The 57,446-nt window shown below is 61.4% G+C and carries 49 protein-coding genes (2 of these 49 cut by a window edge); 24 read left to right on the top strand and 25 right to left on the bottom strand.

What is annotated here, in order from left to right; translation table 11 throughout:
- The 4 genes from M5B42_RS32135 to M5B42_RS21495 form a co-directional block, all read right to left on the bottom strand.
- On the bottom strand, positions 1 to 1,187 hold the 5' portion of the coding sequence (locus tag M5B42_RS32135; RefSeq protein ID WP_283099815.1) for an autotransporter domain-containing protein. The gene continues 1,123 nt to the left of window position 1, outside the view; 1,187 of the gene's 2,310 nt are visible here — the first part of the coding sequence; its start codon is at positions 1,185 to 1,187; the stop codon falls past the left edge of the window.
- A 208-nt stretch (positions 1,188 to 1,395) separates the two neighbouring features.
- Positions 1,396 to 2,067, bottom strand: coding sequence for a GNAT family protein (locus M5B42_RS21505; protein WP_103499202.1), 672 nt, complete (start codon positions 2,065 to 2,067; stop codon positions 1,396 to 1,398).
- 17 nt (positions 2,068 to 2,084) lie between these two features.
- A complete protein-coding gene (locus M5B42_RS21500) occupies positions 2,085 to 2,531 on the bottom strand; it encodes a GNAT family N-acetyltransferase (RefSeq protein ID WP_152736617.1) in 447 nt (148 codons plus the stop codon).
- 9 nt (positions 2,532 to 2,540) lie between these two features.
- Positions 2,541 to 3,164 carry an FMN-binding negative transcriptional regulator gene (locus M5B42_RS21495; RefSeq protein ID WP_248746932.1) on the bottom strand — a complete coding sequence of 208 codons (624 nt, stop codon included), beginning with the start codon at positions 3,162 to 3,164 and terminating at the stop codon, positions 2,541 to 2,543.
- A 90-nt stretch (positions 3,165 to 3,254) separates the two neighbouring features.
- On the opposite strand from M5B42_RS21495, the gene M5B42_RS21490 reads away from it, so the two are divergent.
- Positions 3,255 to 4,805, top strand: a complete 1,551-nt coding sequence (locus tag M5B42_RS21490; protein ID WP_248746931.1) for a PLP-dependent aminotransferase family protein — start codon at positions 3,255 to 3,257, stop codon at positions 4,803 to 4,805.
- Between the two features lie 86 nt (positions 4,806 to 4,891).
- Entirely contained in the window at positions 4,892 to 8,242 is a 3,351-nt protein-coding gene (locus tag M5B42_RS21485) for a DUF6543 domain-containing protein (RefSeq protein WP_248746930.1), read from the top strand.
- Positions 8,243 to 8,280: 38 nt separating this feature from the next.
- Here the strand turns inward: M5B42_RS21485 and M5B42_RS21480 are convergent, their stop codons facing one another.
- Positions 8,281 to 9,381, bottom strand: a complete 1,101-nt coding sequence (locus tag M5B42_RS21480; protein WP_152736621.1) for a polyamine ABC transporter substrate-binding protein — start codon at positions 9,379 to 9,381, stop codon at positions 8,281 to 8,283.
- 12 nt (positions 9,382 to 9,393) lie between these two features.
- Positions 9,394 to 10,425, bottom strand: a complete 1,032-nt coding sequence (locus M5B42_RS21475) for a histone deacetylase family protein (RefSeq protein WP_248746929.1) — start codon at positions 10,423 to 10,425, stop codon at positions 9,394 to 9,396.
- 300 nt (positions 10,426 to 10,725) lie between these two features.
- On the opposite strand from M5B42_RS21475, the gene M5B42_RS21470 reads away from it, so the two are divergent.
- Positions 10,726 to 13,260, top strand: coding sequence for an autotransporter outer membrane beta-barrel domain-containing protein (locus M5B42_RS21470; protein WP_248746928.1), 2,535 nt, complete (start codon positions 10,726 to 10,728; stop codon positions 13,258 to 13,260).
- Positions 13,261 to 13,275: 15 nt separating this feature from the next.
- On the opposite strand, the gene M5B42_RS21465 is transcribed toward M5B42_RS21470, so the two are convergent.
- The 6 genes from M5B42_RS21465 to aspA form a co-directional block, all read right to left on the bottom strand.
- On the bottom strand, positions 13,276 to 14,268 hold the full coding sequence (locus tag M5B42_RS21465) for an AraC family transcriptional regulator (protein ID WP_218224670.1): 993 nt from the start codon (positions 14,266 to 14,268) through the stop codon (positions 13,276 to 13,278).
- 126 nt (positions 14,269 to 14,394) lie between these two features.
- Positions 14,395 to 15,222, bottom strand: a complete 828-nt coding sequence (locus M5B42_RS21460) for a hypothetical protein (protein ID WP_248746927.1) — start codon at positions 15,220 to 15,222, stop codon at positions 14,395 to 14,397.
- A 195-nt stretch (positions 15,223 to 15,417) separates the two neighbouring features.
- Positions 15,418 to 15,822 carry a DUF3077 domain-containing protein gene (locus tag M5B42_RS21455; RefSeq protein ID WP_248746926.1) on the bottom strand — a complete coding sequence of 135 codons (405 nt, stop codon included), beginning with the start codon at positions 15,820 to 15,822 and terminating at the stop codon, positions 15,418 to 15,420.
- A gap of 531 nt (positions 15,823 to 16,353) precedes the next feature.
- The gene (locus M5B42_RS21450; protein ID WP_248746925.1) at positions 16,354 to 17,358 is read right to left on the bottom strand and encodes an asparaginase; all 1,005 of its coding nucleotides are present in this window, start codon (positions 17,356 to 17,358) and stop codon (positions 16,354 to 16,356) included.
- Positions 17,359 to 17,491: 133 nt separating this feature from the next.
- Entirely contained in the window at positions 17,492 to 18,937 is a 1,446-nt protein-coding gene (locus M5B42_RS21445; RefSeq protein ID WP_103499213.1) for an alanine/glycine:cation symporter family protein, read from the bottom strand.
- A 395-nt stretch (positions 18,938 to 19,332) separates the two neighbouring features.
- Complete coding sequence (gene aspA, locus M5B42_RS21440) at positions 19,333 to 20,757, bottom strand: aspartate ammonia-lyase (RefSeq protein ID WP_248746924.1); 1,425 nt, start codon at positions 20,755 to 20,757, stop codon at positions 19,333 to 19,335.
- A 181-nt stretch (positions 20,758 to 20,938) separates the two neighbouring features.
- On the opposite strand from aspA, the gene M5B42_RS21435 reads away from it, so the two are divergent.
- The 5 genes from M5B42_RS21435 (at position 20,939) to M5B42_RS21415 (ending at position 24,844) form a co-directional block, all read left to right on the top strand.
- On the top strand, positions 20,939 to 21,856 hold the full coding sequence (locus tag M5B42_RS21435) for a LysR substrate-binding domain-containing protein (protein ID WP_248746923.1): 918 nt from the start codon (positions 20,939 to 20,941) through the stop codon (positions 21,854 to 21,856).
- A gap of 433 nt (positions 21,857 to 22,289) precedes the next feature.
- Positions 22,290 to 22,781, top strand: coding sequence for a 5-(carboxyamino)imidazole ribonucleotide mutase (gene purE / locus M5B42_RS21430; RefSeq protein ID WP_040071792.1), 492 nt, complete (start codon positions 22,290 to 22,292; stop codon positions 22,779 to 22,781).
- An 11-nt stretch (positions 22,782 to 22,792) separates the two neighbouring features.
- Positions 22,793 to 23,875, top strand: coding sequence for a 5-(carboxyamino)imidazole ribonucleotide synthase (locus M5B42_RS21425; RefSeq protein ID WP_103499414.1), 1,083 nt, complete (start codon positions 22,793 to 22,795; stop codon positions 23,873 to 23,875).
- A gap of 106 nt (positions 23,876 to 23,981) precedes the next feature.
- A complete protein-coding gene (locus tag M5B42_RS21420) occupies positions 23,982 to 24,227 on the top strand; it encodes a GlsB/YeaQ/YmgE family stress response membrane protein (RefSeq protein ID WP_103499413.1) in 246 nt (81 codons plus the stop codon).
- Positions 24,228 to 24,307: 80 nt separating this feature from the next.
- A complete protein-coding gene (locus tag M5B42_RS21415; protein ID WP_248746922.1) occupies positions 24,308 to 24,844 on the top strand; it encodes a DUF3299 domain-containing protein in 537 nt (178 codons plus the stop codon).
- A 141-nt stretch (positions 24,845 to 24,985) separates the two neighbouring features.
- Here the strand turns inward: M5B42_RS21415 and M5B42_RS21410 are convergent, their stop codons facing one another.
- Positions 24,986 to 25,888 carry a D-hexose-6-phosphate mutarotase gene (locus tag M5B42_RS21410; RefSeq protein WP_152736629.1) on the bottom strand — a complete coding sequence of 301 codons (903 nt, stop codon included), beginning with the start codon at positions 25,886 to 25,888 and terminating at the stop codon, positions 24,986 to 24,988.
- Positions 25,889 to 25,939: 51 nt separating this feature from the next.
- A complete protein-coding gene (locus tag M5B42_RS21405; protein ID WP_040071787.1) occupies positions 25,940 to 26,338 on the bottom strand; it encodes an acyl-CoA thioesterase in 399 nt (132 codons plus the stop codon).
- A gap of 372 nt (positions 26,339 to 26,710) precedes the next feature.
- On the opposite strand from M5B42_RS21405, the gene M5B42_RS21400 reads away from it, so the two are divergent.
- From M5B42_RS21400 to M5B42_RS21355, 10 genes are all read left to right on the top strand, one after another.
- Positions 26,711 to 28,000 (top strand): MFS transporter, encoded by a 1,290-nt coding sequence (locus tag M5B42_RS21400; protein WP_103499410.1) that lies wholly within the window; start codon positions 26,711 to 26,713, stop codon positions 27,998 to 28,000.
- A gap of 258 nt (positions 28,001 to 28,258) precedes the next feature.
- Positions 28,259 to 29,248, top strand: a complete 990-nt coding sequence (locus M5B42_RS21395) for a phosphate ABC transporter substrate-binding protein PstS (protein ID WP_248746921.1) — start codon at positions 28,259 to 28,261, stop codon at positions 29,246 to 29,248.
- Positions 29,249 to 29,664: 416 nt separating this feature from the next.
- Positions 29,665 to 31,698 carry an ABC transporter permease subunit gene (locus M5B42_RS21390; protein WP_248746971.1) on the top strand — a complete coding sequence of 678 codons (2,034 nt, stop codon included), beginning with the start codon at positions 29,665 to 29,667 and terminating at the stop codon, positions 31,696 to 31,698.
- 15 nt (positions 31,699 to 31,713) lie between these two features.
- Positions 31,714 to 33,384, top strand: a complete 1,671-nt coding sequence (gene pstA, locus M5B42_RS21385; protein ID WP_103499407.1) for a phosphate ABC transporter permease PstA — start codon at positions 31,714 to 31,716, stop codon at positions 33,382 to 33,384.
- Positions 33,385 to 33,544: 160 nt separating this feature from the next.
- The gene (pstB, locus tag M5B42_RS21380; protein WP_103499406.1) at positions 33,545 to 34,378 is read left to right on the top strand and encodes a phosphate ABC transporter ATP-binding protein PstB; all 834 of its coding nucleotides are present in this window, start codon (positions 33,545 to 33,547) and stop codon (positions 34,376 to 34,378) included.
- Between the two features lie 114 nt (positions 34,379 to 34,492).
- Positions 34,493 to 35,254: a phosphate signaling complex protein PhoU gene (phoU, locus tag M5B42_RS21375; RefSeq protein WP_100939820.1), complete on the top strand. Its 762-nt coding sequence runs from the start codon at positions 34,493 to 34,495 to the stop codon at positions 35,252 to 35,254.
- Positions 35,255 to 35,414: 160 nt separating this feature from the next.
- Complete coding sequence (locus M5B42_RS21370) at positions 35,415 to 36,344, top strand: response regulator (protein WP_248746920.1); 930 nt, start codon at positions 35,415 to 35,417, stop codon at positions 36,342 to 36,344.
- Positions 36,345 to 36,596: 252 nt separating this feature from the next.
- Entirely contained in the window at positions 36,597 to 37,664 is a 1,068-nt protein-coding gene (locus M5B42_RS21365) for a hypothetical protein (RefSeq protein ID WP_248746919.1), read from the top strand.
- 297 nt (positions 37,665 to 37,961) lie between these two features.
- Positions 37,962 to 38,267, top strand: a complete 306-nt coding sequence (locus M5B42_RS21360; protein ID WP_152736635.1) for an XRE family transcriptional regulator — start codon at positions 37,962 to 37,964, stop codon at positions 38,265 to 38,267.
- 64 nt (positions 38,268 to 38,331) lie between these two features.
- A complete protein-coding gene (locus tag M5B42_RS21355; protein WP_248746918.1) occupies positions 38,332 to 39,225 on the top strand; it encodes a M23 family metallopeptidase in 894 nt (297 codons plus the stop codon).
- 6 nt (positions 39,226 to 39,231) lie between these two features.
- On the opposite strand, the gene M5B42_RS21350 is transcribed toward M5B42_RS21355, so the two are convergent.
- From M5B42_RS21350 to phoB, 3 genes are all read right to left on the bottom strand, one after another.
- Positions 39,232 to 40,575 (bottom strand): hemolysin family protein, encoded by a 1,344-nt coding sequence (locus M5B42_RS21350; protein ID WP_248746917.1) that lies wholly within the window; start codon positions 40,573 to 40,575, stop codon positions 39,232 to 39,234.
- Positions 40,576 to 40,712: 137 nt separating this feature from the next.
- The gene (gene phoR, locus M5B42_RS21345; RefSeq protein ID WP_103499400.1) at positions 40,713 to 42,035 is read right to left on the bottom strand and encodes a phosphate regulon sensor histidine kinase PhoR; all 1,323 of its coding nucleotides are present in this window, start codon (positions 42,033 to 42,035) and stop codon (positions 40,713 to 40,715) included.
- Positions 42,036 to 42,141: 106 nt separating this feature from the next.
- Positions 42,142 to 42,831, bottom strand: a complete 690-nt coding sequence (phoB, locus tag M5B42_RS21340; protein WP_003176964.1) for a phosphate regulon transcriptional regulator PhoB — start codon at positions 42,829 to 42,831, stop codon at positions 42,142 to 42,144.
- A 154-nt stretch (positions 42,832 to 42,985) separates the two neighbouring features.
- Between phoB and M5B42_RS21335 the strand changes: the two genes are divergently transcribed.
- Positions 42,986 to 43,363: a hypothetical protein gene (locus M5B42_RS21335; RefSeq protein WP_103499399.1), complete on the top strand. Its 378-nt coding sequence runs from the start codon at positions 42,986 to 42,988 to the stop codon at positions 43,361 to 43,363.
- A 139-nt stretch (positions 43,364 to 43,502) separates the two neighbouring features.
- On the opposite strand, the gene ubiA is transcribed toward M5B42_RS21335, so the two are convergent.
- Together ubiA and M5B42_RS21325 are read right to left on the bottom strand one after the other, a co-directional pair.
- A complete protein-coding gene (gene ubiA, locus M5B42_RS21330; RefSeq protein ID WP_152736639.1) occupies positions 43,503 to 44,393 on the bottom strand; it encodes a 4-hydroxybenzoate octaprenyltransferase in 891 nt (296 codons plus the stop codon).
- Complete coding sequence (locus tag M5B42_RS21325) at positions 44,393 to 44,956, bottom strand: chorismate lyase (protein WP_248746916.1); 564 nt, start codon at positions 44,954 to 44,956, stop codon at positions 44,393 to 44,395. The genes ubiA and M5B42_RS21325 overlap by 1 nt, the downstream gene beginning before the upstream one ends.
- A gap of 203 nt (positions 44,957 to 45,159) precedes the next feature.
- Here M5B42_RS21325 and M5B42_RS21320 point away from each other — a divergent pair, with 203 nt between their 5' ends.
- From M5B42_RS21320 to M5B42_RS21310, 3 genes are all read left to right on the top strand, one after another.
- Positions 45,160 to 45,327 carry a rubredoxin gene (locus M5B42_RS21320; protein ID WP_103499396.1) on the top strand — a complete coding sequence of 56 codons (168 nt, stop codon included), beginning with the start codon at positions 45,160 to 45,162 and terminating at the stop codon, positions 45,325 to 45,327.
- Positions 45,328 to 45,370: 43 nt separating this feature from the next.
- A complete protein-coding gene (locus tag M5B42_RS21315; protein ID WP_248746915.1) occupies positions 45,371 to 46,519 on the top strand; it encodes an FAD-dependent oxidoreductase in 1,149 nt (382 codons plus the stop codon).
- A 188-nt stretch (positions 46,520 to 46,707) separates the two neighbouring features.
- Entirely contained in the window at positions 46,708 to 46,983 is a 276-nt protein-coding gene (locus tag M5B42_RS21310; RefSeq protein WP_003213368.1) for an HU family DNA-binding protein, read from the top strand.
- 468 nt (positions 46,984 to 47,451) lie between these two features.
- Here the strand turns inward: M5B42_RS21310 and M5B42_RS21305 are convergent, their stop codons facing one another.
- The 3 genes from M5B42_RS21305 to M5B42_RS21295 all read right to left on the bottom strand — a co-directional run bounded on the left by M5B42_RS21305 (position 47,452) and on the right by M5B42_RS21295 (position 52,777).
- A complete protein-coding gene (locus M5B42_RS21305; RefSeq protein ID WP_177104153.1) occupies positions 47,452 to 47,733 on the bottom strand; it encodes a hypothetical protein in 282 nt (93 codons plus the stop codon).
- A 2-nt stretch (positions 47,734 to 47,735) separates the two neighbouring features.
- Positions 47,736 to 52,181, bottom strand: a complete 4,446-nt coding sequence (locus M5B42_RS21300; protein ID WP_248746914.1) for an RHS repeat-associated core domain-containing protein — start codon at positions 52,179 to 52,181, stop codon at positions 47,736 to 47,738.
- Positions 52,182 to 52,438: 257 nt separating this feature from the next.
- On the bottom strand, positions 52,439 to 52,777 hold the full coding sequence (locus M5B42_RS21295) for a hypothetical protein (protein WP_247263079.1): 339 nt from the start codon (positions 52,775 to 52,777) through the stop codon (positions 52,439 to 52,441).
- A gap of 240 nt (positions 52,778 to 53,017) precedes the next feature.
- On the opposite strand from M5B42_RS21295, the gene M5B42_RS21290 reads away from it, so the two are divergent.
- A complete protein-coding gene (locus tag M5B42_RS21290) occupies positions 53,018 to 53,371 on the top strand; it encodes a type II toxin-antitoxin system HigB family toxin (protein WP_100939806.1) in 354 nt (117 codons plus the stop codon).
- Between the two features lie 55 nt (positions 53,372 to 53,426).
- On the top strand, positions 53,427 to 53,900 hold the full coding sequence (locus M5B42_RS21285; protein WP_248746913.1) for a helix-turn-helix domain-containing protein: 474 nt from the start codon (positions 53,427 to 53,429) through the stop codon (positions 53,898 to 53,900).
- Positions 53,901 to 54,094: 194 nt separating this feature from the next.
- On the opposite strand, the gene M5B42_RS21280 is transcribed toward M5B42_RS21285, so the two are convergent.
- The 3 genes from M5B42_RS21280 to M5B42_RS21270 form a co-directional block, all read right to left on the bottom strand.
- Entirely contained in the window at positions 54,095 to 54,427 is a 333-nt protein-coding gene (locus tag M5B42_RS21280; protein ID WP_348648023.1) for a hypothetical protein, read from the bottom strand.
- A 337-nt stretch (positions 54,428 to 54,764) separates the two neighbouring features.
- Positions 54,765 to 55,913 (bottom strand): ankyrin repeat domain-containing protein, encoded by a 1,149-nt coding sequence (locus M5B42_RS21275; RefSeq protein WP_248746912.1) that lies wholly within the window; start codon positions 55,911 to 55,913, stop codon positions 54,765 to 54,767.
- Positions 55,914 to 57,446 carry the 3' end of an RHS repeat-associated core domain-containing protein gene (locus M5B42_RS21270; protein ID WP_248746911.1) on the bottom strand. The gene runs 2,862 nt beyond the window's last position, so 1,533 of the gene's 4,395 nt are visible here — the last part of the coding sequence; its start codon lies beyond the right edge, outside the window; its stop codon occupies positions 55,914 to 55,916.

The following is a 57,446-nucleotide window of genomic DNA, read 5'->3' as shown; positions in this document are numbered from 1 at the left end:
TCATCTGCCTGAGTCTGTCTTGGGTCTTTATCTTGAAGGGCTGCGATCTTGTCGTCGTGTTCCTTGTCCCGTTGCTCAAGTTTGGTGATTCTATTCAGCGTCTCGGGGTCGATGGTGCCAGTAGCACCGGTAGCCCCCGTGGCGCCGGTGTCTCCCTTATCTCCCTTATCTCCCTTGTCTCCCTTGTCGCCTTTCAGACCCGGAGCGCCAGTGGCACCCGTTTCACCGGTATCGCCTTTGTCACCCTTTTGGCCGCTGGCACCGGTAGCCCCCGTGGCGCCGGTTTCACCCTTATCGCCCTGGTCACCTTTTTGGCCGGTGTTGCCGGTCGCGCCGGTTGCACCGGTGTCTCCTTTATCACCCTTGTCGCCTTTTGGACCCGTGGCGCCAGTGGCACCCGTTTCACCGGTGTCGCCTTTGTCGCCTTTTTGGCCGGTGTTGCCGGTCGCGCCGGTTGCTCCAGTGTCTCCCTTGTCGCCCTTATCCCCCTTTTGACCAGTGCTGCCGGTGGCGCCGGTCGCACCCGTTGCGCCGGTGTCGCCCTTATCGCCTTTGTCACCTTTTTGACCTGTCGCGCCGGTTGCCCCGGTGTTGCCGGTTTCGCCTTTGTCGCCTTTTTGGCCAGTGGCACCGACAGCGCCCGTCGCTCCGGTTTCACCCTTATCGCCCTTGTCTCCTTTTTGGCCGGTGTTGCCGGTCGCACCCGTTGCACCGGTGTCGCCCTTATCGCCTTTGTCACCTTTTTGGCCTGTTGCGCCGGTCGCTCCGGTTTGGCCGGTGTCTCCTCTGTCGCCTTTTTGGCCGGTGGCACCCGTTGCGCCTGTTGCGCCGGTGTCGCCCTTGTCACCTTTTTCACCACGCCCAGGTCGTGGGTTCTGAGTGACAGGGAGAGGATTCGGGTTCGGAGGGAGCAGGGGCGGCGTAGTGTTTGAACGATGGGCTTCTTTTTCTATCAGCGCAGAACCGTCGGGCTGGAGGGTGGCCAGATAGACACCGATTGGATCATTATTAAGATTGATCCAGGTCGCACCCTCGTAGGAGGGCCAGGTGTTGTTTACCGTATATGAACCTGGCTCTAGCCTCACCATCTCTGGACGCTGTGGACCCTGAGCCAACACTTGTTGAGCTAGCAGACTGTTCATTGCCAATGTCAGTGCGACAGCAAGGCGGGTCTTCTTGGGGGACATTCCATTTCATCCTCAGAATAAATCGAGGGCGAAATGTATCTATCCATGTAATCGATAAATGTCGGGATTTTTACCCGTCTTTTGCAAGATATGTCACCGGTTTGGTGACGATTCGAGGTGTGTTTTATGACCCTGTGGTCTTACGGTGGCCGACGCGTCAGCCACCGTATTTTCAGGTCGAGGGGCGCTGCGCTTTCAGGTTGTCCGGTTAACCCCGGCACTCGACCAGGGACTTGATTTGCCCGACCTCGGTCAGGTTCTCTTCCGACAACCAGCGCTCGAACCCGGCATTCACCGTCGGCCATTCCGAATCGATAATGCTGTACCACGCCGTATCGCGGTTCCTGCCCTTGACCACCATATGCTGGCGGAACACGCCTTCGAAGCTGAAGCCCAAACGCTCGGCCGCCGTACGCGAGCGGGCGTTGTCGTTGTTGCACTTCCATTCCAGGCGCCGGTAACCCATGGCGAAAGCTTCCTTGGCCAGCAGGTAGACCGCCTCGGTGCTCTTGGGTGAGCGCTGCATCGGCGCGCCAAAGGTGACGTGGCCGATTTCGATACGTCCCTGGGCCGGGACGATTGACATCAGGCTGAGAATGCCCTGGACCTCACCGCTGGCCTTGTCGACCACGCTGAAGAAATACGGATCGCTATTGGCCGCATGGTTGTTCAGCCAGTCATTGAAGGCGCTGCGCTCCGGGAATGGACCGTAAGGCAGATAATCCCAGAGCTTGGGATCGGCGCCGGGGCCCGTCAGGGCCTGCCAGAGATCGTCGCCATGGCGGGCCGGATCGAGTTTTTCCAGGACGATAAAACGCCCCTCCAGACGCTGGGCCGAAGGTGCCGGCGCGCCTTTCCAGTTTGCTAGGGATATCGACATGAGGCTTTCCTTGAGGCTTACAACGCTTGGCGAAATTGAATGAAACCGGGGCGCTCGGCAATCCGTTCATACAGCTGGATGGCCGTGGCGTTGGTCTCGTGGGTCAGCCAGTGGACTTTATTGCACCCGGCCTCGGCTGCCGTGGCATAGACATGCTCGATCAGCAGCCGTCCCAGCCCGGTTCCGCGCTGGCCGGGCGCCACGAACAGGTCCTGCAGGTAGCAGGAATTCTGCACGCTCCAGTTCGACCGATGGTAGATGAAATGCACCAGGCCCACGGCCTTGCCGTCCTGCCAGGCGAGGGCGGCGTGGGTGGTTTCGGCCGGGTCGAGAAAACGTTGCCAGGTCGACTGGTAGATCGCGTCCGGCAGCTCGGTTTCATAGAACTTCAGATAGGCCTGCCACAGCGGGCGCCAAACGGCCTGGTCGGCGGCGCTGACCGGGCGGATCTCGATGGAACTCATGGTGACTCCTTAGCGCATCAATTGGGCGAGGGCTTGGTCCTGGCTGTCGGCGCTGGCCGCCAGCCCTTGTTGCACGCCGGCTTGGTCGGCGGCGCTGCGGTTCTGGCTGAGCTTGCGTTTGCCTTCCAGGCGCTGGATCGGCAGGGCAAAGCCGACAATGGCCTTGAGCATGCTGTCGATGTACGGCGCGGGGGCGTCGGCGACTTTCCACGGCTTGTCCCGGCCTGCTTCATGGCGGTCGGTCAGGGTGCTGACCAGGTTGAGCAGGCGATCAGCGTCGTCGAACACCTCGGCCTGGCCGTAGGCATGCACGGCCACGTAGTTCCAGGTCGGCACGACCTTGCCGTGCTCGGCCTTGGCCGGATAGAAGGACGGACTGACATAGGCATCGGCCCCCGGGAAGATCACCAGCACTTCACCGCCCTCCGCCAGTTCCCGCCACTGCGGATTGGCCCGGGCCAGATGGCCATAGAGCGTGCCATTGGGACCTTGCTCGGGGCGCAGCAACAGCGGCACATGGATGGCTTGCAGGCCGAGCTTGCCATGGGTGACCAGTGTCGCCAGGCGAGTGCCCTGGATATGTTGCTGCAGGGTGAGCAGGTCTTGTTCGGAAAAGGCGCTGGGTGTGTACATGGAAATTTTCCTTGGCGAATACCCTCATCCTAGGCAGGCTATTGGTTGGTTGTAAGAGCCATTACCGGCGATTTTCATAGGTCCAATGTCATGTCCAGTCCATCGTTGCCCCTGCCGTTCGACCCTGCCGGGATCCACCTCGATCCGGCCAAGGGCCTCAGTCGCCAGCTCTATCAGGCCCTGCGCCTGCGGGTGCTGGACGGGCGCCTGGCCAGTGGCAGTCGTCTGCCGGCCAGCCGCGATCTGGCCAGTGCCTTGGCGATTTCCCGCAACAGCGTGGTGCGGGCCTATGACCAGCTCTACGCCGAAGGCTTTATCGAGGGCCGGATCGGCGATGGCACCTACGTCGCGCAACTGCCGGAAAAAGCCCTGCCGATCAAAAAGTTGTCCACAAAACTATCCACAGGGTTTTCAACAGGCTTACCCACAGGGTTATCCACAAAATCACCCGAAACTGCTGGGGTTACATCCAGTAAAGTTATCCACAATCTGGCCATGGAGCGCATCGAGAGCAACCCGATGCACAAGCCACCGAGCGGTCCGCCTCGGGCTTTTCGGGTGGGTGTGCCGGCGTTCGACCTGTTTCCCTTTGGCGTCTGGGCCAAGCTGCAGGCGGCTTTCTGGCGTAAACCGGATTTGCAGTTGCTGTGTTACGGCGAGGCGGCGGGGGAGGCGCGCTTACGCGGCCTGATCGCGGCTTACTTGCGCAGCTCTCGGGGCCTGTCCTGCACGCCTGAGCAAATTGTGATCACCAGTGGCGCGCAGCAAGGCATCAGCCTTTGTGCACAGTTGCTGGTGGACCCCGGCGATGGCGTGGCGGTGGAGAATCCCGGGTATCGCGCGGCCCGTTTGGCCTTCGCGGTGGCGGGGGCCACGCTGCATGGCGTGACGGTGGACCATGAAGGGCTCGATTGCGTCGAACTCGCGCAATTGCCGGACTGTCGGCTGGCCTATGTGACCCCCTCCCATCAATACCCCACCGGGGTGATCATGAGCCTGGCCCGACGCCTGGAGCTGCTGGCCTGGGCCGAGCGCAGCGGCGGCTGGATCGTCGAGGACGACTACGACGGCGAGTACCGCTACAGCGGCGCGCCGCTGGCACCCTTGGCGGCGCTGGATCGGCAGGGGCGGGTGCTGTATGTCGGGACCTTCGGCAAGATCGCCTTTCCGGCGTTGCGCCTCGGCTACCTGGTGCTGCCGCCGACGCTGGTCGAGGCCTTTGCCCAGCGCCGCGCCCTGGATATGCGGCACTCGGAGGTCAGCACCCAGGCGGTGATGGCCGAGTTCATGGCCGCCGGGCACTTCCAGCGGCATATCCGCCGCATGCGCCGGGCCGCGCTGAGTCGGCGCAACGCCTTGTTGGCCCATTGGCCAGCGAATATCCCGGGCTGTGGCGACTTGCCGGCGGTTGCGGCGGGCTTGCACCTGACGGTGCCGGTGGAGAGTCTGGCCCGGGAGCGGGAGTTGATCGCGCAAGCCGAGAGCGTCGGTGTCGAAATCAGCCCCTTGAGCAGCTACTGGATCACTCAGCCCGAACCGCCCGAAGACCGGCGTGCTGGTTTGGTGCTGGGGTTCGCGGCGGTGCCGGAGGCGGATATCGAGTCGGCGCTGGCGCGCTTGCGCACGGTCTGGAAGGTCTAGCCGCGCGGGGTATTAACCGGCTACCGCATACCCTCGCGCGGTCGATGTTTATTTATTCCCGGAACCCGCCACCAGGATAAATCGACATGACGTCCCCCCTTGCGCGCGCAGTCTTGAGCGAAAGCGAACAGGCTGAGAGGGTCTGCACCCTCAGTGATTATTTTGCCCAGCGACCGACCCTGGAAAGCGTGGCGCCCGGCCTGGTCCGCGACATGCTGGAAGACCACTACCCGGCGCAGGGCGAGCGGCTGACCCATGCCGCGCTGATCGAGCCGGAACCGTGCGGCAATCAGGTGGAATACCGGGTCCTGACCCTGGCGCACTTGTTGATCGAGCGCTTGCTGGGCGAAGAAAAGCGGATATGTCCGGCCGGCAGCTATGTGACGCTCTATCCGGGCGCGGAGCATCCAGAGCAGTTGTCCCTGAGCGTTGAGATGCTCGATACGCTGCTGGACGAGTGGGCTCCGTTGTTGCTGGAGGCGTACAAACAGGGTCTGGTGGACTTCTGGAACTCGCCACTGGCGGGGGATATCGCCCCCTGGCAGCGCCTTTCCGAATTCTTCGCGGCGCAATTGCGCCTGGCGTGCGCGGCGCTGTCGGGCGATGAATTGGCCAGTGTGAGGGCGGTGCTCGACTATCCCGACCTGAAGGCGCGCGAGGCCAAGTTCGGCAGTGATTGCGCGCAGGCCTATATCCCTATTATCGATAGCCGCATCAAGGGTCCCGAGCCCTTGCGCATCCAGGCACTGGTTATCAGCCACTGGGTCGGCGAGCGCCAGATCGTCTTGCTTTACAGCCTGTTCGGCGGGATCGAAACCTTCGATTCCACCCGAGCGCTTGAAGAATCCCTGAGCGTGACATTGAGCGGCGAGGACTCGAGTTTCAGGAGTTACTCGCCGGACCATCATATCTTCGATGCCCTGACCGTGAGCCTGCTGGTACGCCAGTTGGAGGCCATCGATGCGATCAAGCCAAGTGACTATCGCGACCCGGAGGCCCTTGAGCAACACCTGCGTGAGTTGACTAGTTTGCAGGCCTTGTTCGGTGCCTTTCGTTCCGGTCACGAGGCGAAATTGGCGAGCCTGGATGGCTTGCTCCCCGAGGCGTTGCGCAAGGCGTCGGCGGCGGATCGCACGCGTTATGGTCGTTACGTGGCGGCGCTCGCGACGGTGCATCGGGGTCATGCCGGCAAGGCGTTTCTCGATGGCATTCCCGATATCCGGACCTTTGCCGGCCAGTCGTTGCGGGCGAGTTTGCAGGCGAAATATCCAGCGGCCGCGAGCGTGTCGGTCAGCGATATCAGCGTGACCCTGACGCGTATCGCCAACAGTCCCTCCGAAATGGTCGACAGTGCGCTTGACGCTCGCTATGAGTCACAGGCCCAGGATTATGTCGCCATGGCGCTGAAGAACCTTGAGGCCTTTCCTCTTGGCGCATTGGCGCAGGTTCATTACCAGGGTCGGACAGCGCCTCCCTGGATGAGCTATGACGCGCTGCGCACGGCGGTGAGCGACGCCGATATCGGCAGGACCTACCCCGAGTTGCTCAGGCAGAAATTGCAGCGCGATCAGGCCGAACGAGCCCGGCAAGAAGGGCTGTTTACCGACTACCTGCGGGTCCTGCTGCCGATGTGGGCGCTGGAGCTGCGGCTCGAGCGGAAACTGACGGAGACCGCCCGTCTTTATGTCGAGGCGGTGATAACCCGGGACATTGGCGTCCGTGAGGTATTGGGGCAGCCCATCGTGGTCAGGCCCCTGGCTTTTCTGGCGCATCCCGGTGCCACGGCGGACCGGGTGCGTAACATGTTCGTGATTGGCCCGCAGGCGACGGCCCAGGGCCCGCAGGTGCTGTGCCGCCCCGGCGCCAGGGTGCTCTTGCTTGAGTTTCCATCCTGGGCCGGCCTGTTGACGGCCATCCAGCAGGAGGGACCTTTGCAGCAGTCGGTCCTCGACAGCCTGGATAGCGCAAGGCGTTCAACCTATGAGGATGGCGGATTCAAGGAGCCGCACCTGACCCGGGTGACCAACTCCGATTGGAATATCCCGGACACCCCTGAGCCGGCTGCGCTGGACACCACGCCGCTGTCCGGGTCGTTTTGCGCGGCACTGTTCGCCGCCAGCGTCGAGGCGTTGATCGCGCAGGCCGAGGCGGACTCGGTGTCCAATGCCGAGGATCGCTGGAACCGTTTCGTCGATCTGGGTTGGGCCTTGTTCGGCCTGCTACAGCCCTTGTTGCCTGGGCCCCTGGCGGGTTTCGGCTGGCTTGTGCAATTGCTCTCCAGCCTCAAGGCCTTGGCCGATCCCCATGCGTCCCATCCCTGGGTGGCGTTCGCCGACGTCTTGCTGAACCTGGCGGTCGTGCTGGTGTATCACCGTCGGCCGCTGATCGGGCAAGCCGGGGCCGTGGGCCCCAGGCCGGTCCTCAGTAACGCGGTGATCAAGGAGCCTGTCGCCAGCGCGGCGAATCAACTGGTCTTTGCCTGGACCCGTCCGGGGCGTCAGTTCACGGCTTCCGAGCTGGTCCGGCTGGAGAAGTTCAAGCTGTCACTGTCCGAGGCGCCCGGCACCTTGCTGGAGTCGGGCGACTGGAAAGGTCTGTATCGGCGCGACAAGCTTTTCTATGCCCGGGTCGACGATGCCTGGTTTCGGGTGTCGCGCAAACTCGATGGGGTGGTGATCATTGATGACAGTCACCCGGCGCGACAGGGTCCCTGGTTGAGGCGCGACAGCTCGGGGCTTTGGCAGTTGGATCGCGGCCTGCGCCTGCTGGGCGGCGTGGGCGAATTGAGTGTACGTGCCGCGAAGAAGCTCAAGTCGCTGGAGAAGAAGGCCCGTGATCTGTTGGAGAGCGTGCCGACGCTGCTGGCGGACGCCGAACGCAGTGCGAGCCTGGTGCAGGTCCCGCGCGATATCGAGGACATGCTCGGGATGAAGGCGCAGCCATTTTCAGTGCTCGGCAGGGAACTGCGGGATTTGACCCAGGGGCTTTCACAGTCTCCGCGGTTTTTGATTGCCGACCTGGAGCAGGCCGCGAGCACCTTGAACAAAAAGGGGCTGAGTCTACGGATCAACCTGACCAAGAGTCGCCTGCCGACCGCCGCCGCCGTTGAGTTCCTGGCGCAGGAAGAGCAGATCACGATCCGCAAGCTGGGTGGCCGCCGGGATATTTCCGGCGGCAAGGGCGAAGACTTTCTCGAAGAGTACGAGATTCGTGACCGGCAGGGCAGGCCGTTGTGGTACGCGCATTTCCATTACCGGACGGCGGCCGCGCCGGTGGCCCATTTTTCCAAGGCTCACCTCAAGACCCGCGAGCAACGTTTAAAAGGGCTCAGTTTTCAGAGGGCCCAGGAGAGCGCCGGAAGCAAACCCGACGCTATCTGGCGTGAAAACATCGGACCCAAGCTGGCAGCGGCGTTGTTCCTGCCACCGAGTGCCTGAAGATCGCCCCCGCCCCCTGTAGGGGGCGGGGGCAACACTCAGATCCCGGACTTGATCTTGGTCCAGGCCCGCGTACGGGCCCGTTCGGCCTTCTGGTCCAGCGGCTGCAAGGTGTAGAGGGTCTTCATCGCCGCTTCGGTCGGGTACAGGTTGGCGTTGTGGCGGATCGCCGGGTCAACCATTTCGGTGGCGTCCTTGTTCGGGTTCGGATAACCGACAAAGTCGCTGATCGGCGCGATCACCTGGGGTTGCAGCAGGTAGTTGATAAAGGTGTAGGCGTCCTGGGTGTCCTTCGCCCCCTTGGGGATTGCCAGCATGTCGAACCAGATCGGCGCGCCTTCCTTGGGCAGTCGCATGTCCACCACCACGCCGTTCTTGGCGTCCTTGGCGCGGTTGGCGGCCTGGGAGAAGCTGCCGGAATAGCCGACGGCCACACAGATGTCACCGTTGGCAATATCCGCCATGTACTTGGACGAGTGGAAATAGGTGATGTACGGACGGATCTTCAGCAGCAGCGCCTCGGCTTTTTCATAGTCCTTGGGGTTGTTGCTGTTGGGGTTCAGGCCCAGGTGCTGCAAGGCCAGCGGCAGGATCTCCGACGGTGAGTCGAGCAGGGCGACGCCGCACTGCTTGAGCTTGCTGATGTTCTCTTCCTTGAAGATCAGGTCCCAGCTGTCCACCGGCGCGTTGTCGCCCAGTGCCGCCTTGACCTTGGCCGGGTTGAAGCCGATCAGGATGGTGCCGTACATATAGGGCACGGCGAACTTGTTGCCCGGGTCGTTGGCTTCGATCAGCTTCATCAGCTTGGGATCCAGGTGGTTCCAGTTCGGGATCTTGCTGCGGTCAAGGGGCTGGAACACCCCGGCTTCGATCTGCTTGGCGAGGAACACGTTGGACGGCACCACCACGTCATAACCGGAGTTACCGGTGAGCAGCTTGGCTTCCAGGGCTTCGTTGGTGTCGAAGATGTCGTAGACCAGCTTGACCTGGGTGTTCTGGGCCTTGAAGTCGTCCAGGGCCTTGGGGGTGATGTAGTCGAACCAGTTGTAGACCCGCAGGGTGCGCTCCTCGGCGTGGACGGCGGTGCTGAGCACGGCGGCGCAAAGGGCTGGGGCAATAAGACGCTTGAGCTTGTTCATTCTTCTAATTCCTCATTGAGCGTATTGGAAACCTTCGAGTACGTTCACGGCATTGATGCCGATTTCTTCTACCGCGTAGCCGCCTTCCATCACGAACAGCGTCGGCTTGCCCAGGCGGGCGATGCGTTCACCCATGCGCAGGTAGTCCGGGCTGTCGAGCTTGAACTGGGAAATCGGATCGTCCTTGAAGGTGTCCACGCCCAGGGAAACCACCAGTACATCGGGTGCGTAGCGTTCGATCTCGCCGCAGGCCTGTTCCAGCGCCGCGCTCCATTGGTCCCAGGCCGTGCCGGCAGCCAGCGGATAGTTGAAGTTGAAACCTTCACCGGGGCCTTCGCCGAGCTCGTCGGCATAACCGAGGAAGAACGGGAACTCGGCTTCCGGGTGGCCGTGGAGCGAGGTGAAAATCACATCGCTGCGCTCATAGAAAATCGATTGGGTGCCGTTGCCGTGGTGGTAGTCGACGTCGAGGATCGCGACCTTCCGATGGCCTTGATCGAGGAAGGCCTGGGCGGCGATGGCGGCGTTGTTCAGGTAGCAGTAACCGCCCATCAGGTCGCTGGCGGCGTGATGTCCCGGCGGACGGCAAAGGGCGAAGGCGCTGCGGGCGCCGCGCTGGATCTCGGCCTGGGCGGTGAGGGCGACCTGGGCCGCGCTATAGGCTGCCTGCCAGGTGCCGGCGGTGATCGGCGCGCCGCCGTCGAAGCTGTAGTAGCCGAGTTCGCCATGCAGGTTTTTCGGGATCACCCGGCGCAGGGTGCGGGCCGGCCAGGTGAAGGGCAGCAGATCACCGTCATGGCCTAGTGCGGCCCAGCGCTCCCAGGCGCCCTGGAAGAAATTCAGGTAGGCCTCGTCGTGCACGCGGCGGATCGGCTCCAGGCCGAAATCCTCCGGTTCGCGCACCGGGCCCAGGGCCTGATGCTGCACGCGGGCCAGCACATGGTCGGCCCGCGAAGGCATTTCGAAGCAGGGCATCAATTGCCCGTCGATCAGCTCGCAGCGGCCGTGGTGCAGGTGGTGATCGTCGGAATAGACCGTCAGCATTTATTGTTCTCCGATAGCGTGGGCTTGGCGTCATTCTTGATGCCCGGCGCCTTTGCGAGAACGGTGGGAGCGGCCAAAAGGGGATCGATATGGCCAAAATATATGTCCTGATTTCGCCCCTGAACGGAGCGAAGGGCGACGCCGTGGCCTGAAAAGGCGCACGCACGGGGGTTAGTTGTTACGGATTTTTTCGGACAGCCTTACAGAGGCAACCTGCCGCCGCGATCCGCTTTGCCCGACAGTGGTCCTTGATAAGGATGGATACATTCTCGCCTCCGATAACTCCAGGTAGGGAATGACATGCCGCCGATACAACACCCCCTTGGCTGGGCCGTTGCGCTAGCCCTTTGCACTGCCTTCGCGCCACCTCTGCTGGCTTCCAGCCGGGTGAGCCGGGGCGACACACTGTATGTGGAGCATCTGGGCGATGCCTCGTCGATCATGGCGTCGAGCGCCGATGGGCTTTTTACCTGGCGCAATATCTCCCTGCGCAACGATGGGGTGGTGAAAGGCCTGAGTGGTTCGGGTGTCCGTGCCTACGGTAACGGCACGGTGTTGAACTGGGGGCGTATCTCCGGCCATCGTGCCGACGGTGTGTATCTCACGGAATACAACGGGGTCAGGATCGACGGGCTGGCGCGGATAGAAAACTACGGCGTTATCGAGGCCGATGTGCCTAAGGGTGTCGGCACCTCTTCAGGGATCTCGATAGGCCGCGGCCTGGTGGTCAACGCCGAGGATGCACTGATCCAGGGGCCCAGCTTTGGCATCCTGGGCCAGGGCAAAGGTCCGATCAATGTGGTGAACCGCGGCACTATTCGTGGGCACCGGGGGATCAAGTTCAACGGCAATCACGATGACAGCGTGACCAACCATGGCTTGATCGAAACCACCTACATACAAAACCAGGACCCCCATGGCTCGACCGCAAGCGCCTATATGAAAGGTGCCTACCGCGCCGGCACGGCGATAGACCTGGGGGGCGGCAACGATACCTTGGCGCTGTACAGCGGCTCCCAGGTGTTCGGGGCCATCGACGGTGGTAGCGGGTCGGACCTGTTGCTTCTCGAGGGCGGCAGCGGCATGTTGGGGAACACGCGCAATTTTGAATCACTGTCGGTCAACCAGGGCACCTGGACCTTGACCGGCCCGGCGGATTTCAGCGCCCAGGCCCGTGTCGGCAACGGCGCGGCGTTGATCAACAACGGTGGGATCACCGGCGCCACCTGGGTTGATCAGTTTGGTGTCTATTCCGGCAGCGGCAGTACCGACAGCCTGGTGGTCAACGGGACGATGTTCGCCAACTCCCAGTCGGGTGCACCTATCGTCACGCGTGATCTCACGATGGGCCCTTCTTCGATGCTGGTGTATGGCATTGACCGCGATGGCGGCAGTTCGACCATCGACGTTGGTGGCACGGCCTATCTGCAAGGGGCGACGCTGGTCCTGCGGCCCACCGCCGACAGTGTGCCGTCGACCAGTGCGCATACGGTCCTGCGGGCCGGCCAGGTTGAAGGTGCTTTTCACAAGGTGGTTAGCGATCTGGCCTTCATGACCTACCGGCTGTCCTATACCCCCACGGATGTCGGGCTGATTTATAGCCGCAACTATGTGCCCCTGGAGCAGGTCGCCGAATCCGGGAACGCCAAGCGCCTGGCGGCGAGCCTCGGGCAGACCGCGTATTTTGCCCCGGCCCCTGCGCCCGACGGGCAGCATGTCGATGACACCACGGCTGCGACGCCTGTCGCGGTCGGGCAGGCTTCGCAGCCCCCGGCCCTGGTCTCCAGCCTGATCACGAGTAACGCCGCGACGGCGAAAATCGCCATGAGTCAGCTCTCGGGCAGCCACAACGCCAATCTGGGCAATGCGACCCTGGGCGGTGCCGGCCAGGTCGGTGGCGGCATGCTCTCGGCGATGCGCCAGTGGAGCGATGACCGCCGTTTGCCTGGCTTCGAGACCTCCTCCGGCAGACCCGCCACGCTGGCTTTCGATGCGGATAGCCGTGGCGCAAAGGGCCGGGTGTGGGTTCACGGCCTGGGTAACGCGGGTAAATTCGAGAGCAGCCAGCAGAACGATCAGGCCATGCAGCGCAAGACCCAAGGCTTGCTGATCGGCAGCGACTGGGCACGGGTCGCCGATTGGCGCTTCGGGGTGGTGGGCGGTCAATCGCAGACGCGCCTGGATGGCAGCCATTTCAAGGGTACGATCGACAGCTGGCATCTGGGGGCGTACGCGCTGCATCAGAGCGGTCCCTGGGCGACCCGTCTCGGTGCCGTTCATAGTCGCCATGATGGCAACACCCGGCGTGATGTGGCTTTCGCGGGGTTCAGTGAGCGTCTATCGGGCAGGCACCAGGCCAGCAGCCAGCAGGTGTTCAGCGAGATCGGCTACGCCCTGGGCTTTGGCAACCTGAGTGTGGAACCCTTTGCCGGCCTCGACTATCAGCGCTATCACCGTCGCGGCTACACGGAAAAAGGCGGCGATGCGGCCTTGAGCGTCAAGGCCCACTCCCAAGGCAATCTGCGCAGCACCCTGGGCGCGCGGTTTGCCCATGAGCACCGGCTGGATCGCGGCATGAGTCTGGCGCCGCGCCTCAGCGCCGGCTGGAAACACCGGTATGGTGGCCTCACCCATGCCGTCATGCAGTCGTCCGCGTTGGGCGGCGATGCGTTCGAGATCCGCAGCGCCACGCTGGATCGCGACAGCCTGGTGGTGGACGCGGGACTGGATTGGCGCTTCTCCGAGAACCATGCCCTGGGCGTCGGTTATACCGGGGAAATCGCCGACAATCGCCAACTGCACGGTGTTCAGGGTGAATGGACCTTGCGCTTCTGAGCCGTTGTTCGCGTCTTATGGGCGGAACTGACTCGGGCTGACCCCGCTCCAGCGCACGAAGGCGTGGCGGAAGCTGGCGGTTTCGCTGAAGCCCAGCTCATCGGCGATGCGGTGAATCGGTAGCCGGGCTTCCCCGAGCAGTTGTTTGGCACGCTCGAAGCGCAGCTCGTCGAGCAGTTCCTGGTAGCTGCAGCCGAGGTCATTGAGGTGGCGGCGCAGGGTGCGGGCGGAACACTTCATCTGCTCGGCCAGGCCCTCCAGGCCCGGCGCGGTGTGCAGTTGCGCGGCGAGCAACTGGCGGATGCGCCCCAGCCAGGCCTGGCGGCCGGTGAATTCGAGGTTGTGCTTGCGGCAACGCTCGGCCATGGCCTGGTGGGTAATGGCGTCCGCCAGGGGCAAGGGTTGTTCCAGCCAGCGCCGGTCGAAGGCGAACGCGTTGCTGTCGGCCGAGAATTGCCGCGGGCAGTCGAAGCTGTCGCTGTAGTTGGCCTGATAGTCCGGTGCTTCGTGCTCGAAGCGCGCCGCCAGCAAGGGCAGTGGGTGTCCCAGCAGGTCGTCGCAGATGACTTTCAGCGAGACCAGGCATAGCTCGGTATTGAACACCGCCAACTGCGGGTTTTCCCGATAGTCCGCGGCGGTGAACCAGATGCGCTCACCGTCGGCTTCCAGGCTCAGTTCGAAGAGTGTTCCCAATAGCGCCGGATAACGCAGGGCCAGGCGCAAAGCGTCACCGAAGGTGGCACTGGTGAGCAGGGCATAGCCGAGCATGCCGTAGGCCGACACATGCATGCGCCGGCCCAGTTCCAGGCCGATTTCCCGGCGCAGGGCCACGGCATTGGCGCACACCTGCATCTCCTGGTTGGTGGTGATGCGGGTGTCGGCGCGGCTCAGGTCGGCGGCGCTGATGCCGCTGCCGGCCAGCAGCGCATCGCTGGCAAAACCCTTGTCGCGGAAGGTGTTGAGCACCAGGGAAACCGCGTTGAGGGTGGTGAGGTGAGAGTGGAGCATGCTCGATTCCATCCTTGGGAGGTATGGGAATCGAGCAAGTTGTGTGCCGCAAGCGGACCGAGGGTGTGTCGCTGTTTACCGGGTGCACGATTGATCAGATCGGGTGTTCGAGCACACGACGGCCGTTCAGATGAGTTTGAAATCAAGGCCGCCGATTCCAAACTCCGGGAACGGTTGACCTTCAGGCGTCAGAAAAACCTTGGTGCCGCAAGTCGCCCGTGCGTCATCTGGATAGCCCGTGTAGGCCACTGGAGAGTATTGAAACTGATAATTCATGCCGGGGACTGCACGGACTATTTGTTCTTGGGTATAGAGGAGAATCAACTCGTTTCCGACGACTCTGTAAGTATTCCACCAGCTGTTGACTCTGCCGTAGCTTTTTATATGTTCAATGGCGTTGACGGTGACATCAATTCCATTGGGATAGTCGGCCACCTTGAGTTGTGCATTGATCACGCCTTCGACAATTGGAAAACCTCCGATAACCATGGGATTGACATTGACCGTTGTTACCTCGGATTCCACGGGTAGATCATCCATTTGATGCAGGTAGTAGCTCACCCGCACTGTTTGGTTTTCGAAACGCACGAGCTGGTCGTGGGGAATGGGAATGCGTTGGTAGGGGGAAGGCCAGTTGATGGGCACGGGGTCTGATTTAAAGACGATGCCGTGATCCGCGGTCTGCCATTGGGTGCTGATTCTGGTGCCGGGCGGGAAACCGTGGATGCTCACTTGAACGTTAACCCGTGCAGACACTGTCGTGACTTCCAGGGGAATATTGATTCCCCATGGACTAATATCGATGAATTCATATTCCTTACCAAAAAAATCCCAAAAAAGCTGAGGCTTTTCAAGTGGCTTAAAGAGCCGACGGTTGCCGGATTTTATAAAGCCTCGTGAAGTTCCAGGGTTTGTCGAATGAGGGGGCGAAGTCCGTGGTTTTTTATGCGCCATGACTTAAGTTCCTGTTTATATAAAAATCGTAAACAGTCACAACGGGGACTACGGCTGTTGTTGGTCACTATGAGGTTGGTTTTAGAAGGCGTCTACTGTCAGTTCTGACAGTAGACGCCGCTGAAGTCGACCGGTTGTCGGCTTGTGTGTGGGGTAGGAACGGCGTGGCGTTCTGGCGCCTGCCATGTTTCGTGATCAGGTCGTATGAGTGGGTTGTGGTTGCGACCCCGCCAGCAACGCATCGACCACCGCCCGGGCCATTTCCACCGAGTGGATCATCGACCAGATCAGCCCGCGTTCGACGCCGCTGCCGTATTCGGTGATTTCATCGGAGACTTCTTCGGCGCAGCGCAGCATCAATGACACATGGATCAGCGCCTGCTCGGCGCTGATGCCTTCCTGCACGTTGAACAGCGAGAGGTGTCGGCCATCGTTGACGCTGCCCGGGCGGGCGGCGGTTTCTTTCAGGGCGGCCAGCAGCGGCGGTTCGTGGCGCTGGCTGTTGAGCACCTGCAAGAGGTCGGCATTGGCTTTCTTGAGAATGGCGGTGATCCGGGCGCGGGCGGTCCTGCTGGGCGGATCGGGGATTAGCTTGTCCATGATGTACTCCTATTGGCGCATGGGAGCCGACACCGGTCGCTGCTAAACGATGGGGGGTGGCAGCTGTACGCGGGTTAGCAGACCGGCCAATAGGAAACCGGCGCACCCGAAGGTGCCCCACGCACAGCCACCATAAACCTGGGGGCATTAAAAACGCCGGCCATGAAAAATGGAGGCGTTGTGCGCCTATTGGACACGAGCTGCTAAACCCGTTCACTGCAATTGGGCAGTGACAAACGGAGACTAGTCACGTGGCTGGACAGGCGCAAGGCGTTGGGATTTTCTAGGAAATGTCGCTCAAGAAAAAGCGATTTGTCTGGTGCTGGGTTGTTCTGCCCAGGTTTTTTCAATCCCGGTGAGTGAATGGGTTGGCCTCAACACTGCCGTCTTGAGGCCGAACACGGACCTTGTAGGAGCAGGGCTTGCCCGCGAAGGGGCCCTTGAGGATGCCAAAAGCTTCGCGGGCAAGCCCTGCTCCTACAGGTTCCTTGTGTTCTTGAGATCAAGCAGGACCCCAGTCAGCGAGGTGGTTCAGCTCAACTCGCCACACAGGTCCAGCTCGACCAAGCGCCGCACTTCAGCCTGTTCCAGGCCCGCCCCCAACAACGCATGCAGCTTGCCGAACACCGCCTCACGGGTCATGCCGCCGCCGGACAACACGCCGACACCACGCAAACGGCTACCCGCCTCATACACATCCAGCTCGACGCCGCCTTCATGGCACTGGGTGATCGCGACCACCACGATCCCCAGCTTCTGCGCGCGCTGGAGGCTGGCGAGGAACGCCGGGTTATCGCTCGGCCCGGTACCGCTGCCGAAACACTCCAGCACCAGTGCCTGGATACCGCTGTCGATCAGGCCATCCAACTGCGCGGCAGCGATGCCCGGAACCAGCGGCAACACACCGACCGTCGTCAGTTGTCGGGCCTGGCCGTAGCCCAGTTGCACCGGCAAGGTCTGCGCCTTGGCCACGCCGCCCGTACGCTTCAGCGCCGCAAACGGATGCCGCCCAAAGCTGCGAATCTTCGCGCAACGGGTCGGCGAAAGCATTTCGCCGTGGAAATGCAGGTGCACCCCCGGCGCCAAGCCCTGGCCCAACGCGACCAGCGCACCGCTGACGTTCTCCCAGGCATCGCTGTCCGGCACGCCTGCCGGCAACATCGAACCGGTAAACACCACCGGAGCCGGCAACCCCAGCAGTTGGAAGCTCATCGCCGCTGCGCTGTACGCCAGGGTGTCGGTGCCATGCAGGATCAGCACGCTGTCGCACTGTTGCACTTCCACCGCATCGACCACCGCATCCCGCAGGCGCAGCCAGTACTCGGGGGTCATATTGGCGCTGTCGATCAGCGGGGCCATTTCGCGAAAACGCCAGTCCGGCACCTTCAGGCCGGGCTGCCCGGCGAGCTGTTCGCGCATCCGCGCTTCGAAACCGGACGCCGGGGCCAGGCCGCTGGCGCTGGCCTGCATGCCGATGGTGCCGCCGGTATAGAGGACCATGACGCGTTGTGCGGCAGGATAAGAGACGGAAGTCATTGCGGGTTCTCCTGGACGAATGCACCGTGCGCCGCAGCATGCCTGCGTGCGCAAGGTGTGTCACGTCAGGTGGCAGGACGCCACCTGGTAAGGTCTGTCGCGTCGGACGGCAGGGCGCCGCCCGTGGGAGCGATCAGCGTTGCGTGGCAGGCACGCCCTGGACAGCGTCTTGCTCGCGTGGCGCGGCTTGGCCCGGGGTTGGCCAGGCTGCCAGGTCCAGGTCCAGATCGGCGAACTTGCTCGAGTCGAACACCGGCTGGCTGACGCCGGCACGGCGCTGTGCGTCGTAGTCGCGCATCACCCGCAGGCCGACCTTGAACAGCATGGCCAGGGCGATCAGGTTGACGAACGCCAGGCAGGTCATGGTGATGTCGGCGAAGGCGAACACGGTCGACAGGTTCTGCACCGAACCCCATACGATCAGGGCCAGCACCAGGGCGCGGTACACCATCAGCACGATGCGGTTGCGGGTCAGGAACTGCAGGCTGGTTTCGCCCAGGTAGTAGTTGTAGAGGATGCAGGTGAAGACGAACAGCGACAGGGCGACGCTGACGAACAGGCGGCCCCAGTCACCGACCACGGCGGCCAGGGAGTTCTGGGTCAGGACGATACCGTCACCTTCGAAACCTGGGGTGTAGAAGCCCGACAGCAGGATCAGCAGGGCGGTACAGGTGCAGATCACGAAGGTGTCGAGGAACACGCTGAACGCCTGGACCACGCCTTGGGCGCCCGGGTGCTTCACAGCGGCCACGGCGGCGACGTTGGGCGCGCTGCCCAGACCGGCTTCGTTGGCGAACACGCCACGTTTCACACCCATGACGATGGCGCTGCCGAGCAGGCCGCCGAACGCGGGGTCAAGGCCGAAGGCGCTCTTGAAGATGGTTTCCAGCATGGCCGGCACGTGTTCGATCTGGCTGAAGATCACGTACAGGGTGACGCCGATGTAGGCCAGGGTCTTGACCGGAACCAGCAGGTCGGAAACCGAGGCGATGCGCTTGATGCCGCCGACGAAAACGATCGCCAGCAGGACCGCCAGGGCGATGCCAGTGTGGTTCGGCGAGAAGCCGAAGGCGTTCTGCAGCGAGTGGGTCACGGTGTACGACTGCAGGCCGTTGAAGGCGAAGCCGTAGGTGACCAGCAGCAGGATGGAGAACACCACCGCCATGCCTTTGAGCTTCAGGCCGTGCTGGATGTAGTAAGCCGGGCCGCCACGGTACAGGCCGTCGCCATCGGCGCGCTTGTAGACCTGGGCCAGGGTGCATTCGAAGAAGCTGCTGGACATGCCCACCAGTGCGGTGACCCACATCCAGAACACGGCGCCTGGGCCACCCAGGGTCACGGCGATGCCGACACCGGCGATGTTACCGGCGCCGACGCGGCCGGCGAGGCTCAGCATCAGGGCCTGGAACGAGCTCAGTTGGCCAGCTTGACCACGAAGGGACTCTTTGAAGACGGTGAACATGTGGCGGAAATGGCGGAACTGGACGAATCGCGAACGAATCGTGAAGTAGCTACCGAGCCCGACAATGAGCACGATCAGTAATTTCCCTGAGAGGAAGTCGTTGATGACCTCAAGCATGGAATGGTTCCTCGCTGTTTTTTGATGCAAAGGCGGCTCGTTCGAAATATCGCGTTACACCCGATGTCACTGGGCAGTGTGGGCTGGCGATCTTTCATCCCGAGCTTGCGCGGGTTGTTTTTAGTGTTGTTTCGCGTGTTTCAGTGCCGCTGTACCGCGGATCGCTTACGCGAAGAGGGGCGGCACTATACCTATGAGCACCGCAGTCGTCTGTACTCGTTTGTAGTACAAACGACGAAGCGCAGGGTATTTCTGGTGAAGGCAGGGGCCGGGATAGAGCCTTCGTCCTACTTTCGGTTGTAAAAAAAAGGGCCTGAAGAGTGACCTTCAGGCCCTCAAAAGGTGAGAGGTGTCTAGTCCCTCGACCTGGTGAGCGTGTTGCAGTCCGGTGAAGTTCAGCCCTTCAGGGGCACCAGACGCGGAGCAATCATGTTTTCCGGGCGCAGGATGTCGGCGAGCATGGCGTCGTCGAGCAGGCCTTCTTCGCGCACCAGTTCCAGTACGCCACGGCCACTTTCCAGGGCGATGCGGGCGATCCGGGTGGCGTTTTCATAGCCGATGTAGGGGTTCAGCGCGGTGACCAGGCCGATGGAGTGTTCCACCAGTTCGCGGCAGCGCGCTTCGTTGGCGGTGATGCCGACGATGCAGTGCTCGCGCAGCATGTCCATGGCGCGTTGCAGCAGGCGGATCGAGTCGAAGATCTTGAAGGCGATCAGCGGTTCCATCACGTTCAGTTGCAGTTGGCCGCCTTCGGCCGCGATGGTCAGGGCCAGGTCGTTGCCGATGATCTGGAACGCCACCTGGTTGACCGCTTCCGGGATCACCGGGTTGACCTTGCCGGGCATGATCGAGCTGCCGGGCTGACGCGCTGGCAGGTTGATTTCGTTGATGCCGGTGCGTGGGCCGCTGGACAGCAGGCGCAGGTCGTTGCAGATCTTCGACAGCTTGACCGCGGTGCGCTTGAGCATGCCGGAGAACAGCACGAAGGCGCCCATGTCGGAGGTGGCTTCGATCAGGTCGGCGGCCGGTACCAACGGTTGGCCGCTGATCAGGGCCAGGCGGTCGACCGCCAGTTGCTGGTAGCGCGGGTCGGCGTTGATGCCGGTGCCGATGGCGGTGCCACCCAGGTTGACTTCGGTCAGCAGCTCCGGGGCCAGGGTCTTCAGGCGGGCCAGGTCTTCGCTCAGGGTGGTGGCGAAGGCGCGGAATTCCTGGCCGAGGGTCATCGGCACGGCGTCTTGCAGCTGGGTACGGCCCATTTTCAGGACGTGGCTGAACTCCTGGCCCTTGGCGGCGAAGGCCTGGATCAGGCTGTCGAGGCTGGCGAGCAGGGCGTCGTGGCCCAGCAGCAGACCCAGGCGGATGGCCGTCGGGTAGGCGTCGTTGGTCGACTGCGCCATGTTCACGTCGTTGTTCGGGTGCAGGTACTGGTATTCGCCCTTGCTGTGGCCCATGGCCTCCAGCGCGATGTTGGCGATGACTTCGTTGGCATTCATATTGGTCGAAGTGCCAGCGCCGCCTTGAATCATGTCGACCACGAACTGCTCGTGGAAGTCGCCGCGCACCAGTCGGGCACAGGCTTCGCTGATGGCCGCGTGTTTGTCTTCGGCCAAGTGGCCGAGCTCGCGGTTGGCGTCAGCGGCAGCTTGTTTGACCATGGCCAGGGCCACGACCAGCTTCGGGTAGTGCGAGATCGGGACGCCGGAGAGACGGAAGTTGTTCACCGCTCGCAGGGTCTGGATGCCGTAATACGCGTCGGCGGGTACTTCGAGTACGCCAAGCAGGTCTTTTTCTGTGCGGAAAGATGCAGCGGAGGACATGATAGAAATCATCTCGATAAGAACCCGGTCGGTGCCGGAACGTTGGCAATGCTAGGCTTGAGGGAATTTTTGGGCCAATGCTGTTCAGCACTGGCCTATGCACAAACGGCATAATGTGGATGTGACGCGTTGTGTATGACGAGCGTGTGAACCAAAATGGTGCGCATGGTGGGAGGCGCCGATGAATCTCGAAAGCAAATGGTTGGAAGATTTCAGTGCCCTGGCGGCGACCCGCAGCTTTTCCCAGGCGGCCGAGCGGCGCTTTGTCACGCAGCCGGCGTTCAGCCGACGGATCCGCAGCCTGGAGTCGGCGCTGGGGCTGACCTTGGTCAATCGCTCGCGCACGCCGATCGAGCTGACGGCGGCGGGGCAGTTGTTCCTGGTGACGGCGCGTACGGTGGTGGAACAGCTGGGCGAGGTGGTGCGTCACCTGCATCACCTGGAAGGCGGACAGGGCGAAGTCATGCAGGTGGCGGCGGCGCATTCCCTGGCGCTGGGCTTCTTTCCGCGCTGGATCGCGCAGTTGCGCAATGAAGGACTGAATATCGCCACGCGGCTGGTGGCAACCAACGTCGGCGACGCGGTGCATGCGTTGCGCGAGGGGGGGTGTGACTTGATGCTGGCCTTCTATGACCCGGATGCGGCGTTGCAGATGGATGCGGAGATCTTTCCGTCCCTGCACTTGGGGCAGACCGAGATGTTGCCGGTCTGTGCGACGGGGCCGGATGGCCAGCCGTTGTTCGACCTGGAGGGCGAGGTGAGCGTGCCATTGCTGGCGTATAGCGCTGGGGCGTTTCTCGGGCGCTCGGTGAACCTGTTGTTGCGCCAGCGCAATCTGCGTTTTACCACTGTCTATGAAACCGCGATGGCTGACAGTTTGAAGAGCATGGCGCTGGAAGGGCTGGGCATTGCCTGGGTGCCGCATCTCAGTGTCCGGGCCGAGTTGGCGCGGGGCGAACTGGTGGTGTGTGGCGGCCCGCAATGGCATGTACCGCTGGAAATCCGCCTGTATCGCTGTGCGCTGGTGCGCAAGGCCAATGTGCGTTTGTTGTGGCGCAAGCTCGAAGGCGCGGCGGCACAGGCACCGGGCCCGGCTTGAACACCGCACCACCTGTAGGAGCCGGATTGCCTCGAGTCTTGTGGCGCCAGGACTGACGCCTTCGCGGGCAAGCCCTGCTCCTACAGTGCGGCGTCGTTCACCGATCTTGTGCACGACACAACACTGTAGGAGCAGGGCTTGCCCGCGAAGAGGCCCTCGAGACCGCCAAAAGCTTCACTGGCAGGCCAGGCTCCTACAGGTGGTGCGGTGTTTTTGGATTGACCTGAAAGTCAGGTAAACCGGCCTTCAGCGGCTAAAATCCAGCAAACGACAGATGGTCGGTAAAGGTGCGTTTAACGCACTTTTTTCGGTATACTGCGCGGCCTTCGGCCGGCTTGCCCGGCCCCGATTCGCATGACAAGCCACGCCGGTCTCCCGCGTGGCTTGTTGTTTTTTGACGCGCCCGCGGGCGCCCAAGAGAAGAGGCACGACGATGAGTGCACTGGTTGGCGTGATCATGGGCTCCAAGTCCGATTGGTCCACCCTTAGCCACACCGCCGATATGCTGGAAAAGCTCGGCATCCCCTACGAGGTGAAAGTGGTCTCCGCCCACCGCACCCCGGACCTGCTCTTCCAGTACGCCGAAGAGGCCGAGTCCCGCGGGATCGAGGTGATCATCGCCGGTGCCGGCGGCGCGGCGCACCTGCCAGGCATGTGCGCGGCCAAGACCCACCTGCCGGTGCTCGGCGTGCCGGTGCAGTCGGCAATGCTCTCGGGCGTCGACTCGCTGCTGTCGATCGTGCAGATGCCGGCCGGTATTCCGGTCGCGACCCTGGCCATCGGCAAGGCCGGCGCGATCAATGCCGCGCTGCTCTCGGCGAGTATCCTGGGCGCCAAGCACCCGCATTTCCACACCGTGCTGAAGAAATTCCGTGCAGAACAGACAGACAGCGTGCTGGACAATCCAGACCCACGCGTCGCCTGAGGTTGATGACGATGAAGATCGGTGTAATCGGTGGCGGCCAGTTGGGCCGCATGTTGGCGCTGGCGGGTACGCCGCTGGGGATGAACTTCGCTTTCCTGGACCCGGCGCCGGATGCCTGTGCCGCCGCCCTCGGTGAGCATCTGCGCGCCGATTACGGCGATCAGGATCACCTGCGCCAGTTGGCCGACGAGGTGGACGTGGTGACCTTCGAGTTCGAAAGCGTCCCGGCGGAAACCGTGGCCTTCCTGTCGCAGTTCGTGCCGGTCTATCCGAGCGCCGAAGCCCTGCGCATCGCCCGTGATCGCTGGTTCGAAAAGAGCATGTTCAAGGACCTGGGGATTCCCACCCCGGCCTTCGCCGATATCCAGTCCCAGGCGGACCTGGATGCCGCCGTCGCCAGCATCGGCCTGCCGGCCGTGCTGAAAACCCGCACCCTGGGCTATGACGGCAAGGGCCAGAAAGTCCTGCGCAGCGCGGCCGATGTGGTCGGCACCTTCGCCGAACTGGGCAGCGTCGCCTGCCTGCTGGAAGGCTTTGTGCCCTTCACCGGGGAAGTCTCGCTGATCGCCGTGCGCGGCCGTGACGGCGAAACCTGCTTCTACCCGCTGGTGCACAACACCCACGACAACGGCATCTTGCGCCTGTCCGTGGCCAGCACCGACCATCCGCTGCAAGCCCTGGCCGAAGAGTATGCCGGCCGGGTGCTCAAGCAGCTGAATTATGTCGGTGTGCTGGCGTTCGAGTTCTTTGAAGTCGACGGTGGCCTCAAGGCCAACGAAATCGCGCCACGGGTGCACAACTCCGGGCACTGGACCACCGAAGGCGCCGAGTGCAGCCAGTTCGAAAACCACCTGCGGGCGATTGCCGGGCTGCCGCTGGGGTCGACCGCGAAGGTCGGTGAAAGCGCGATGCTCAACTTCATTGGCGCCGTGCCGCCGGTGGAGCAGGTGATCGCCATCGCCGATTGCCATCTGCATCACTATGGCAAGGCCTTCAAGGCCGGCCGCAAGGTCGGTCACGCGACGCTGCGCTGCGCGGACAAGGCGACGCTGCAGGAGCAGATCCTGCGGGTCGAGGCGTTGATCGCCGAGTAAAGATAGTCAGTGCCGGCGGGAACCTACGGTTGCCGCCGGCCTCTGATGGCAGGATGTCAAAGTGCTGACTAGGCTTTGACTGTGCACACTCACCGAGGGAAATGCCATGCACATTATCTGGACAATTTTTATCGGCCTCATCGTTGGCCTGGTGGCGCGTTTCCTCAAGCCAGGTGACGACAGCATGGGTTGGATCATGACCATCCTGCTGGGTATCGGTGGTTCGCTGGCGGCGACCTATGGTGGTCAGGCGCTGGGGATCTATCACGCGGGTCAGAGTGCCGGCTTTATCGGTGCGGTTGTGGGCGCGATTGTCTTGCTGGTGATCTACAACCTGATCAGAAGAAACTGATCCAGGCGATCAAACCCTCTCTGCCGCCATGGCGGAGAGGGCTAGAATGTGCGACATCCTCTCTGTTTTCGAGTCTCCCCATGCGCCGTCTTCTTTTGACCCTTGTTTTCCTGGGCAGTGGCCTGGCCCATGCCGGTGAACTTCCGGAAACCGACTGGCTGGAACTGATGCCCAAGTCGGACCAGAAAGCCCTTGAGCAAATGCCGGAAATCACCCACAACACGCCCGAGGGCGACGGTACTTTTACCGCCAAGGGTGGGTTGAAGCAGAGCAAGGGTTTGCCGGCGGTGATGTATTCGACCAAGACCGTGGCGGCGATGGACGGCAAGGACATCCGCATCGGTGGGTATCCGGTGCCGCTGGAGACCGACGCCAAGGGCCGCAGCACGCTGTTTTTCCTGGTGCCGTACCCGGGCGCCTGCATCCACGTGCCGCCACCGCCGCCCAATCAACTGGTGCTGGTGCGGTATCCCAAGGGTTTGAAGCTGGATGATATCTATACGCCGCTGTGGGTGACCGGCACGCTGAAGATCGAGAAGGTCAGCAATGACCTGGCCGACGCGGCGTATGCACTGGATGCGGGGAAGGTGCGGGTGGTGAAGGAGTCGGATCTGTAAGGCGCGAGGTCTTCGGCGTTTGTCAGATCGCCTTCGTGGGCAAGCTCCGCTCCCACATTAAGTCCTGAGTCGTGCAAAAAATTTGCGTACGACTCCGCCCTTGTGGGAGCGGAGCTTGCCCGCGAAGGCCGCGACGCGGTATCAAGCCAAGCGCTGACTACCGATAGTCACACCCAACGTATGGCTGGCACCCGGCGCCAGCGTCACCACATCATCCATCACGTTCGCCGTCTCGATGCAGAGCATCTTCTGCCAACCATCATCGGCCATATCGGTAAGCTGGCTGGCCCGGCCGATCCACGGATTCCAGATCACCGCCGTGCGCGAGCCGCTGCTGGTCAGCTGAATACGCCGCTGCCAGTCCGAGTCGACAATACTCAACTGTGCTGGCGCATCCTGGTAGATACGGTCGGTCTCGCCGCTAAAGTGCAAGCTGCCCATCTGCGTCGTCGACTGCCAGTCCTTCAGCGTGTCGATATAGCTCAGGCCATCAACCCCTTCAACCTGCACATTACGTACATCGCTGACGGCGAAATAGGTGTGCAGCGCCTGGCTGATACTGACCGGATGATCGTCCTGATTTTCGCTGGTCAGCTCGACCTGCAAGGTCTCACCCAAGCGAATACGCAGGGTCAGACCAACCTTGTGCGGCCAACCCGGCAGGCCGCCTTCGGGCAGCGGCAGGCTGAACGTCACGTTCACCGCCTCGCCTTCCGCTTCGATGCCCTCCAGCGTCCAGTTCATCGTCCGCACAAAACCGTGGGCCGTGGCGGCCTCGCTGCTCTGGCGCATGGCCTGCACGCTGTCCGGATTACGCGAAAAATTGCCGAACCACGGCCAGCACACCGGCACCCCAGCGCGAATGCCCTGGCCTTGCTTGAACACGGCCTCGTTGTTGAGCCAGATCAGCGGCGGTTGCCCGGCCAACTGGTAACTGAGGATCTGCGCGCCTTGTTGCGCCACCAGCAATTCGGCCTGGCCGTGGCTGATCCGCCAGCCGTTCAGCTCATCCAGTTTTACTGCTTCAACATGGGGCGTGGTCATGGTGTTCTCGCAAGACAGGGAGTTGTAACGGGCCGCAGGCGGGCGGCCGGATTAACGCCGTGGCACGGAGCGGGTGCGCCCGCTGCCGTCGATGGCCACGAACACAAACGCCGCTTCGGTGACCTTGCGCCATTCGCTGGTCAGCGGATCGTCGCTCCACACCTCGACCATCATCCGCATCGAGCTGCGGCCGATTTCTTCGGTATGGGTATAAAAGGACAATTGCGCGCCGACGGCGACCGGGACCAGGAACGCCATGCGGTCGATGGACACCGTGGCCACCCGGCCGCCGGCCACTTTACTGGCCATGGCGGTGCCGGCCAGGTCCATCTGGCTGACCAGCCAGCCGCCATAAATGTCGCCGAAACCGTTGGCTTCACGCGGGAGCGCGGTGATTTGCAGGGCGAGATCGCCTTGCGGGATTGGATCTTCTTGTTCGAGTTCGATCATGCCGGGGTGCCTCTGACCCGTAACGCTACGTTGGTACTGCAGGTGAATAGCCGTCTTCAAGAAAAACGATTCAGCCCGAACATACTACGTTCGTTACGTTTCTCGTAAGCCGCACTAAGGGAAACTCTGCGAAAGCGGCTGGTTCGGCCCAACGGCGTTTTCGCACAATACCCCTCTAGCCTGCGGGTTTTACCCGGCGCAGGGCACGAGTATATCGGTCGGTAGACCGCGAGACGACCTCCCGGTTCTCATTTTTGCCGACGAATGCGCCGATCCATGTGCTTTTACGAACAATTTGCTATCGTGCCAGACCTGCTCCCAGCCTGAGTCGAGCCTTGCGTGGCTCATAGACGTGCCCAATAAGAGAAGCCCATGACCACCGCGTCCACCCCGATTGCGCAACCCGCGCGCCCGCTGACCCGTAACGACTACAAGACTTTATCGCTGTCTGCCCTGGGCGGTGCGCTGGAGTTCTACGACTTTATCATTTTCGTGTTTTTTGCCGCAGTGGTCGGCAAGTTGTTTTTCCCGGCGGACATGCCCGAGTGGCTGCGCCTGATGCAGACCTTCGGGATTTTCGCCGCCGGCTACCTGGCCCGGCCACTGGGCGGCATCGTGATGGCGCACTTCGGCGACCTGCTGGGCCGCAAGAAAATGTTCACCCTGAGTATTTTCCTGATGGCGGTGCCGACCCTGATCATGGGTTTGCTGCCGACTTATGGGCAGATCGGCATCTGGGCGCCGATCCTGCTGTTGCTGATGCGGGTGATCCAGGGCGCGGCCATCGGTGGTGAAGTACCGGGGGCTTGGGTGTTCGTCGCCGAGCACGTGCCGGAGCGCAAGATCGGCTTTGCCTGCGGCACCCTGACTTCGGGCCTGACCGCCGGCATCCTGCTCGGCTCGTTGGTGGCGACCCTGATCAACAGCCTTTATACCCCGCTGGAAGTGGCGGATTACGCCTGGCGGATCCCGTTCCTGCTGGGCGGTGTGTTCGGCCTGTTCTCGGTCTACCTGCGCCGCTGGTTGCACGAGACCCCGGTATTTGCCGAGCTGCAGAAACGCAAGGCGCTGTCCGACGGCATCCCGCTGGGCGCGGTGCTGCGTGATCATCGCGGCGCGATCCTGATCTCGATGCTGTTGACCTGGGTGCTGTCCGCCGGTGTGGTGGTGGTGATCCTGATGACCCCGACCGTGCTGCAAACGGCCTTTCACTTTTCCCCGACCATTTCGCTGGAAGCCAACAGCCTGGCGACGATCTGCCTGACCCTGGGTTGCATCCTTTCCGGTGCGCTGGCCGACCGTTTTGGTGCCGGGCGGGTCTTCGTATTCGGCAGCCTGGGATTGATGGTGACGTTCTGGACCTTCTATAGCACCGTACCGACTCACCCCGAGTGGCTGTTCCCGCTGTATGCCCTGAGCGGTCTGTTCGTCGGCACCATCGGTGCGACGCCTTACGTGATGGTCAAGGCGTTCCCGGCGGTGGTGCGCTTCAGTGGCCTGTCGTTCTCCTACAACCTGGCCTACGCGATCTTCGGCGGCCTGACCCCTATGATCGTCACCCTGCTGCTCAAGGAAAGCCCGATGGGCCCCGCCTATTATGTGGCGATCATTTGCGGCATCGGTGTGCTGGTGGGCGGGTATCTGTGGTCGAAGGGGCGTTAAGCTGCGACGGTGGAAATGGGAGTCCCTCTATATAAAGGAAGAGGGTTTCAAATTGTTTCAGTCTTGACATGATTCAGTGCCGCGCGACGGCGGCGTAGTCCAGTAAAGGCGGGCGTTTGCCCGCTTTTGCGTTCAAAAAACCAGCGTTTTGCGCATGATGGCCATTCATCTAACTGTCATATACCAGTCATAGAGTGTTCATCCGGCCTACTGATACTTGGCCCCGATCTGATAAACCCTCTCTGCTAGGAGCAAGGCATGAAACTGAAGCGTTTGATGGCGGCAATGACTTTTGTCGCTGCTGGCGTTGCAACTGCCCACGCGGTCGCCGCTGGTGTGGACCCGGCCATTCCGTCTTATACAAAAGCCACGGGCGTATCGGGTAACCTGTCCAGTGTTGGTTCCGACACCCTGGCCAACCTCATGACCCTGTGGGCCGAGGGCTACAAGAAAGAATACCCGAACGTGAACATTCAGATTCAGGCCGCCGGTTCCGCTACCGCGCCGCCCGCCCTGACTGAAGGCACTTCGAACCTGGGCCCGATGAGCCGCAAGATGAAGGACACCGAACTGGCGGCCTTCGAGCAGAAGTACGGCTACAAGCCGACCGCTATCCCGGTCGCCGTGGATGCCCTGGCCGTGTTCGTGCACAAGGACAACCCGATCAAGCACCTGACCATGGAACAAGTCGACGCGATCTTCTCCTCGACTCGTCTGTGCGGCGCCAAGGCCGAAGTCAAGACCTGGGGTGACCTGGGCGTGACCGGCGACCTGGCCAACAAGCCAGTGCAACTGTTCGGCCGCAACTCGGTATCCGGCACCTACGGCTACTTCAAGGAAGAAGCCCTGTGCAAAGGCGACTACAAGCCTAACGTGAACGAACAACCGGGTTCGGCTTCCGTTGTGCAGTCCATCAGCTCCTCGCTGAACGGTATCGGCTACTCGGGTATCGGCTACAAGACCGCCAGCGTGAAAACCGTTGCCCTGTCGAAGAAAGGCAGCACCGAGTTCATCGAAGACAGCGAAGAAAACGCCCTGAACGGCAAATACCCGCTGTCGCGTTTCCTCTACGTCTACGTCAACAAGGCACCGGGCAAGCCTCTGGCTCCGCTGGAAGCCGAGTTCGTGAAACTGGTTCTGTCCAAGCAGGGTCAGGAAGTGGTTGTGAAAGACGGCTACATCCCACTGCCAGCCAAAGTTGCCGCCAAGGCACTGGCTGACCTGGGCCTGAGCGAAGGCAAGCAGTAAGCTTTCGGCCGGGACGCCAGTCCCGGCAGCAACACCAAGGCGCGGTCCGATCCCGATCGACCGCGCCCCTCATTCCGAAACCGCTGCCAGCCTTGCTGGGCGGCGGCTTCAGTGCGTCACCGCATTGTCATCTTTCTGTCATACAGGACCGCTAGGGTGTGCGCATGAACGATCTGGCCAATTCCACCATGACTACGACTTCACCCCCCAAGCGCATTGATTTCAATACGCCTGAGCTGCAACGCAAGCGCCGAATCCGCGCGCTGAAGGATCGCCTGACCCGTTGGTATGTGTTCATTGGCGGCCTCGCCGTCCTCGGGGCGATCACCCTGATCTTCTTCTTTCTCGGTTATGTGGTCCTGCCCCTGTTCCAGGGCGCCTCGCTGACCGCCGAGAAAAGCATTACCCCCGCCTGGATCCAGGACGCCGGTAAACCCCTGATGATCTCCCTGGAAGAGCAGAACCAGGTCGGCATGCGGGTTTCCGACAAAGGCCAGGTGCTGTTCTTCAATGTCCAGGACGCCAGCGAACTGTCGCGGGTCGACCTGCCGATTCCGGCCGGCACCACGGTCACCTCTATCAGTAAGGACCAGCCGGGTATCCCGCTGGTGATTGTCGGCTTGTCCAATGGCCAGGCGCTGGTGTTCCGTCATACCTATAAAGTGACCTACCCGGACGGCAAGAAAACCATTTCCCCCGCGGTCGAGTACCCCTACGGCGAGGCGCCGATCAGCCTCGACGACCAGGGCCGTGCCCTTGAGCATGTGAACCTGAACGCCGCCGACACCACGTTGGTCGTGGCCGGCTCCACCGGCGCGCAACTGCACGTGCTGGCGCTGACCAAAGAAGAAAACATGATGACCGGCGAGGTCACCAGCGAGCAGAAGAGCATCGAGCTGCCGCAGATGACCGAGCCGGTGAAGGCGATCTATATCGATCCGCGCCAGCAGTGGCTGTATGTGATCAACGGGCGCGCCCAGGCCGATGTCTTCAGCCTGCGCGACAAGAGCCTGAACGGTCGTTACAAACTGCTGGAAAGCGCCAATGCCGAAGTGACCGCCAGTACCCAACTGGTGGGCGGTATCTCGCTGATCATCGGTGACTCCACCGGCGGCCTGGCCCAGTGGTTCATGGCCCGCGATCCGGATGGTGAACTGCGCCTGAAAAATATCCGCGGTTTCCAGATGGGCACCGCGCCGATCGTCGAAATCACCGCCGAAGAGCGTCGCAAGGGCTTTGTCGCCATGGACGCCTCCGGCAAGCTCGGCATTTTCCACAGCACCGCGCACCGGACCCTGCTGGTCAACCAGGTGGTCGACGGCCAGGGCCTGTTCGGTCTGTCGCCGCGGGCCAACCGGGTGATCGTCGAGCAAGGTGGCAAGATCCAGCCGTTGGTCCTCAATAACCCGCACCCGGAAGTGTCCTGGAGCGCGCTGTGGAGCAAGGTCTGGTACGAGAACTACGACGAACCCAAGTACGTCTGGCAATCGACCGCCGCCAACACCGACTTCGAACCCAAGCTGAGCCTGTCGCCGCTGACCTTCGGTACCCTGAAGGCCGCGTTCTACGCCATGCTCCTGGCCGCGCCGCTGGCCGTCGCCGCCGCGATCTACACCGCCTACTTCATGGCCCCGGGCATGCGCCGCAAGGTCAAGCCGGTGATCGAATTGATGGAAGCGATGCCGACGGTGATCCTCGGCTTCTTCGCCGGCCTGTTCCTGGCGCCTTATGTAGAAGGGCATCTGCCGGGGATCTTCAGCCTGCTGATGCTCCTGCCGATCGGCATCCTGGTGGCCGGCTTCGCCTGGAGCCGCCTGCCCGATTCGCTGCGCCTGCGGGTGCCGGACGGCTGGGAAAGCGCGATCCTGATTCCGGTGATCCTGTTCGTCGGCTGGCTCTCGCTGTTTATGAGCCCGCATCTGGAGAACTGGTTCTTCGGCGGCGACATGCGCATGTGGATCTCCCACGACCTGGGCATCACCTACGACCAGCGCAACGCCCTGGTGGTCGGCCTGGCCATGGGCTTCGCGGTGATCCCGAACATCTACTCCATCGCCGAAGACGCCGTGTTCAGCGTGCCGCGCGGCCTGACCCTGGGCTCGCTGGCCCTGGGCGCCACGCCGTGGCAGACCATGACGCGGGTGGTGATCCTCACCGCCAGCCCGGGGATCTTCTCGGCGCTGATGATCGGCATGGGCCGCGCCGTCGGCGAGACCATGATCGTGCTGATGGCCACCGGCAACACCCCGGTCATGGAGATGAACCTGTTCGAGGGCCTGCGCACCCTGGCGGCCAACGTCGCGGTGGAGATGCCGGAGTCGGAAGTCGGTGGTAGCCACTACCGCGTGCTGTTCCTCTCGGCGCTGGTGCTGCTGCTGTTCACGTTCATCATGAACACCCTCGCGGAACTGATTCGTCAGCGTCTGCGCAAGAAATACTCGTCGCTTTAAGAAAGGTAGAAGTCTGTGAAACAGAACTCCCTGAACAGCTGGTTCAAGAGCGGCGCCCCCGGCGTCTGGATCAGCGGTGGTGCGGTATCCATCGCGGTCATCATGACCATCGGCCTGCTGGCCGTGATCGCTGTGCGCGGCCTGGGCCACTTCTGGCCGGCCGACCTGGTGCATGCCCAGTACAACGTGCCGGGCCAGGCCAACCAGCTCGTGGTCGGCGAAGTGGTACAGAAGGAAGAGGTGCCGCGCGCGCGCCTGAAAACGGCCGGCTTGCCGGTACCGGACGAAGGCCCCGAGTTCATGACCCGGGAGCTGATCAAGGTCGGTAACCGCGACCTGAACGGCAACGACTTCACCTGGATCGTCGGCGAATGGTTGCAGGACCAGACCTACCCGGCCGAACTGATGACCATCGAGCGTCGTGAGTGGGGCAATTTCTACGGCACCCTGGTCAACGTCAAGGAGAACGGCAAGGTGATCGCCGAAGGCGAAGCCGCCTGGCCCGAGTTGCAGGCCCGTGTCCAGCGCGTGAACGGGTTGGCGGCGCAGATCAAGACACTCGAGAAGAGCGACATCGGCGCCATCAACGCCGGCCTCGAGCGGATTCGTCTGCATGGCCGCAAGCTGGAACTGGAAGGCCGGCTCGATGCCACCGCGCAAGCCGACATGGCGACCGAACGTGCCGAACTGAATGCCCGTTACCAGGACATCGAAGCGCACCTGAGCGATCTGCACACCCAGTTCAACCGCGACAGCCTGACGGCCCGCGATGCCAACGGCAAGGAACTGGAAATCAGCATCGGCAAAGTGGTCCACGCCTATCAGCCGAACGCCATGGGCAAGCTGACCAAGCTGGGCTTCTACTTCAGCAAGGTCTGGGAGTTCCTCAGCGACGATCCGCGTGAAGCCAACACCGAAGGCGGGATCTTCCCGGCGATCTTCGGCACCGTGATGATGACCCTGATCATGGCGATGATCGTGACCCCGTTCGGCGTGCTGGCGGCGGTCTACCTGCGTGAATACGCCAAGCAGAACGCGCTGACCCGGATCATCCGCATCGCGGTGAACAACCTGGCCGGTGTCCCGGCGATCGTCTACGGCGTGTTCGGCCTGGGCTTCTTCGTCTACGTGCTGGGCGGCTCGCTGGACCGGCTGTTCTTCCCCGAAGCCCTGCCGGCACCGACCTTCGGTACCCCGGGCCTGCTCTGGGCCTCCCTGACCCTGGCGCTGCTGGCGGTGCCGGTGGTGATCGTGGCGACCGAGGAAGGCCTGGCGCGGATTCCCCGCACCGTGCGCGAAGGTTCGCTGGCCCTGGGAGCGACCAAGGCCGAGACCTTGTGGAAGATCGTCCTGCCGATGGCCAGTCCGGCCATGATGACCGGGATGATCCTCGCCGTGGCCCGCGCTGCCGGCGAAGTGGCCCCGCTGATGCTGGTGGGGGTGGTGAAACTGGCGCCGTCGCTGCCGGTGGACGGCAACTACCCGTACCTGCACCTGGACCAGAAGATCATGCATCTGGGCTTCCACATCTACGACGTCGGCTTCCAGAGCCCGAACGTCGAGGCCGCTCGTCCGTTGGTCTACGCTACGGCGTTGTTGCTGGTGCTGGTGATCGCCACCTTGAACCTGTCGGCCGTATGGATTCGCAACCACCTGCGCGAGAAGTACAAGGCGCTGGATAGCTGATTGCCGTCCCTGTAGGAGCGTGGCTTGCCCGCGAAGGGGGCCTCAAGACCGCCAAAAGCTTCGCGGGCAAGCCACGCTCCTACAGAACGGCGTTACCGTTGACCCAGGCGTTGTGTCGACGGCTCATTGAACCGAATTTGTTAGCGCAGGGAGTTACCCCATGCAGCATGAACCCCAAACCCACGGCATCAACATGTCCGCCCTGGGCCGTAGCAAGCAGAGCCTGGACCTGGCGAGCGAAACCGTTGCCATCGAAGTCCCGAAACTGAGCCTGTACTACGGCGAGAAGCAGGCGTTGTACGACGTCAGCATGAATATCCCCAAGCAGCGCGTGACCGCCTTTATCGGCCCGTCCGGTTGCGGCAAGTCGACACTGCTGCGCACCTTCAACCGCATGAACGACCTGGTGGACGGTTGCCGCGTAGAGGGTGAAATCAACCTCTACGGCAACAACATCTACCGCAAGGGCGAGGACGTCGCCGAGCTGCGCCGCAAGGTCGGCATGGTGTTCCAGAAACCCAACCCGTTCCCCAAGACCATCTACGAAAACGTGGTCTACGGCTTGCGTATCCAAGGCATCAACAAGAAGCGTATTCTCGATGAAGCCGTGGAATGGGCCCTCAAGGGCGCGGCGCTGTGGGAAGAGGTCAAGGATCGTCTGCACGACTCGGCCCTGGGCCTGTCCGGCGGTCAGCAACAGCGTCTGGTGATTGCCCGGACCATCGCGGTCGAACCGGAAGTCTTGCTGCTCGACGAACCGTGCTCGGCACTCGATCCGATCTCGACCCTCAAGGTCGAAGAACTGATCTACGAGTTGAAATCTAAATTCACTATTGTGATCGTCACCCACAACATGCAGCAGGCCGCTCGGGTTTCCGACTACACCGCGTTCATGTACATGGGCAAGCTGGTGGAGTTCGGTGACACCGACACCCTGTTCACCAACCCGGCGAAGAAACAGACAGAAGACTACATCACCGGTCGTTATGGCTAGGTGAGGAAGCTGCAAGTCGTCAGCGACAAGCGGCAAGCACGGGCAGCCTGAGCATATTCATAATTCGGCTTGAAGCTTACAGCTTGAAGCTTGCAGCTTTCGCGGAGCGACACAATGATTGATAAAGACGGTCTTACCCATCACATTTCCGCGCAGTTCAATGCGGAACTGGAAGAAGTACGCAGCCACCTCCTGGCCATGGGCGGTCTGGTCGAGAAGCAGGTCAACGACGCGGTCACCGCGTTGATCGAAGCCGACTCGGGCCTGGCCCAGCAAGTGCGCGAAATCGACGACCAGATCAACCAGATGGAACGCAATATCGACGAGGAATGCCTGCGCATTCTCGCCCGTCGCCAGCCGGCGGCCTCTGACCTGCGCCTGATCATCAGCATCTCCAAGTCGGTAATCGACCTGGAGCGCATCGGTGACGAAGCGACCAAGATCGCCCGTCGCGCCATCCAGCTGTGCGAGGAGGGCGAGGCACCGCGTGGTTATGTCGAAGTGCGTCATATCGGCGACCAGGTGCGCAACATGGTCCGTGACTCGCTGGACGCCTTTGCCCGCTTCGACGCCGAGCTGGCGTTGTCGGTGGCGCAATACGACAAGATCATCGACCGCGAGTACAAGACCGCCCTGCGCGAGCTTGCGACCTACATGATGGAAGATCCGCGCTCGATCAGCCGGGTACTGAGCATCATCTGGGTACTGCGTTCCCTGGAGCGCATCGGCGATCATGCACGGAACATCTCCGAACTGGTGATCTACCTGGTGCGTGGCACCGATGTCCGGCACATGGGCCTCAAGCGCATGCGCCAGGAAGTTGAGGGCACCTTGTCCGAAACTGCTAATGTTCCCGGCGAAGCTGACGATAAGTAAGATTGCCTGAGAAAAACGCCCGGCCTAAGGTCGGGCGTTTTTGTTTGTGGCGTACGAATTTTTACGAGCACCCGCGAACGAAAAGTCCCGGTGTGACCAATCGCTGTTGGCAAATAGCCATTAGTCAGTATGCTAGCCGGGATTTTCAGAGGAATGGTCAATGAGTAAAGTCAGTGTTTTGGTGGTGGATGACGCGTCGTTCATCCGCGATCTGGTGAAGAAATGCCTGCGCAACTACTTCCCGGGCATCCGGATCGAAGACGCTGTCAACGGGCGCAAGGCCCAGGCGGTACTGGCTCGCGAAGCGTTCGACCTGGTGTTGTGCGACTGGGAAATGCCGGAAATGTCCGGGCTGGAGTTGCTGACCTGGTGCCGCCAGCAGGACAATCTCAAGGGCATGCCGTTCGTCATGGTGACCAGCCGTGGCGACAAGGAAAACGTGGTTCAGGCGATCCAGGCCGGTGTTTCCGGTTATGTGAGCAAGCCGTTTACCAATGAACAGCTGCTGACCAAGGTCAAGCAGGCGTTGCACAAGGTCGGCAAGCTCGACACCTTGATGAACAGCGCGCCGACCAAGGCCAACTCGGCTTTTGCCAATGACTCCCTGAGTGCCCTGACCGGCGGTCGTGCCGAAGTGGTCAGCCCGGCGGCGGCGCAAGCCCCTGCGGCGGCCCCGTCCAAAGGCCTGCTCAACAGCCCGCCGGTGCGTCCGGCCACCGCTGCGTCGCCAGCGGGCGCCGCGGCGGCCTCGGGCGGTCGTGGCCAGGGCCAGTTGCGTCTGTCCAGTGGCACCCAGCAGTGCGTGATCAAGGCACTGAGCATCAAGGAAGCCTTGTTGGTGGTACGGCGTACCGAGATCCTCCCGCAGGTGCTGGAAAACGCCGTGCTGGACCTGGAGCAGGGCGATAACGCCGAGATCGCCCGTTTGAACGGCTATCTGCATGCCATCGTCGCCCATGAGCCGAAGCCGGACAGCGAATGGCTGCAACTGACCTTCCGTTTTGTCGACCAGGACGCCCAGAAGCTGGACTATATCTCCCGCCTGATCGCCCGTGGTACCGCCTTGAAGCACTTCGTTCCCGGCGCGTAAGCCCCGCGGACCGGCTTCTTCTCGCGAGCAAAGGTTCGTCCCCACATCGCTCAGGCGCTGTCTGTGGTGGCGGGCCTGCTCCGGGTCTCTCCTTCGGCACAATCCCCGCCTTCCATCCCCGTACCGGCTTTCGCGCGCGTGCACCACTCGTCGCAACTGTCATTTCTGACAGGTTACGTCTTCAGGCACTTTCCCTAGATTCGATGCGGTCAACTGCCTTTTGCAGTTGCCTTGCGAAACAGGAGATAGGTGATGACCAAGTTTCTCAGCCTGAAGGAAAGAGACCGAGTCGCCGATAAATTGCGCGTGAAGTTGGAGCCGTTGCGGGCCGCTACGATCGATCAAGCCGTGGATGGAAAGATCTCATTTGCGGATCTGGAGAAGGGACTGACCATTCGTATTCCCTTTGTCGAGGGGATGAGTGTGGGGGGGCGCTACCACGTGTTCCTTACGTCGTGGGATGGTGATGGCGTCTTTGGTGTCGGTGGAATGATCCCGTTGGAAAACCAGGACACAATAGTGCCCGTGCCGCCTGATCGGGCGCTGGCCTTTCGAGGACAGCAGGTCGCGTTGTATTACTTCTATTTGGAATACCCGCCTGAAGAGTGGAAATCGCCGACCGTAGTGCTGTCAGTGGAGGGGCTGATATACAAACCGGTGGTGGAAGAAGCGGTTGATGGTGTCATCCCGTTGTCAGCGCTTTCGCAAGGGGTAAACCTACGAATCAGAGCTTCGTCGTCAATGACCCAGGGCGCCCTGGTTTCTATCTATTGGTGGGGTTCCAACGCGGATGCCTGTTTCGTCAAACACCTCGTTATCGGGACGGAGCCGGCTGAGGACCTTGTCGTGGCCGTCGAACCTGGCTATCTGACGCCGATCAAGTACGGAAACGTCAAGGTTATCTACACCGTGCTATCAGCAGAGGGGACTCGGACATCTCCCCTTCTTGAGCTTGGAGTCGCGGGTGATTTGGCCGTGCCCGAGGCGGTCTATGGAGTTGGACAAGACATCCGCACCGGGGTTGACCTTGAGCTTATCCAGGAGGACGGTGGAATTCCGATGCGGCTCAAGACCCAAGGGATGGTTGCGGGCGATGTGGCGATACTGATTTTTGTCGGTGGCCTCCTCGGCAGCGAATTTGTGTTTCGCCATACGGTGAAGGCATCGGACATCACCGCTGGTCATATAGCGTATGGAGTACCGGCTTCGTTTCTATCATTAGGGTGGGCTGTCAAGGTCTGGAGTTTGGTTGACCGCCTGGTGGGCGGAGCTATCGGTTCTCCCGAGCTTCTCCTGAGTCTGCATTTGGATACGGATTAAAACGAGCGCCCGATAAAGTGCCGTGGTGCAGGTTCTACGATAGGGCGGCGAGGCGGGTGGCGCCCGGCAGTGCGCCCTCCGTCCTTGCCGCCTTCGGAAGTCTTTCGTCCGAATCCTTCCGTTCAGGTTGTTTTATATCTGTTTCGATATAAGCTGTTTAAGAGTCATGTGGGTGGTCGCCTTTGCGCCAAGCTTTGAAACAACCTCGCACCACGGATATCCCGTTCATTGATTAGGCTTTTCCTGCCGTCGACGGGAAAAGCCTATATCTAGGCACAAGGAGATAGGAGCAACGCTATGACCAACGCCATCAAGACTGAACGTTTCGCCTCTGTCTGGGATGCCCTTGAGGACACTCCTCGGGAGGCCGCCAACATGCGCCTGCGCTCCAAGCTGATGATGGAGCTGATCAGCCGGGTCAATGCCTGGGAGCTCTCGCAAAAGGACGCAGCCAAGCGCCTGGGGATCACCCAGCCGAGGTTGAATGACCTGCTGAACGGCAAGATCGACAAGTTCTCTCTGGATGCGCTGGTGAACCTGTCCGAGCCGGCTCAATTGAACGTCGACCTGTGTTTTGGCCCCGGGGCCATCCAGCTGGCGTGATTCACACAAATGCCCTGGCCACCTGCTAGTCTGGTCGCCATGTTTTATTCGGCGACTCTCGCTTATGTTCCTGCGCCTGCTGCTTTCCTGTGGTCTGTTGATGGCCGCCACCTCGGCTGCGGCCATGACCATCTACAAGTACACCGATGCCAATGGGGTGGTCTCCTACAGTGACCGCCCGGCGCCGGGCGCCCAGGTATTCGTGTTTCGTGATCGGATGGTCGAGCACCTGGAGCGTCAGGTACGCCTGGATATCCGCAAGCAGAAGGGCGGTGATGAGGTCTACGTGCGCAACGACCTCTATGCCCCGGTGGAGATAGAGCTGGGTTTCGGTGCCCTGAAGAACGTCAGCGGTGCGCCGCAGTCGATCCGCAAGGTCCTGCCGGCCCGCAGCAACCAGCGTCTGGCGCTGCTCACGGCGATTCAGGCCGGCGAGCCGATGCGATACACCCCCAGGTTCCAATACTTCCTGGGCGACCCTTCCGGGCAGGCCCAGGGCTACCGTTACCCCTTTCCCTGGCGCGGCGGGCCGTTTCGCCTGACCCAGGGGCCGAACGGGCAATACAGCCACTTCGGCGCCAAGAGCCGTTACGCGATGGACATCGCCATGCCGGTAGGCACGCCGATCATCGCGGCGCGGGGCGGGGTGGTGATCAAGACCGAGAACGACCAGAGCGGCGGCGGCAAGAACCCTTCGGGCAACTTCGTGCGGGTGCTGCACGACGACGGCACCATGGGCGTGTACCTGCACCTCAAGCAAGGCTCGGTGAGCGTGCGCGAAGGCCAGCGGGTGGAAGTGGGCAGCCCGCTGGCGCTGTCGGGCAACACCGGCAACAGCACCGGGCCGCACTTGCACTTCGTCGTGCAGCGCAACACCGGGATGGGGCTGGTGTCGATTCCCTATCAGTTCAGCCAGCCGCTGGAGGCGTTGCCGAATTTTGCCTTGAGAGGGAAATAACCCCCATCAGTCGAGCTTGAGAACCTTGGCCAGGATGATCTTCGGTCCTTTCATCTTCTTGATGATGATGCGCAGGCCTTCGACTTCCAGCACTTCTTCCTCTTCCGGCACCCGCTTCAGGGAGTCATAGACCAGCCCGGCGAGGGTTTCCGCCTCGATATGGTCCAGGTCGATGCCCAGCAGGCGTTCGACCTTGAACAACGGCGTATCGCCACGCACCAGCAACTTGCCCGGCTGATAGGCGAGGATGCCGCGCTCAGTCTTGCGGTGTTCGTCCTGGATATCGCCCACCAGCACTTCGAGCACGTCTTCCATGGTCAGGTAGCCGATCACCTTGCCGTCGGCTTCTTCCACCAGGGCGAAGTGCGAGCCGCCCTGGCGGAACTGTTCCAGCAGGCGCGACAACGGCATATGCCGCGATACCCGCTCCAGCGGCCGGGTCAGCTCGGCGAGGTTGAACGACTCGGGAATATGGTCCAGGGCCGCCAGCTCCAGCAGCAGGTCCTTGATGTGCAGCAGGCCGACGAACACGTTGCGCTCGGCGTCGTAGACCGGATAACGGCTGAACTTGTGGCGACGGAACAGCGCGAGGATTTCCTTGAGCGGCGCATTGCAGTCCAGGGTCACCAGGTCTTCACGGGAGTTGGCCCAGTCGACCACTTCCAGCTCGCCCATTTCCACCGCCGAGGCCAGTACACGCATGCCCTGGTCGCTGGGGTCCTGGCCACGGCTGGAGTGCAGGATCAGCTTGAGTTCTTCACGGCTGTAATGGTGTTCGTGATGGGGGCCGGGCTCGCCCTGGCCGGCGATCCGCAGGATGGCGTTGGCGCTGGCGTTGAGCAGGTAGATGGCCGGGTACATCGCCCAGTAGAACAGGTACAGCGGCACCGCCGTCCACAGCGACAGCAGCTCGGGTTTGCGAATCGCCCAGGATTTGGGCGCCAACTCACCGACCACGATGTGCAGGTAGGAAATGATGAAAAAGGCGGTAAAGAACGACACGCCCTTGATCACTTCGGCAGAGTCCACCCCGACGGCGCTGAGCAGCGGTTGCATCAGGTGGGCGAAGGCCGGCTCGCCGACCCAGCCCAGGCCCAGGGAGGCCAGGGTGATACCCAGTTGGCAGGCGGACAGATAGGCGTCCAGCTGACTGTGCACGGTGCGCAGGATCTGCCCGCGCCAGCCGTTCTTGTGGGCGATGGCCTCGACCCGGGTCGAGCGCAGCTTGACCATGGCGAATTCCGCCGCAACGAAGAAACCGTTGAGCAATACCAGGATCAGAGCGAAAAGAATCATGCCGAAGTCGGCGAAGAGCGAAGCGAGGGTCAAGCTACTAGGGGAAGGGTCCATGATGGGGTTTTACGGGTTCCGTATTTCAATTTGAAGTAGGTGGGTGGAGGCCTGAAAGGCAGGCACAAGTCAACCAATGTAGCGGCAGATGCGCCCGTTGCCTAGTGGCCTGGCCCGGCCGGTGTCCCGGCAAGGCGTCAGGCGGGCAGGTTGCGGGTGCTGGTGCGCGTCACCTGGACCGGGGCGAAATGGCAGGTGAAGGTGCTGCCATGGCCCAATACGCTGCTGATTTCCAGGCGCGCGCGGTGACGCAGCAACACGTGTTTGACGATGGCCAGGCCCAGGCCTGTGCCGCCGGTGTTGGAGTTGCGGCTGGAGTCGACCCGGTAGAAGCGTTCGGTCAGGCGTGGCAGGTGCTTGTTGTCGATGCCGATGCCCGAGTCCTGCACGCTCAGGTGCGCGCCGTGTTCGTCGCCCCACCAGCGAATGCGGATATTGCCTTCGGCCGGGGTGTATTTGACGGCGTTGAACACCAGGTTGGAGAACGCGCTGCGCAGTTCCGCCTCGCTGCCCTTGAGGCGGATGGCGCCGTCGGCTTCCAGGGTGATGGTCTGGTTGCGTTGCCCGGACAGGGCCTGGGCATCGTTCTTGATCGACTGCAACAGCGTGTCGATGCGCACCGGCTGGTTGTCCGACGGGTAGTCGGTGGCTTCCAGCTTGGCCAGCAACAACAGGTCGTTGAGCAGGGTCTGCATGCGGCTGCCTTGCTGCTGCATCTGCTGCAGGGCGCGAACCCAGCGTGGGTTCACCTCCTGGACGTTGTCGAGCAGGGTTTCCAGGTAGCCGGAGATCACCGTCAGTGGCGTGCGCAGCTCATGGGAGACGTTGGCGACGAAGTCCTTGCGCATCTGTTCCAGCTGATGGATGCGGGTCACGTCGCGCACCAGCATCAGGTGCTCGTTGTTGCCGTAGCGGGTGATATAGAGCTGGATACGCAGGCGGTCATTGGTCGGCGAGGGAATTTCCAGCGGCTCGGCGTAGCTTTCCTGTTCGAAGTATTCCTTGAAGCGCGGATGCCGCACCAGGTTGGTGACCGGCTGGCCGCTGTCCTGGGGCGTCTTGAGGCCCAGCAGGGTTTCCGCCGCGCGGTTCCACCATTCCAGGTTGCCGTCGCTGTCGAGCATGATCACCGCGTCCTTGAGGGCGGCGGTGGATTCCTGGACCCGGTCGATCACCGCTTGCAGGCGCCCGCGCACGCGCTGGTCGCGACGTTGCAGGTGATAGATGCTGTCGAATACGTCGCCCCACAGGCCATAGCCGTCCGGCGGTGATTCTTCGGGTTTGTGATGGCGCAGCCATTGATGCAGGCGCAGCAGTTGCTTGAGGGTCCAGCCCAGGTAAAGCCCCAGGCCCACGGCCAGGCTCCAGCCGTAATACCCGCTGGCCAGGCCTGCCACCAGGCAGCCGGTGACCAGCAACAACAAATGGCGGATCAGGGTGCCATGCCAGTTTTGATTCACTTCAACATGCGTCCTTGGAGGCGAAGCCGTTCGAGCGACAAGCTTCAACGCTGCCAGTTTGAAGCGGCTCGGTTACCGATGTATTGCGGGTTGTTTGCAGCGATTCTCAACCCTTGGTCGAGAAACGATAGCCGGTGCCGCGCACGGTTTGTACCAGATTTTCGTAGGCATCGCCCAAGGCTTTGCGCAGGCGGCGGATATGCACGTCGACGGTGCGCTCCTCGACATAGACATTGCCGCCCCAGACCTGGTCCAGCAACTGGCCACGGGTGTAGGCGCGTTCCTGGTGGGTCATGAAGAACTGCAACAGGCGGTATTCGGTAGGACCCATTTCCGCGGGTTTGCCGTCGATGGTCACCCGGTGGCTGATGGGGTCGAGCAGCAGGCCGCCGACTTCGATGGGGGCTTCGCCGTCGGTCGGGCCGGCCCGGCGCAGCACTGCCTTGAGGCGCGCCACCAGCTCCCGTGGGGAGAATGGCTTGGTGATGTAGTCATCGGCGCCGACTTCAAGACCCTGGATCTTGTTGTCCTCTTCGCCCTTGGCGGTGAGCATGATGATCGGGATGTCACCGGTCAGCTCGTCGCGCTTGAGGCGCCGGGCCAGCTCGATGCCCGAGGTGCCGGGGAGCATCCAGTCGAGCAGGATCAGGTCGGGTTTGCGGTCGACGATGATCGCGTGGGCCTGCTGGGAGTTTTCCGCTTCCAGGCAGTCATAGCCGGCCATTTCCAACGCAACGGCGATCATCTCGCGGATGGGCGCTTCGTCGTCGACGATCAGAATGCTCCTGCCAACCATATCCCTTCACCCTCTTGTCATTTAACTGTCTTGCGCCGCATTAGATAACGAAATTATTGCAGACATGTGACAGCTTTTTTCCGCACGCCGCAATGGTCATATTCATGGGCTACGCTGGGGGTTCGAATCCTACAACCACAAAAGGAAGGTTCTTATGACTTACTCTTCGTTTTCGTTGAAAGCCCTGATGGTAACGGCGGCGTTAACGCTGCCGACCCTGGTTTTCGCGGCTGAGCCGGCCATGATGAAAAACGGCATGATGGTCGATAGCAAGGGGATGACGTTGTACACCTTTGATAAGGATGCCAACGGCAAATCCATGTGCAATGGCGATTGCGCCAAGAACTGGCCGCCGATGATGGCTCCTGCGGATGCCAAGGCTGAGGCTGGCTGGACAATGATCAAGCGCGATGACGGCACGATGCAGTGGGCGCATAACGGCAAACCGATGTACACCTACAAGATGGACGCCAAGCCTGGAGACGCCATGGGTGATGGCAAAGGCGGTATGTGGCACATGGCCAAGCACTGATTCACCGCAATACCTTGTAGGAGCAGGGCTTGCCCGCGAAGAGGCCCTTGAGACCGCTAAAAGCTTCGCTGGCAAGCCAGGCTCCTACAGGTTCCGTTGTGTCCTCTGGAACGGGTGCCTGGCTGGCGAGCGGGGTTGCTCAGCGCGCCGCGTAATCCAGCACCACACCCAGGAAAATCGCCAATCCCGCCCAGTGGTTGTGCAGGAACATCTTGAAGCAGAGCTGCGGGTCCTTGCCTCGGGTGACCCGGAATTCCCAGACAAAACATGCCGCGGCCGCTAAAAGCCCGATATGGAACCAGCCCCCCAGCTCGAACCGCGCCCCGGCCAGCAGCAGGCAGCCGAGCATCAGGCCCTGCAAGGTCAGGATGATCACCCGATCGGCCTCGCCGAACAGAATGGCAGTGGATTTCACGCCGATCTTCAGGTCGTCCTCACGGTCGGTCATGGCGTAATAGGTGTCGAATGCCACCGTCCACAGCACATTGGCGATATACAGCAACCAGGCCGTGGCGGGCAGGCTGCCGGTCTCGGCGGTGAAGGCCATCAGGATGCCCCAGGAATACGCCGCCCCCAGCACCACTTGCGGGTAATAGGTGTAGCGCTTCATGAACGGGTAGCAGGCCGCTACCGCCAGGGCACCGAAGGACAACCACACCGTGGTCGCATTGGTGCACAGCACCAGCAGGAAACTGATTCCCATCAGCAGGGCGAACACCGCCAGGGCTTCCTTGCCGCTGATCCGCCCTGCCGCGATGGGCCGCTGCTCGGTGCGTTTGACGTGGCCGTCGACCTTGCGGTCGGCGAAGTCATTGATGGCGCAGCCGCCGGCGCGGGTCAGGATCACGCCGAGGGTGAAGATCAGCAGGTTGCCCAGCGACGGTACACCCTTGGCCGCGATCCACAGGGCGCTGAGGGTCGGCCACAGCAGCAGGTAAATGCCGATGGGCTTGTCCATGCGGGTCAGCTGGAGAAAGTCCCAGGCCCGTGGGTGCAGGCGGTTCATGGATTTGAGCAGGTTCAGGTACATCAGCAGTTCTCCCCACAGGTACTGACGGCGTGCCACAGGCTCGGCAGGAAAATCTCCGCCACCAGCAGGCTCAGCGGCCCGCGATTGAAACGTGAGCGGCGGCCCCAGAGATGATCGGCGCGATGCTCCGGCGGCAGCCAGGGCGCCGGGTAATGGCAGACCTCGATGGCCTGGCGCTCGAACGCCTGATCGCAGAACAGCAGTTCACCCAGTGAACGGCTACCCAACTCGTCCATATTCAGGGCACCTTCGCGCAAGGCACTCTGCGCCGCGACGCTGCGGGCGAACACCCAGGGCTGGCCGTGACCGCGCAAATAGACCTCGCGCACCCAACCCAGGCTTTCACTCGGCAACTCCAGCGCCGCGCACTCGTCGTCGCGCAACGGTTGCCAGCCTTCGAACAGCGGCGTGACACTGAAGGCGTTATCGGAAAGTGCTGTCAGACGACGAGTAAGAGACCCTTCGTCAAATAACCAGTCGAGGGTTGGTGCGTCTGGCGGGGTGGTCAGCCGGCTCTGGGTGAGCCAGGCGGGAGACGCTGGAACGGGGGCTTTGTGCGGCACGATGGGCAGTTGATTGGCAGCCAGTGAGGCGCCGAGCTTATCACAGGCGGTTCGGCCGTTTAGAGCGCCCGGCTGATCAAGGCTGTCGATCGTGCTTGCATCGGCGGCCTTCGATCAGTACAAAACGCCCTGAGCCGGACGGCAACGCTGTGCCTATCGACTGTCCGTGCCGTTAAAAGCCTGGGAACCGAGGAAGTAACGAGATGAAGAAGTGGCAATGTGTGGTTTGCGGGCTGATCTATAACGAAGCCGACGGTTGGCCGGATGATGGCATCCTCCCCGGGACCCGCTGGGAAGATGTCCCCGCTGACTGGCTGTGTCCGGACTGCGGCGTCGGCAAGACGGATTTCGAAATGATCGAAATCGCCTGATCGATCAATTTTTAAACAGATGTCTATGGACTTGGAGAAAGGAATGAGCGCACCTGTCGTGATCGTCGGTACCGGGCTGGCCGGTTACAACCTGGCCCGGGAGTTTCGCAAGCTCGACAGCGAAACCCCGCTGCTGCTGATCACCGCCGACGACGGGCGTTCCTACTCCAAGCCCATGCTGTCCACCGGCTTCGGCAAGAACAAGGACGCCGATGGCCTGAGCATGGCCGAACCCGGGACCATGGCCGAGCAGCTCAAGGCCGAGATCCGCACCCACACCCGCATCAGCGGCATCGACCCGGGCCACAAACGCCTGTGGATCGGCGAGGAAGCGGTGAGCTACCGTGACCTGATCCTGGCCTGGGGCGCGGAAACCGTGCGGGTGCCGGTGGAAGGCGATGCCCCCGAGGCGATCTTCCCGATCAACGACCTGGAAGACTACGCGCGTTTCCGTGCGGCGGCGGCGGGCAAGCAGCGTGTGCTGCTGCTGGGCGCCGGGTTGATCGGCTGCGAGTTCGCCAATGACCTGATCCTTGGCGGTTACCAGGTGGAACTGGTCGCGCCGTGCGAACAGGTCATGCCGACGCTGCTGCACCCGGCGGCGGCCGCCGCTGTGCAGGCGGGCCTGGAAAGCCTTGGTGCGCGTTTTCACCTGGGCCCGGTGCTGACCCGCCTGCAACGCAGCGGCGATCACCTTGAGGCGCATCTGTCGGACGGCGCCACCGTGGCCTGCGACGTGGTGGTCTCGGCCATCGGCCTGCGTCCGCGCATCGACCTGGCCGCCGCCGCCGGCTTGCAGGTCAATCGCGGGGTGGTGGTCGATCGCCACCTGAAAACCTCCCACGCCAATATCTACGCCCTGGGCGATTGCGCCGAGGTCGATGGCTTGAATCTGCTGTACGTCATGCCGCTGATGAGCTGCGCCCGGGCGCTGGCCCAGACCCTGGCCGGCAATGCCACCGCGGTGAGCTACGGCGCCATGCCGATCACCGTGAAGACGCCGGTGTGCCCGCTGGTGGTGTCGCCACCGCCCCGTGGCAGCGAAGGCGTGTGGACGGTCGAAGGGCAGGGCGCCGACATCAAGGCCCTGTGCCGCGACACCGGCGGTCGGCTGCTGGGTTATGCCCTGACGGGCGCGGCGGTGATGGAAAAACTGGCCCTGAACAAGGAGCTTCCGCCGTTGCTGGCGTAAATACCGGTCCTTCTGTCGTAAACACCCGCTTCTTGCCCCTACAAAGGTCGTAACGAGACTGGCGCGGGGCCTTGCCTCGTGCCATCCTCACTCCCGTCTGCCGCAGAGTAGAGCCTGCGGCGCCTTGGGCGCTGTTCCGGAAGAACAGCACGGACATAACAACAAAAAACCGTCAAAGAGGCTTCATTATGCGTAAACCAGAACTCGCCGCTGCAATTGCTGAAAAAGCGGACCTCACGAAAGAACAGGCCAACCGCGTGCTCAACGCCGTCCTCGAAGAAATCACCGGCGCGTTGCACCGCAAAGACAGCGTCACCCTGGTAGGTTTCGGCACCTTTCTGCAGCGCCATCGCGGTGCCCGTACCGGCAAGAACCCGCAAACCGGCGAGCCGGTGAAGATCAAGGCCAGCAATACCGTCGCATTCAAACCGGGCAAGTCGCTCAAAGATAGCGTCAACCCGTAAGCGTCAGGTACCACTCCCGGAGCAACGGGAGCGCTGTAGAAAAAATGGGCACGCCGATAGGATCGGGTGCCCATTTTTCATTCTGGCGGTGCTGTCGCAAGGCCCCCCACTGTTCAGTGTCGAATCAACAATCTGCAGACGACCGGATGGCCATGTGGGAGCGGAGCTTGCGCGCGAAGAGGCCGGTGAGAACGCTAAAAGCTTCGCGGGCAAGCTCCGCTCCCACTTCAGGTACGTGTTCCGCCATCAGAATATCGTCGTGCCCAGCCTTTGTGTGCTGGCTTGTCGGGATGTCGCATCGCGGCGATGGTGGTCTCAGGGGCTCGGCAGTGCTGCCAAGCAAGCGGTTGTCGCCTCGACCACCACTTCCAGCTGGCGCTCCTCTGCGTGGGAAAAGTCACCGTATTGCGCCATGGCCCGGCAGGTCGAGAGCCGTTCCGTTGTTCCTGAATATCGTCCACCAGCGATTCAGGGCATGCGCATCAGCGCCGTGCGCAGGCGCCGAATCAGGATCGGGTCGCCCAGGCATTGTGTGGGCGTCAGGTTATCCAGTGCCGGGACAGGTTGCTCGAGCCACCACAAGCTTTCCTTGAGCCCTCTCTTGCCATAGAGAATTACGGCCATGTCCAGATGTCCGTCCATGGCGGAGGCCAGCTGCCGTGCCTGCTCATCGAGATAGTCCTCCTCGTAGAGGGTGACCAGCGCTTGCCAGCTGGCATCGCCGGGATAATCGTTTTCCAATTGTTCCATGATTAGAACCCGTCGAAGGCAATAAGGTTGGACCCGGTGGGATTTCGGGCAGAAGGGGCGAGTATTCCATCATAGCCGTTGGCCTTGGCCCAACTGCCCACCTGATGGGTCACGTCGTATTTGGAGCCGGTAATGTCTTTGAGTGACACGCCCAACTGATTGCGGACCTTGGCGTTGGTCAGGTCCAGTACATTGTCGAGTTGGACTTTCTTGCTCACCAGTATTCGTGTCGACAGGTCGACTTTCCAGTGGGTAACTTCCGCCATGGCGGTCTTGCGCGAGTTGGCCCCGTAGACGCCGCCCAGTCCGGCGTTGGTATAGCGGTGGGTTGCGGCGACGTTCCACTTGTGGGCCGTCCAGGTGGTGCTGACCCGGCTGGGTTCCTCGAAACGATACACGGTGCGTTTGACCTTCCGGCCGGGCGGCGGTGTACCGCATTTCATCAGACCCAGCGGGTCGCTCCAGCCTTGCGGGTTGGGGGCATACTGGTAGGCATTGAGGCCACCGGCCAGGCCCATGGGATCCGGTGTGGTGAAGCGTCCTATATCCGGGTCGTAGAAGCGAAAGGTGTTGTAGTGCAACCCGGTTTCACGGTCCAGGTACTGGCCCTGGAAGCGCAGGTTCTGCTCCTCGATGTAAGAGGGCTCGCGGACTTCTTCGACAGTGGCACCCCAGACCCGGTAGCGCGCTTGCCACAGCGTGCTGCCATCGGCTTCGGTCAGTTGCTGCGGCAAGCCGCTTGGATCGTTCTGGTAGTAACGCACCTGTTGGTGCGCGCCATGGCCATCCACCCGGGCCAGCGGCTCGTAGCTGTCATCCGCATAGAGGTAGAGGCTGCGCTGGTTGTTCTTCTGCTCCTGGAGCAGGCGCAGGCCATCCCAGGTGAAACGGGTTTCGCCGAGCAGATAACCGTTGTGATCATGCTCGGTCTTGGCAATACGCCGTCCCAATGGATCGTAGTGCATGCGGACCACGGTTTCCCGCGTGCCCTCCTGGCTCCGTACTTCGATCAAACGGCTCTCGGCGTCATAGGCAAAGCGTTGTAGCCGACGTCCGGCGCTGCGTTTTTCGATCATCCGCCCGAAGGCATCGTAGCGATAGCGCTTGTCCTGGTAGGCCAACAGGAGGTTGTGCTCGACCCGCCCGATACCGGCTGGCGGACTGTCGAGCAGGTTGGCGGCGGCGTCGTAGGTGAACGTTTCGCGCAGGCCCTGGACGTTGTCCTGGCTGGCAACGATCCGGCCGGTGGCATCGTAATGCAGCAACTGACGGTGTTCGCTGCTTGGCTGTCGGTCGCGACGGCTGATCAGGTTGTCGCTGGGGTCATAGTCGAAATGCTGCTGCACCGCTGCCGGCAGCTGCATGGGTTGGCCGACTGAACGGCGCGACCGTGAGCGCAGGCGTCCGCTGCGGTCGTACTCGCTGCGGGTGTTGATCTGGCCCTGGGTACGCAGCACTTCGCGGTGCAGGCTGTCGCGCTCGAAGTCGCTGATGACCTGCCCGTCGAGGTTGATCTGGTGCAGGTGACCGCTGCCGTAATACAACCGATTGAGCCAGCGGCCATCGGGTAGCTGCGTCTGGATCAGATTGCCCAGCTCGTCGTAATGATGCTGCAGGCTGCCCGCCGAACTCCGTTCTTCCAGCAATTGGCCGAGGGCGTCATAGGCGAAACCGAGTGTTTGCGCGTTGCCGTCGTTATCGGTAAAGGTGACGGCGGTCAGTTGGTCCAGTGGGTCATAGCTGTATTCGGTGCGCCCGTCGTCGGTGACCTTGGCGATCAGGCGCCCACAGGCGTCACGCTCGAGCCGGTGCACCACAGGCTCCATGGAGCGTGGCGGTACTGGTGCCGGGATGAGCTGCACGACGCTGACCTGGTTCAGTGCATCGTAATCGAAGCGACGAGCGCTGCCGTCCAGGTCCCGTTGCTCGGTCAGGCGATTGTTGGAATCCCAGGCAAATTGGTAGCGCTCACCGTTCTCGTTGGTCAGGGCCAGCAAACGGCCGTAGTGGTCGTAGCTGAACTCCACTTGCCGTCCCTGGGCGTCGATCCGCTGGCGTACCTGGCCGCGTCGATCATGACGGTAGTGCGTGGTTTGCCCCTCGGGATCGGTATAGCTGCTGACCTGCCCGCCAGCATTGCGCCGATACTGATCGGCACGCCCGTCCGGCCACTGGCTGCCAAGCAAGCGGCCCAGGGCATCGTACCGATACTCCGTGCGTTCACCGAGAGCGTCGGTGACGCTGCTGAGCAAGCCGCGAGCGTCATAGTTCAACCGCGTGGGGTGGCCTGTGCAGTCGATGTGCTCGACCACCTGGCCGAAATTGTTCCAGCGTAGCTTTTTGCTCTTGCCGGCGGGGTCGATGATTTCTACCGTCTGACCGTGGGCATCGTGGCGATAGCGCGTGACCTGCCCCAGCGGGTCAACTTCCCTTGTGCAATTTCCACGCGGATCGTAGTGGTAGTGCCAACTGTTGCCGGCGCTATCGGTTTCCACTCGCGGCAGTGCCCAGTGTTCCAGCCACACGGTCGATTCGCTGCGACCCAGTGGGTCGACGGTTTCACTGAGGTTGCCGGCTTCGTCGTAGCTGAACTGGTATTGCCCGCCCCCGGGGTCGGTCGCGCCGAGCAACTGGCGTTCATCGTTCCACTCGAAGGACCAGGTGTGGCCCAGGGCGTCGGTGTAGCGGGTAATCTGGTGTTGCGGATTCCAATACCGGGTACCGACCCGCCCCAGGCCATCGGTGACACGGGTGATACCAGCGTCCAGGTCGTAGTCGAAGTGGTAATCGTCGCCATCGTCGGTCCAGTGCCGGATGACTCGCCATTCCCGCTCCTGAACCCTGGCCCACTGGTAGAAACAGCGCAAGCCGACGGGGAGTCGATGTTCGATCAGACGTCGCTCGGCGTTGTAGGCGAAGCTTCGCTGCACCTGCCCGGTGATATCGCGAACGTGTGCCAGATCACCTTGTACGTCGTAGTCGTAGTGCACCAGCACTTCGCGGGACTGGTCGGGATAGACGCGTTCGATCCGGCTGATTCGGCGTGGCCGCTGGGAGCTGTAGATCGGTTCCACTTGCACCAGATCGAAAGTGTCGCGCAGCCGAATCAACCGCCCCGACTCGTCGTAGTCGAGATAGATTCGGTTGTCGTTACGGTCGCCCAATTGGCTCAGGCGCAGACGGCCAGGTTCGCCTGGGGCTGGATCGAACAGTCGGTAAAGTCCCTCGTCGCTCTCGATCAGCAACTGGCCGTTGCCATGGCGCCGGACGCTCAGGCCTTCACCGGGACTGAACACCGCGCTGCCCGGTGCGATCGAGCCCATGTCGAGGCGGCGGGCCTGTTCGTCGATATAGATCAGTCGCTCGCCGCCTTCGGGGTGAGCCGTAATCTCGACGCAAACCTCATAAGGCACGCTCCAACCCGCCCCGAACAGCCCGTTGCGACGTTCGTCATGGCTGTTGTAGAAGCGTTGCCACTCCAGGGGCAGTAGCCCTGGCAGGGCGAAATCCAGGTCGTCGAGGCCGCCCAGCACCTTGGCCCCGGTGGCGGCGTGTACCGGGTTGGGCGAACCGACGATGGCATTGGTCAGCGCGCCGATGGCCTGGCTGGTGACGAAGGAGTTGACCCCGGCCAGCAACATGCACGGCAGGTTGCTGAGAAATTTGCCCTTGCTGCCCTTGAGCATCATCAGCGCGGTGATCGCCAGGCCGATGCCGGGTGTCTTGCCACTGCGGATTTCGCGTACCACCACCGAGCCGCCGCCGATGGTGACATTGGGTGAGATCAGCCCGGACGAAACGACGGTGGCGTCACAGGTGCTGCGGTCGCCACTGCGCACGGCGGGCTGACCGTTGATGCTGACCTTTTTCGAGCCTTCGGCGAGAAACTGCGGCGGCATCGGCGGATGCTTCATGCAGGTCACCAGGTCCAGCGGCTTGGGCACGGCGCCGGGGGCGGGCGTCGCCACCGTGGGTCGCCACATCTGGGCAAAGAAGCCCTTGGCGATATCCAGGTAGCTGGCTTCAGGGGCGGGTTCCTCGCTGTCCGGTGTACCGGCCGCTTCGACATGGGACGGCACCGCACCGGCGGCGCGGGCGGCGGGAATCGAGTTGATCAGGGTGTCGGTGGAGCCGGTGAGGATGGTGGCCTGCACCGTGGGCGGAAAGAGCGCGTTGCCGATGCCCTCGCACATCTTGCTCAGGCCCTTGTCGGCGCCGGTCTTGCTCATCGCCACGCCGACAATGACCCCGACCACGGCTCCGAGCACACAGGCCCCGAGCCCGCCGGTGGCGACGGTGATCCCGGTGGCGGCAACCACGGCTGCGGTGGCCAGTGCGCCGATGGCGACGTTGGCCGCGACCTCGAGCACACCGCCGAGAATATCGGCCATCATCGAGGTATGGGACAACGCGTCGCCCAGGCGGGCAGCCCAGAGCGGGTCAGACATGAAAGGTCATCAAGACAGGTGGTCCATCATCAGGTCAAGAGCGGTGCGGAGTATGAATGATCTGATGTTGGTGGGAAATTATTCCTACTGCGATTGCGGGGGTGGATCACAGTTGTCGAGCAAATAGCGGGTGCACGCTCTCACAAACGCCGCACCCGCTTTTGTGGGAGCCGGCTTGCCGGCGATGACGTCCGGATAGACGGCGCGAGGCTTGCGGGCCTCATCGCCGGCAAGCCGGCTCCTACAAGGGTTGTATTTCAGCCCGCGTTCACCTGAAGCAGCTGCAACGGAGCGTGCCTCTCGCCGGCCTCGATGAGCAGCCCATCGACCTTCTTCAGCGCCGTCAACAAGCTACCCACGCTGCGGGCATTGAGCCGCACGCCATCGGTGAAGGCCTTGTTGATCGAGACCATGACACTGGAAACGCTCTCGTCCGCCTGCGCCTCCAGCAAGTTGTCCCGCAGGTGAGTGATCAGCTCCTTGAAATGTGGATCGTCCAGGGAAAGGGGGGCTTCCAGATCGTGCTTCTTCAGGGTGCTGATCAGCAGCCCCAAGGCCACGCTGGCCCGCATCAACGCTCTTTCTCGTGCATCCATTCGCTGTCTCCTGTGTCGAGGTCCGGCTCTAGTGACGACTCAAGGATAGACCACGCTGGGGATGGTGCTTTTGAAGGGGCGGGTGAGCGACGACTGGTCTGGTAGTAGCACTCTGCACCAGAGCGTTTCATTGTTTTTCCGTTGGGGCCGCACGGGGTTTCGATCACTTAGGATGAGGGCTTGAACTTTGACAAATATCTGGATTTGAGATATTTTCGCCTATGCTGAAGGTCAACAACCATGCGAGTGATAGCAAAAGCAGCGGTGACACAAGCGATGAACACTTACAGCCAGTGGCGAGTCCCTTTGAGTCTTTGGCTCACGACATTTGATCGGCCAGGCTTGCGCTACGAGTCCTTTGAGCAATTTCGAGAGGTCTGGGCAACTGTATCAGGGTGGAATGTCGACCGAATTCCTCATTCCAAGCTCAAGGTCAGCAGTAAAAAGGGCCCCTTGGATATCTATATCTTTGATATCAAGAAGAATGAGTGTCGAATTATTTCTTGGATTAATACGAAAAATGGCAGCATTTTCATAAAAGATATTTTGCCGCATGCCAGCTATGACAAGTGGTGGCAGAGTGAAGTTAAGTAAACAAGATTCAGGACGGGTTTCTACAGTCTTGCAAAATGCAATAGCAGGTGACGAAATGAAACGTAATAAGGTCGGTCCAACAGACTTTGATATTTTCATAGCCAATATTTCCCCCATGCTTGAAGGTCTGAACGATCAAGTAGCGACCTTGGCTCGGTTGCTATCCGCATGCCGTGAGAAAATCAAGGATGACAGCGATCTTAAAGATCGAATGGCGTTGATTGATGAGCTTTACTCACATGCGGACAGTGAGGATCATGCGGCTGCGCGCTTTGCGGAGTTGGTGGCTGATCGTGTGTATGAATATGAGACCGAAACGGTTCTGATCCCTTATTCTTCTCAGTCGCAAGCATTGGCATTTCTGATGGATGAAAGAGGGATTAAGCAAAAGGATCTTTCTGCCATTGCAACTCAAAGTGCGATTTCTGAGATTTTGAACGATAAAAGAAAGATGACCGTTGCACAGGTAAAAAAGCTTTCCGATTTTTTTAAGGTCCCTGCTGAATTTTTTATGCAGGGTGTTGTTTAGTTTGAGCGATGCGTTATCCCGATAACGCGCCTAAAAACGACAGGCTGATCGTTACCGGGATTTTCAGAGGGTGCGGATAAGGCTCTGCTTACCGCCTGGGAAATTTATGAAGGCGATGCAGGATTAGGTGAGGACGAACCTTCCAGCAACGCATCCACCACCGCCCGAGCGACTTCCACCGAATGCAGCATGCCCTAGAACAGCGCCCGTTCGACGGGGTTGGTATGCAGGCTGATTTCGCCGCCATTGAGTTCAGCCGTTTCGAGCAGTCGCGACACGTAGGTCAGCGCATCCTGGGCGTTGATGCTTGGTTGGATGGAAAACAGCGTGGGCTTGCAGGGATCTTCGGGGATGACGGGTTTGGAGGAAGTGAAGGCGAGGGTACTGAGCAATCCTGGCGTGTTTGCCGGATCCAACTCAGCCTTGCCGGAAGGGACGTCAGAGGTTTTACGTAGATATACCGCCTTTTCGACCGCGCTAGGTGCTTTGCGAGTGAGAGGCAGATTGGGGGTAATGTTATTTGTCATTGTTAGGCTCCTTAAGCAGCCGCTTTCGCGACGCAGTGTGCCTATTCACAATCGGGCTGCGAACCCCGTATCGCTGAGTTTTCAGCGACAGGAAAACTGTAGCTTATTACTGGCGGTGCGGGCGATATCCCTCATGCGCCGAAGTGCGTGGGAAATATGAGGTTTTTTGGTGGGATGCTTCATTTGCTAGCAACGGGTGGGAGAGCATGGTGTCGGATTGGTAAATTTGTGGGTTTTCAGAAATAAGTACGCGACGGAGTTCAACGGCTAGACTGCATAAAAACGCAATATCTTTCAGAGTCTCGGTCGCATACTGATCTTATAGTTACTAAAAATATCATTCAGTAATGGCGGCTGGAATGGCTAGCTTAGCCCAGCTTGCTGCGCGCCTGCTGTCTGCCAATGCGGCGAGCGCAGCCTCATCAGGTGCCCCTTTTTTGGTGAATTTCAACGGCGCCAGCACGTACAGCATGACTTTGTCCTCATCGGGTATTGGTTCGTTCGAGGAGTCTTTGTTCCAAACTTTATCAACAGTGACCAATGCATCAATCTCTGCTGGCCACCCTAGGTCCGAATAGGCGGGGTCGGTTCGCCGAATGAGCTGCCCTTCTTTCAATGAGCCGTTTTCAAGCGTTTCATTTGCCAGTCGAGACAACATTTGAGTAGGAAATGCCCACGTGCTGTCGGTGTTGAAGCCAGAGCGGGTCAACGGCCAATCCCCGGGCAAACAGAAAAAAAGCTCTGTCCTGGGGGACTGGTTGAACAGTCCGACAGTAAACAACAGCTTGAATTTATTTTTTCCGTCGATGCAGCTGATACGCAGATCAACGTTTTTTATAGCCGTTACGGGGCTTACTTGAGCGGGCAGAACCCAGCCGGCGGTGTTGTGAACAAAACTGACAATGGCGCCACCATATTCGCTCTCAGGCTCGCGGATAACGTCCATCACGCTCACGGCGCCGTTATCTTTCAGGATCGATGCAATGTCTGGAAGATCCCAGCTATTGGCGATGTCCAGAGGCGTGGTATTGAGCCTGCTGTGGAGCCGGTTGATATCGGCGCCCCGCTTGACCAGAAATTCGACCACTGCCTGATGCTCGGAAACAACAGCCTCTATGAGAGGTGTTGTGACACTTGTCGGCCAACCGTCGATTCTCGCTCCCGCATCGAGCAACCATTTGCATGCTTCCAAATGGCCGTTGCGTGCCGCACCAGATAGCGGTGTGGTATCGCCTGAGCTGGCGGCAGGGGTATCCAGGGCGATACCCATGGTGACCAATAACTCACAGATGTCTGTCTGGCCGCTTTCTGCCGCCAAATGCAGCAGGGTTTCGTGTCCCGGTAGCCCATACAAGGGGAGACCAAGCAGGTCTGGATGCTGTTCCAGTGTCGCTTTGACCGCAGATGTTTTGCCTGCCTCTATGGCGGCATGCAGCTCGGATATGACCGCTATATTGTTTTCATAAATCTTTTCCGAGTCATCCATTTAGAATGTCCCTCCCGTCATTTGCATGCCCATTCTTTTCAGTGCGCTCTCAATGCTTGCGGTTCCGCCGCTGTCAGCCTTCTGAAGAATCTCGAAAACTTTTTTCGCACTCGCAACAGAGTGGTTGCCCCCACCATTCTGTGCCCATGTGAAGTTTCTCGGGTCATCGTTCAGCCCGATTTTGTGTTTTGCCAATATTTTTTGCGCGCCGGTGATGTACTGCTGATTTTGTGCTTTCCAGGTGCGGGGGGCTTTCTCTCGGACGATGTGATGGTAATGGGGTTTGACCATTCCTTTTGGTGCAGGGCCCATTGCTTTCTTTTGTGCCGAACTCAGGCGACAGACTTCCCATCCCCACGGATCCACCCATCCCGACGGATTCGGTGCGTACTGGTAAAGATTGAACCCACCCATCAACCCAATCGGATCCGGCGTGGTAAACCGCCCCACATCCGGATCATAAAACCTGAACGTGTTGTAGTGCAGCCCGGTCTCCCGGTCCAGGTACTGACCCTGGAACCGGAGGTTCTGTTCCTCGATGTAGTACGGCTCGCGTATCTCCTCAAGGGTGTTGCCCCAGACCCGATACCGCGCCTGCCACACCGTGGCTCCATCCGTTTCGGTCAGTTGCTCGGGTAGGCCATTGAGGTCGTTGTGGTAATAGCGGACCTTCTGCAATTCCCCGCTGCCATCGACCCGAGCCAGCGGTTCATAACCGTCGTCGGCATACAGATACAGGCTGGTCTGGCTATTGCGATGCTCCTGCAACAAGCGCAAACCATCCCAGGTGAAACGCGTTTCGCCCAGTGGATAGCCGTTGTTGTCGTGCTCGGTCTTGCCGATACGCCGCCCCAGCGGATCGTAGGTCATGCGCACGACGGTTTCCCGCGCACCGTCCTGATTGCGCACCTCGATCAGCCGGTGTTCCGCGTCGTAGGCAAAGCGCTGCACCCGATGACTGCCGCTGCGCTTCTCGATCATTCGCCCAAACCCATCGTAGCGATAACGCTTGTCCTGATAGGTCAGCAGTCTGTTGTGCACCACCAGTCCGGCACTGGCTGACGGTCCGTCCAGCAGGTTGGCAGCGGCGTCGTAGGCGAAGGTTTCGCCTTGGCCCTGCACGCTGTCCTGGCTGGCGATGATCCGGCCCGTGGCGTCGTAATGCAGTAATTGGCGTTGATCGCCCCGTGGCTGGCGGTTGAGGCGGCCGATCAGGTTGTCGCTGGGGTCGTAGTCGAAATGCTTCTGCGCTGGCGCCGGCAAGGCTGATGGCTGGCTGGAAGGGCGGCGCAAGCGTGAGCGCAGGCGTCCAACACGGTCGTATTCGCTGCGGGTGCTGAGCTGGCCCTGGGTGCGCAACACCTCGCGGTGCAGGCGATCACGCTCGAAATCGCTGATAACCCGGCCGTCCAGATTGATCTGGTGCAGATGTCCGCTGCCGTAATACAGCCGGTTGAGCCAACGCCCATCCGGCAGCTGCGTCTGGATCAGATTGCCCAGCTCATCGTAGTGATGCCGTAAGCTACCCGCCGC

The sequence above is a fragment of the Pseudomonas sp. MWU12-2037 genome, assembly GCF_023242345.1.
GTDB lineage: Bacteria > Pseudomonadota > Gammaproteobacteria > Pseudomonadales > Pseudomonadaceae > Aquipseudomonas > Aquipseudomonas gingeri_D.
Note: the sequence above shows the minus strand (reverse complement) of the source record. Positions and strands in the feature narration are given on the sequence as shown.

Coding starts and splice junctions, on each gene's coding strand:
- M5B42_RS21505 (WP_103499202.1), bottom strand. CDS start 2,067: ATGTCGATATCCCTAGCAAACTGGAAAGGCGCGCCGGCACCTTCGGCC.
- M5B42_RS21500 (WP_152736617.1), bottom strand. CDS start 2,531: ATGAGTTCCATCGAGATCCGCCCGGTCAGCGCCGCCGACCAGGCCGTT.
- M5B42_RS21495 (WP_248746932.1), bottom strand. CDS start 3,164: ATGTACACACCCAGCGCCTTTTCCGAACAAGACCTGCTCACCCTGCAG.
- M5B42_RS21490 (WP_248746931.1), top strand. CDS start 3,255: ATGTCCAGTCCATCGTTGCCCCTGCCGTTCGACCCTGCCGGGATCCAC.
- M5B42_RS21485 (WP_248746930.1), top strand. CDS start 4,892: ATGACGTCCCCCCTTGCGCGCGCAGTCTTGAGCGAAAGCGAACAGGCT.
- M5B42_RS21480 (WP_152736621.1), bottom strand. CDS start 9,381: ATGAACAAGCTCAAGCGTCTTATTGCCCCAGCCCTTTGCGCCGCCGTG.
- M5B42_RS21475 (WP_248746929.1), bottom strand. CDS start 10,425: ATGCTGACGGTCTATTCCGACGATCACCACCTGCACCACGGCCGCTGC.
- M5B42_RS21470 (WP_248746928.1), top strand. CDS start 10,726: ATGCCGCCGATACAACACCCCCTTGGCTGGGCCGTTGCGCTAGCCCTT.
- M5B42_RS21465 (WP_218224670.1), bottom strand. CDS start 14,268: ATGCTCCACTCTCACCTCACCACCCTCAACGCGGTTTCCCTGGTGCTC.
- M5B42_RS21460 (WP_248746927.1), bottom strand. CDS start 15,222: ATGGCGCATAAAAAACCACGGACTTCGCCCCCTCATTCGACAAACCCT.
- M5B42_RS21455 (WP_248746926.1), bottom strand. CDS start 15,822: ATGGACAAGCTAATCCCCGATCCGCCCAGCAGGACCGCCCGCGCCCGG.
- M5B42_RS21450 (WP_248746925.1), bottom strand. CDS start 17,358: ATGACTTCCGTCTCTTATCCTGCCGCACAACGCGTCATGGTCCTCTAT.
- M5B42_RS21445 (WP_103499213.1), bottom strand. CDS start 18,937: ATGCTTGAGGTCATCAACGACTTCCTCTCAGGGAAATTACTGATCGTG.
- aspA (WP_248746924.1), bottom strand. CDS start 20,757: ATGTCCTCCGCTGCATCTTTCCGCACAGAAAAAGACCTGCTTGGCGTA.
- M5B42_RS21435 (WP_248746923.1), top strand. CDS start 20,939: ATGAATCTCGAAAGCAAATGGTTGGAAGATTTCAGTGCCCTGGCGGCG.
- purE (WP_040071792.1), top strand. CDS start 22,290: ATGAGTGCACTGGTTGGCGTGATCATGGGCTCCAAGTCCGATTGGTCC.
- M5B42_RS21425 (WP_103499414.1), top strand. CDS start 22,793: ATGAAGATCGGTGTAATCGGTGGCGGCCAGTTGGGCCGCATGTTGGCG.
- M5B42_RS21420 (WP_103499413.1), top strand. CDS start 23,982: ATGCACATTATCTGGACAATTTTTATCGGCCTCATCGTTGGCCTGGTG.
- M5B42_RS21415 (WP_248746922.1), top strand. CDS start 24,308: ATGCGCCGTCTTCTTTTGACCCTTGTTTTCCTGGGCAGTGGCCTGGCC.
- M5B42_RS21410 (WP_152736629.1), bottom strand. CDS start 25,888: ATGACCACGCCCCATGTTGAAGCAGTAAAACTGGATGAGCTGAACGGC.
- M5B42_RS21405 (WP_040071787.1), bottom strand. CDS start 26,338: ATGATCGAACTCGAACAAGAAGATCCAATCCCGCAAGGCGATCTCGCC.
- M5B42_RS21400 (WP_103499410.1), top strand. CDS start 26,711: ATGACCACCGCGTCCACCCCGATTGCGCAACCCGCGCGCCCGCTGACC.
- M5B42_RS21395 (WP_248746921.1), top strand. CDS start 28,259: ATGAAACTGAAGCGTTTGATGGCGGCAATGACTTTTGTCGCTGCTGGC.
- pstB (WP_103499406.1), top strand. CDS start 33,545: ATGCAGCATGAACCCCAAACCCACGGCATCAACATGTCCGCCCTGGGC.
- phoU (WP_100939820.1), top strand. CDS start 34,493: ATGATTGATAAAGACGGTCTTACCCATCACATTTCCGCGCAGTTCAAT.
- M5B42_RS21370 (WP_248746920.1), top strand. CDS start 35,415: ATGAGTAAAGTCAGTGTTTTGGTGGTGGATGACGCGTCGTTCATCCGC.
- M5B42_RS21365 (WP_248746919.1), top strand. CDS start 36,597: ATGACCAAGTTTCTCAGCCTGAAGGAAAGAGACCGAGTCGCCGATAAA.
- M5B42_RS21360 (WP_152736635.1), top strand. CDS start 37,962: ATGACCAACGCCATCAAGACTGAACGTTTCGCCTCTGTCTGGGATGCC.
- M5B42_RS21355 (WP_248746918.1), top strand. CDS start 38,332: ATGTTCCTGCGCCTGCTGCTTTCCTGTGGTCTGTTGATGGCCGCCACC.
- M5B42_RS21350 (WP_248746917.1), bottom strand. CDS start 40,575: ATGGACCCTTCCCCTAGTAGCTTGACCCTCGCTTCGCTCTTCGCCGAC.
- phoB (WP_003176964.1), bottom strand. CDS start 42,831: ATGGTTGGCAGGAGCATTCTGATCGTCGACGACGAAGCGCCCATCCGC.
- M5B42_RS21335 (WP_103499399.1), top strand. CDS start 42,986: ATGACTTACTCTTCGTTTTCGTTGAAAGCCCTGATGGTAACGGCGGCG.
- ubiA (WP_152736639.1), bottom strand. CDS start 44,393: ATGTACCTGAACCTGCTCAAATCCATGAACCGCCTGCACCCACGGGCC.
- M5B42_RS21320 (WP_103499396.1), top strand. CDS start 45,160: ATGAAGAAGTGGCAATGTGTGGTTTGCGGGCTGATCTATAACGAAGCC.
- M5B42_RS21315 (WP_248746915.1), top strand. CDS start 45,371: ATGAGCGCACCTGTCGTGATCGTCGGTACCGGGCTGGCCGGTTACAAC.
- M5B42_RS21310 (WP_003213368.1), top strand. CDS start 46,708: ATGCGTAAACCAGAACTCGCCGCTGCAATTGCTGAAAAAGCGGACCTC.
- M5B42_RS21305 (WP_177104153.1), bottom strand. CDS start 47,733: ATGGAACAATTGGAAAACGATTATCCCGGCGATGCCAGCTGGCAAGCG.
- M5B42_RS21300 (WP_248746914.1), bottom strand. CDS start 52,181: ATGTCTGACCCGCTCTGGGCTGCCCGCCTGGGCGACGCGTTGTCCCAT.
- M5B42_RS21295 (WP_247263079.1), bottom strand. CDS start 52,777: ATGGATGCACGAGAAAGAGCGTTGATGCGGGCCAGCGTGGCCTTGGGG.
- M5B42_RS21290 (WP_100939806.1), top strand. CDS start 53,018: ATGCGAGTGATAGCAAAAGCAGCGGTGACACAAGCGATGAACACTTAC.
- M5B42_RS21285 (WP_248746913.1), top strand. CDS start 53,427: ATGAAACGTAATAAGGTCGGTCCAACAGACTTTGATATTTTCATAGCC.
- M5B42_RS21280 (WP_348648023.1), bottom strand. CDS start 54,427: ATGACAAATAACATTACCCCCAATCTGCCTCTCACTCGCAAAGCACCT.
- M5B42_RS21275 (WP_248746912.1), bottom strand. CDS start 55,913: ATGGATGACTCGGAAAAGATTTATGAAAACAATATAGCGGTCATATCC.